The 42,987-nt window shown below is 48.5% G+C and carries 38 protein-coding genes; 15 read left to right on the top strand and 23 right to left on the bottom strand.

The genetic code is table 11. From position 1 onward, the window contains the following. Positions 1 to 257 precede the first annotated feature (257 nt). From BCT27_RS14050 to yfbV, 7 genes are all read right to left on the bottom strand, one after another. A complete protein-coding gene (locus tag BCT27_RS14050) occupies positions 258 to 1,829 on the bottom strand; it encodes a cryptochrome/photolyase family protein (RefSeq protein WP_102396054.1) in 1,572 nt (523 codons plus the stop codon). Beyond that, positions 1,826 to 1,987 carry a DUF2256 domain-containing protein gene (locus BCT27_RS14045; RefSeq protein WP_017017936.1) on the bottom strand — a complete coding sequence of 54 codons (162 nt, stop codon included), beginning with the start codon at positions 1,985 to 1,987 and terminating at the stop codon, positions 1,826 to 1,828. The genes BCT27_RS14050 and BCT27_RS14045 overlap by 4 nt, the downstream gene beginning before the upstream one ends. Before the next feature lie 19 nt (positions 1,988 to 2,006). Then, a complete protein-coding gene (locus BCT27_RS14040; protein WP_102396053.1) occupies positions 2,007 to 3,461 on the bottom strand; it encodes a cryptochrome/deoxyribodipyrimidine photo-lyase family protein in 1,455 nt (484 codons plus the stop codon). Positions 3,462 to 3,521: 60 nt separating this feature from the next. Continuing rightward, positions 3,522 to 4,883, bottom strand: coding sequence for a DASH family cryptochrome (locus BCT27_RS14035; RefSeq protein ID WP_102396052.1), 1,362 nt, complete (start codon positions 4,881 to 4,883; stop codon positions 3,522 to 3,524). A 379-nt stretch (positions 4,884 to 5,262) separates the two neighbouring features. Beyond that, complete coding sequence (locus BCT27_RS25865; RefSeq protein WP_102319161.1) at positions 5,263 to 5,472, bottom strand: hypothetical protein; 210 nt, start codon at positions 5,470 to 5,472, stop codon at positions 5,263 to 5,265. A gap of 344 nt (positions 5,473 to 5,816) precedes the next feature. Next, positions 5,817 to 6,029 carry a transcription antiterminator/RNA stability regulator CspE gene (gene cspE / locus BCT27_RS14025; RefSeq protein ID WP_017008012.1) on the bottom strand — a complete coding sequence of 71 codons (213 nt, stop codon included), beginning with the start codon at positions 6,027 to 6,029 and terminating at the stop codon, positions 5,817 to 5,819. 432 nt (positions 6,030 to 6,461) lie between these two features. After that, positions 6,462 to 6,911 (bottom strand): terminus macrodomain insulation protein YfbV, encoded by a 450-nt coding sequence (gene yfbV / locus BCT27_RS14020; RefSeq protein WP_017008013.1) that lies wholly within the window; start codon positions 6,909 to 6,911, stop codon positions 6,462 to 6,464. Between the two features lie 446 nt (positions 6,912 to 7,357). Between yfbV and BCT27_RS14015 the strand changes: the two genes are divergently transcribed. After that, entirely contained in the window at positions 7,358 to 8,554 is a 1,197-nt protein-coding gene (locus tag BCT27_RS14015; protein ID WP_102259965.1) for an acetate kinase, read from the top strand. Positions 8,555 to 8,727: 173 nt separating this feature from the next. Next, positions 8,728 to 10,875 (top strand): phosphate acetyltransferase, encoded by a 2,148-nt coding sequence (gene pta / locus BCT27_RS14010; protein WP_102389762.1) that lies wholly within the window; start codon positions 8,728 to 8,730, stop codon positions 10,873 to 10,875. A gap of 154 nt (positions 10,876 to 11,029) precedes the next feature. Here the strand turns inward: pta and BCT27_RS14005 are convergent, their stop codons facing one another. After that, the gene (locus tag BCT27_RS14005) at positions 11,030 to 14,125 is read right to left on the bottom strand and encodes a response regulator (RefSeq protein ID WP_102396051.1); all 3,096 of its coding nucleotides are present in this window, start codon (positions 14,123 to 14,125) and stop codon (positions 11,030 to 11,032) included. Positions 14,126 to 14,233: 108 nt separating this feature from the next. On the opposite strand from BCT27_RS14005, the gene BCT27_RS14000 reads away from it, so the two are divergent. Continuing rightward, positions 14,234 to 15,334 (top strand): response regulator, encoded by a 1,101-nt coding sequence (locus tag BCT27_RS14000; protein WP_102319158.1) that lies wholly within the window; start codon positions 14,234 to 14,236, stop codon positions 15,332 to 15,334. Between the two features lie 99 nt (positions 15,335 to 15,433). Here BCT27_RS14000 and BCT27_RS13995 read toward each other — a convergent pair whose 3' ends face one another. The 6 genes from BCT27_RS13995 to BCT27_RS13970 form a co-directional block, all read right to left on the bottom strand. Further along, complete coding sequence (locus BCT27_RS13995) at positions 15,434 to 16,054, bottom strand: LysE family translocator (RefSeq protein WP_198597569.1); 621 nt, start codon at positions 16,052 to 16,054, stop codon at positions 15,434 to 15,436. Positions 16,055 to 16,181: 127 nt separating this feature from the next. Continuing rightward, positions 16,182 to 17,561 (bottom strand): TRAP transporter large permease, encoded by a 1,380-nt coding sequence (locus BCT27_RS13990; protein ID WP_102319156.1) that lies wholly within the window; start codon positions 17,559 to 17,561, stop codon positions 16,182 to 16,184. Next, positions 17,558 to 18,124, bottom strand: coding sequence for a TRAP transporter small permease subunit (locus BCT27_RS13985; protein ID WP_102319155.1), 567 nt, complete (start codon positions 18,122 to 18,124; stop codon positions 17,558 to 17,560). The genes BCT27_RS13990 and BCT27_RS13985 overlap by 4 nt, the downstream gene beginning before the upstream one ends. Before the next feature lie 74 nt (positions 18,125 to 18,198). Next, positions 18,199 to 19,308 carry a TRAP transporter substrate-binding protein gene (locus tag BCT27_RS13980; RefSeq protein WP_017008023.1) on the bottom strand — a complete coding sequence of 370 codons (1,110 nt, stop codon included), beginning with the start codon at positions 19,306 to 19,308 and terminating at the stop codon, positions 18,199 to 18,201. Positions 19,309 to 19,702: 394 nt separating this feature from the next. Next, positions 19,703 to 21,172 (bottom strand): PepSY-associated TM helix domain-containing protein, encoded by a 1,470-nt coding sequence (locus tag BCT27_RS13975; protein WP_102396050.1) that lies wholly within the window; start codon positions 21,170 to 21,172, stop codon positions 19,703 to 19,705. A gap of 131 nt (positions 21,173 to 21,303) precedes the next feature. Beyond that, on the bottom strand, positions 21,304 to 21,681 hold the full coding sequence (locus tag BCT27_RS13970) for a hypothetical protein (protein ID WP_035017594.1): 378 nt from the start codon (positions 21,679 to 21,681) through the stop codon (positions 21,304 to 21,306). A 398-nt stretch (positions 21,682 to 22,079) separates the two neighbouring features. Here BCT27_RS13970 and metN point away from each other — a divergent pair, with 398 nt between their 5' ends. The 5 genes from metN to BCT27_RS13945 all read left to right on the top strand — a co-directional run bounded on the left by metN (position 22,080) and on the right by BCT27_RS13945 (position 25,886). Continuing rightward, a complete protein-coding gene (gene metN, locus BCT27_RS13965; protein ID WP_102396049.1) occupies positions 22,080 to 23,114 on the top strand; it encodes a methionine ABC transporter ATP-binding protein MetN in 1,035 nt (344 codons plus the stop codon). Beyond that, positions 23,104 to 23,796 (top strand): methionine ABC transporter permease, encoded by a 693-nt coding sequence (locus BCT27_RS13960; RefSeq protein WP_017017944.1) that lies wholly within the window; start codon positions 23,104 to 23,106, stop codon positions 23,794 to 23,796. The genes metN and BCT27_RS13960 overlap by 11 nt, the downstream gene beginning before the upstream one ends. Positions 23,797 to 23,903: 107 nt before the next feature. Beyond that, positions 23,904 to 24,716 (top strand): methionine ABC transporter substrate-binding lipoprotein MetQ, encoded by an 813-nt coding sequence (metQ, locus tag BCT27_RS13955; protein WP_102396048.1) that lies wholly within the window; start codon positions 23,904 to 23,906, stop codon positions 24,714 to 24,716. A 123-nt stretch (positions 24,717 to 24,839) separates the two neighbouring features. Next, positions 24,840 to 25,604, top strand: a complete 765-nt coding sequence (locus tag BCT27_RS13950) for a sulfite exporter TauE/SafE family protein (RefSeq protein WP_102396047.1) — start codon at positions 24,840 to 24,842, stop codon at positions 25,602 to 25,604. A 9-nt stretch (positions 25,605 to 25,613) separates the two neighbouring features. Then, positions 25,614 to 25,886 (top strand): Rdx family protein, encoded by a 273-nt coding sequence (locus BCT27_RS13945; RefSeq protein WP_017012669.1) that lies wholly within the window; start codon positions 25,614 to 25,616, stop codon positions 25,884 to 25,886. A gap of 143 nt (positions 25,887 to 26,029) precedes the next feature. On the opposite strand, the gene BCT27_RS13940 is transcribed toward BCT27_RS13945, so the two are convergent. The 4 genes from BCT27_RS13940 to BCT27_RS13925 are packed head-to-tail and all read right to left on the bottom strand — an operon-like array spanning position 26,030 to position 28,309. Beyond that, complete coding sequence (locus BCT27_RS13940; RefSeq protein WP_017008039.1) at positions 26,030 to 26,425, bottom strand: CBS domain-containing protein; 396 nt, start codon at positions 26,423 to 26,425, stop codon at positions 26,030 to 26,032. Beyond that, a complete protein-coding gene (locus BCT27_RS13935; protein ID WP_102319151.1) occupies positions 26,422 to 26,772 on the bottom strand; it encodes a P-II family nitrogen regulator in 351 nt (116 codons plus the stop codon). The genes BCT27_RS13940 and BCT27_RS13935 overlap by 4 nt, the downstream gene beginning before the upstream one ends. Continuing rightward, positions 26,772 to 27,578 carry a DUF1538 domain-containing protein gene (locus BCT27_RS13930; RefSeq protein WP_102319150.1) on the bottom strand — a complete coding sequence of 269 codons (807 nt, stop codon included), beginning with the start codon at positions 27,576 to 27,578 and terminating at the stop codon, positions 26,772 to 26,774. The genes BCT27_RS13935 and BCT27_RS13930 overlap by 1 nt, the downstream gene beginning before the upstream one ends. Further along, positions 27,575 to 28,309, bottom strand: a complete 735-nt coding sequence (locus tag BCT27_RS13925; RefSeq protein WP_026024399.1) for a DUF1538 domain-containing protein — start codon at positions 28,307 to 28,309, stop codon at positions 27,575 to 27,577. Before BCT27_RS13925 ends, BCT27_RS13930 begins: the two co-directional genes overlap by 4 nt. A gap of 195 nt (positions 28,310 to 28,504) precedes the next feature. Here BCT27_RS13925 and BCT27_RS13920 point away from each other — a divergent pair, with 195 nt between their 5' ends. Further along, positions 28,505 to 29,401, top strand: coding sequence for a TIGR01777 family oxidoreductase (locus BCT27_RS13920; RefSeq protein ID WP_102319149.1), 897 nt, complete (start codon positions 28,505 to 28,507; stop codon positions 29,399 to 29,401). Positions 29,402 to 29,491: 90 nt separating this feature from the next. Here BCT27_RS13920 and BCT27_RS13915 read toward each other — a convergent pair whose 3' ends face one another. Then, positions 29,492 to 31,933 (bottom strand): ABC transporter permease, encoded by a 2,442-nt coding sequence (locus tag BCT27_RS13915; RefSeq protein WP_102396046.1) that lies wholly within the window; start codon positions 31,931 to 31,933, stop codon positions 29,492 to 29,494. Beyond that, on the bottom strand, positions 31,930 to 32,607 hold the full coding sequence (locus BCT27_RS13910; protein WP_017008052.1) for an ABC transporter ATP-binding protein: 678 nt from the start codon (positions 32,605 to 32,607) through the stop codon (positions 31,930 to 31,932). Before BCT27_RS13910 ends, BCT27_RS13915 begins: the two co-directional genes overlap by 4 nt. Between BCT27_RS13910 and BCT27_RS13905 the strand changes: the two genes are divergently transcribed. From BCT27_RS13905 to BCT27_RS13895, 3 genes are all read left to right on the top strand, one after another. Beyond that, complete coding sequence (locus BCT27_RS13905) at positions 32,606 to 33,202, top strand: arylesterase (protein ID WP_102389749.1); 597 nt, start codon at positions 32,606 to 32,608, stop codon at positions 33,200 to 33,202. The genes BCT27_RS13910 and BCT27_RS13905 overlap by 2 nt on opposite strands. Before the next feature lie 20 nt (positions 33,203 to 33,222). Beyond that, the gene (locus BCT27_RS13900) at positions 33,223 to 34,050 is read left to right on the top strand and encodes an SDR family oxidoreductase (protein ID WP_102396045.1); all 828 of its coding nucleotides are present in this window, start codon (positions 33,223 to 33,225) and stop codon (positions 34,048 to 34,050) included. A gap of 456 nt (positions 34,051 to 34,506) precedes the next feature. Next, positions 34,507 to 35,361, top strand: coding sequence for a thioredoxin family protein (locus tag BCT27_RS13895; protein WP_102389745.1), 855 nt, complete (start codon positions 34,507 to 34,509; stop codon positions 35,359 to 35,361). Between the two features lie 88 nt (positions 35,362 to 35,449). Here the strand turns inward: BCT27_RS13895 and BCT27_RS13890 are convergent, their stop codons facing one another. Beyond that, positions 35,450 to 36,637 (bottom strand): alpha/beta hydrolase family protein, encoded by a 1,188-nt coding sequence (locus BCT27_RS13890; RefSeq protein WP_157939238.1) that lies wholly within the window; start codon positions 36,635 to 36,637, stop codon positions 35,450 to 35,452. A 132-nt stretch (positions 36,638 to 36,769) separates the two neighbouring features. After that, entirely contained in the window at positions 36,770 to 37,180 is a 411-nt protein-coding gene (gene cueR, locus BCT27_RS13885; protein ID WP_102319142.1) for a Cu(I)-responsive transcriptional regulator, read from the bottom strand. 221 nt (positions 37,181 to 37,401) lie between these two features. Between cueR and BCT27_RS13875 the strand changes: the two genes are divergently transcribed. The 3 genes from BCT27_RS13875 to BCT27_RS13865 all read left to right on the top strand — a co-directional run bounded on the left by BCT27_RS13875 (position 37,402) and on the right by BCT27_RS13865 (position 41,629). Beyond that, entirely contained in the window at positions 37,402 to 40,062 is a 2,661-nt protein-coding gene (locus tag BCT27_RS13875; protein ID WP_422386138.1) for a cation transporter, read from the top strand. Between the two features lie 210 nt (positions 40,063 to 40,272). Further along, positions 40,273 to 40,707: a DUF411 domain-containing protein gene (locus BCT27_RS13870; protein WP_102319140.1), complete on the top strand. Its 435-nt coding sequence runs from the start codon at positions 40,273 to 40,275 to the stop codon at positions 40,705 to 40,707. 55 nt (positions 40,708 to 40,762) lie between these two features. Next, the gene (locus tag BCT27_RS13865) at positions 40,763 to 41,629 is read left to right on the top strand and encodes a TraB/GumN family protein (protein WP_102396042.1); all 867 of its coding nucleotides are present in this window, start codon (positions 40,763 to 40,765) and stop codon (positions 41,627 to 41,629) included. 284 nt (positions 41,630 to 41,913) lie between these two features. On the opposite strand, the gene BCT27_RS13860 is transcribed toward BCT27_RS13865, so the two are convergent. Continuing rightward, on the bottom strand, positions 41,914 to 42,588 hold the full coding sequence (locus BCT27_RS13860; protein ID WP_102310492.1) for a hypothetical protein: 675 nt from the start codon (positions 42,586 to 42,588) through the stop codon (positions 41,914 to 41,916). Positions 42,589 to 42,987: the final 399 nt, after the last annotated feature.

Raw genomic sequence — 42,987 nt, 5'->3', positions numbered from 1 at the left:
CCCTTGGAAAGTTGGAGGAGAAAAATCAAGAGCCTAAGTCCACGGAAATATGGGCTCTTGCTCTTCATCCCTCACTTAGAAAGTTGAAGGAACAGAGCAAAAGCGTAGCGTTCTGTGCACGTGCTTTGCTCTTGATCCCCTCCACTTTTCAAGGGGAGGGTTAGGGAGGGGTCGCTCTGGTTTTCGCTCTGGCTATGGCTTTTGCTTTGCTTTGCTTTTCCTAGGATCTCGTACCTGCTCTTCCTCGAACCTGCTCTTTAAAGCCCCTCAATCCCCTCCAACACCCTTTCCGCCCGACCCAACACCAATTTTTGCTGCTCATCGGTCTTCTTGTTCCAATTCGCATACACCATTTTGGTTCTGGGGTTACCGCCAAAATCTTCTTGGTGTTTATCCATGAAATGCCAATACAGTGAGTTCAGCGGGCAGGCATCATCCTCCGTGGTTTTCGCGACTTTATAGTGGCAGTTCCCGCAGTAATCGCTCATTTTCTTCACATAGTTACCGCTCGCCGCATAGGCTTTTGAGCCGACAATGCCGCCATCGGCAAACTGGCTCATGCCGCGTGTGTTCGGTAATTCCACCCATTCGATTGCATCGATATATATACCGAGATACCACTCATCAACCTGTTCAGGGGCAATGCCTGAAATCAGACAAAAGTTACCCGTGATCATTAAGCGTTGAATGTGATGGGCGTAGGCATAATCCAACGACTGATCGATTGCATGCTTCATGCACGCCATCTTGGTGTTGCCCGTCCAGAACCATGACGGTAAATCACGTTTCGCAGACAAGCTATTGAGAGAGGCATAATCGGGCATGTTCACCCAGTAGATCCCGCGAATGAATTCGCGCCAACCGATGATTTGGCGCACAAAACCTTCGACCTGCGCCAAACTGATGTCGTCAGGTCGCGTTTGGTAGTGATACACCGCCATGTCTACCACATGCTGAGGGCTGAGAATTTTGCTGTTGAGGGCGAAGGACAATCGTGAGTGATACAAACTCCATTGTTTACGCTTGCCTTCATCATCCGTCTGCCCTGTCATTGCGTCTTGGAAGCGTCCAAAATTGGGTAAACAATGCTGACAGAAAAAGGCCAATAGTTCGTTCGCTTGTGTGCGTGTTATCGGCCACAGCAGATTTGATTCGGACTGTCCAATCACCTTAATCTCATGACGTTCAATGCGCGCAATAATGTCAGTGACATCATTGCCGAACAGAAGCGGTTCAGGCACATCGTCAATGTCTTTCGCTTTGAGTTTGTTGCGGTTATCAGCATCGTAATTCCATTGCCCACCTTCGGGGTTGTCACCCTCCATCAACACATCAAAACGCACTCGCATCTTGCGGTAGAAGGCTTCCATACGGTGGCGTTTACCTTGTTTGAAATCGCGAGGAATCTCTTGGTCTGAGAGGTAGAAGTGCTCGGATTCAACGGCATTGGACAGGATAGATAACGTGGAAGCAAACACCGACAGTTGATCCCGCAGGCGATATTCATCGGGCAATTGGTATTCGAACGCACTCACGCCGTGCTGCTCGATGAGGTGCGTAAGCAAGGCCGGTAAATCTGGGAACTGCTCCGTGTCGTCCAACGTTAAGTGCAACACTCTGTGACCGGCTTGTTGCAACGCCTGCGCAAAGGCAGACATGGCAGCGAAAAAGGCACACACCTTTTGGACATGGTGAGGCACATAGCTGGCCTCTTGATGAAGCTCGGCAATCACATACAAGGTATCGTCATCGAGTTCACGAAACCACGAATGGCTGGCATTGAGTTGATCACCAAGGAGTAAACGTAATCGAGAGGCTTTTATTGTCATTCTGTTCTCGCTAAAAATTCGGGTTTTGCACGTCTTTGACCTGCGCAGCGCTTCGAGCAATATTTCACGTCATCCCACACGCGCGCCCACTTCTTGCGCCACGTAAACGGACGCTGGCACACCGCGCACGTTTTTGACGGCAGGTCTTGTTTCTTCATTCAGTGTCAGCCTGTTTATTCAATCTGGCCTCACATGCCGTTTGAGTAAGCGATGCGCTTCACGTTGTACGTCCGGCAATTTTCTCCAACGCCAAAGCAACGCTTGCGCTTCTGCATAGCTTTGCTTCAAATCGACGATGGGCGCGGGGTAATCGTCGCCGACGTTCACGGCATAAAGCATTTGCTCCATGGGTGACAAACGCCAAGGCGCGTGAACGAGCGGGACGGGCACATCAGCCAATTCAGGAAGCCATGTTTTGACAAACACGCCATCAGGATCTTTCTCTTCGCCTTGCTTTACAGGGTTATAAATACGAATGGTGTTAATCCCTGTAACGCCCGCCTGCATTTGAAATTGGCTGTAATGAATGCCGGGTTCAAAATCGAGGAAAACACGGGCAAGGTGCTGCACGCCATGTCGCCAATCTAACGCGAGGTGATGACACAAAAAACTCACGAGCATGGCGCGCATGCGGAAATTTAAATACCCCGTTGCTTGCAAGCAACGCATAGAGGCATCCACCATGGGAAACCCTGTTTTCCCTTCTTTCCATGCGGTCAATCTCTGCTGAGCAGCCTCTCCCGTCACTCGCGGCAATTCAAGATAACCACGGTTTACAGGCTGAAATTCCATGCTGGATTCACTTTCGAACTTTTGAATGAAATGGCAGTGCCAATGTAGGCGAGAGCTAAACGCCACCAACGAACGTCGCCACCCCGGTACGCTCCAGTGTTTCAGTACGGTTTGGTATACCTGACGAAGGCTCACGTTTCCCCACGCTAAATACGGTGACACACGAGAGCAGTGGGTTTGACTCAATGTCGGGCTGGATAACGAATAGGCGTAATCTTTCCCTCTGTCTTCATAGAAGCCGTTCAGGATTTGCCGTGCTGCGGTTTCTCCGCCTTGTTGGAAGTGCTCAGATTCAACGGTGGGTTGAAGGTATTGTTCAACGCGGTTAGGCAGTGTCTCCGCGCTTGCTGTCACCCAAGAGATAGTTGATAAGTCGCAATCAGCCAGAGGGGCACGCATCACCTTCTGCCAATGTTTGTCCCACGTTTTTCGATGGGTTAAACCACGAATAACTGCGCCGACGGGCGTTTCTTCCCAATTCACACTTTTCTCGTCACACCATAATTGAACGGCTTTATCACGTTCAAAGGTGTTGTTTAGGCCGACTTCTTGATGGGAGAACAGGTGCGCGATACCAAAGGTTTGATGGAGTGATTTCAGGGTGTCTAATGCGCATTGAGATGAAACCAACAGCGCTCCTTTGGGTAAGCGCGTTTTCATGTCATTCAGGGATTCACCAACAAAACGCCAATGACGCTCATCATAATGTGGGTCGTCAAGGAGCATGGGCTCAAAGCAATACACCAACAGCACGGGCAATCCAGACTGCGCAGCGCACAACAAAGGCGCGTGATCCGACAATCGTAGGTCTCGCTTTAGCCACACAACAGAAATCGCCACGTGACCTCCTTACTCGTTGAGGCATTCGCTGAATAACATTTTGATATGACCAAGTGATGTTTACAGATCATAAATCGGCCAATCCGCGGCATCGACGGAATCTAAAGCGCGTGCGCCCTGTTGGCCGTTCCAACGGCGAATGTATTCGCCATCGGGATCATACATCTCGGTTTGCTTGTCGATATTAAAGTGGCGTCCACCACGAGGGTCTGCGCCCACACCGGCGATGTACTGCCAATTGCCCCAGTTTGATGCGACATCAAAATCAATCAATTGCTGCTGAAAATACGCGGCGCCAAATCGCCAATCGACAGACAGTTCATTCACCAAGCAACTGGCGACAATTTGTCGTCCGCGATTCGACAAGTAACCTGTTTCATTGAGCTGATTCATGCACGCATTGACCAATGGAAATGGCGTTTCGCCTTTGGTCCATTTCATCAGGCGTTCAGCGTAGTGACTGGTCAAAGGCGCTGTGCTGGCATTGCCTTTAAAGGCATAGAGCGTCACCCCTTGCTTGATCGACAACCATTGGAAATACTCACGCCACAGCAATTCGAAACCAATCCAATACGTTGACTCGTTGCTTCCGAACTCCGCTTCATAGCGCCTGAGCTGCTGCCAAACTTGACGTGGCGATACAGTGCCGAGCGCCAAAAATGGGCTGAACTTGGTGGAGCTCTCCCAATCGTCTAACGCATTTCGCGTTTGCTTGTAACTGAGTGGTGCGCGTGAGGAAAAGTACCCATTGAGGTGTTGAAGCGCAGCATGTTCGCCGCCATGAAAATCTTGGGCGTAGCCATTTTCATGCCCATGCAGGGAGATATAAGAAGCCAAAACGCCATAGCGCGAGAGCTGAATATGAAGTGACTGCGTGCTTTCTAGCGCAGGAGGCGGCAACGTTTCAAGCCATATTTTGCAGGGTTCTAGGGGCAAAAAGTTGGCAGTTTCAACGCGCTTTCTAAAACGGGAGAATGTAGAAAAGACATCGCCCATTATCGAAAATTGGGCTTCGTCAAAAAGCGTGCTGTTCCATTGCGAAACGATGTTCAAACGAGGAATGTCCACACCGAGACGCGCCAATTGCGTGCGCTCGAACCACCCTGTTTGCTTGGCACAGCCCAACGTGTTGATGCGATGTTCGATAAGCACGCTTTTAAGCTGCTCAACAGGATCGCCTTCAAGCACAATCAAATGTTGACCGTGAAGACGAAGCGTTTCGTCTAATGCCAGCAGGGATTCACAGAGAAACCGCCAACGATGCGATCCCATCATTTTCTGATGATGGTTGCGCTGTTCAAACCAACGGGGGTCTATGACAAACACGAACGCGACTTCATCGTTCTTTCGTAACAGCTCACTCACCGTCGGGTTGTCTTGCAACCGTAAGTCGTGGGTGAACCAGTACACGGCTTTATTCATGTCCACGCTACCTTGCTGTGTTGATATTATTTAATACTCAACAAAACGTTACGGTACATGGGCTTATTTGGTTCGATCTGAAGGGAATATTCTTTAGAATAGAATGATCTTAGCGACTGAAACCAAGTGAAGTGCCATTGATATGAACATCGACAGAAATAGGGACAGGAATAGGGATAACAACATCATTTGAGATAAGTGTATCCGTCCGAGTCGCGTTAAGGGGTTACTCTAGAGGAGATTAGGCCGATTCTTCTCAGACAATTCAATGATGCAACCAGTGGAATAACATCAATTTATTGTTCATTTTCATTGATTTAGGTCTAGATTTAGGGTTTGGTTCAGATTGGCGATATAAATGCACTGACCTATTTGAAACCTAGAAAAAAGTAGTAAAGGTGCCAATCACTTGGTCTTCACTATTTGTGATATTACCTTTACAGGTTTTTTCACAATATGAAAAGTGAATACCCCTTTCACTCACATTACCTGTCACCAAAACATGACGTAACAAAACATCGCTATTGAGTTGGTGAATTGATGCGTTCCAAGAAACGCTATCTTTTAGCATGTTGAAATTAACTATCATTTATTTACCTTTATTTTCTGCACGTCACTCTCTTGACGAGATTGTTGAAACCAAAATCTTTTTCTACCCGTTGAACGAGACATAAATACCCTTAATTGTCGTTATAAAGAAATCACAATGAGGAAAACCCAAGATAATAGAAGCCATTAATATTTAAAGCTAAGTAGCCTAGTAATATAGATACAACGAAGTGAATAAGATACGCAACGACACATACATAAAGCGGAGGGCAGAAAGCAGATGTTGGAAGTGTTATTATTTTCGCAGATTCGGTATAAAGGATTTTTGTTGTGATTAAAGAATGACGCAAATAACGCTTTCGTTATTTGCGTCCACTTACAAAGTTAGATAGCAACTACATTAGATGCTTGAGGACCCTTCTGGCCCTGCTCTACTTCGAAAGATACTTTCTGGCCTTCAGCAAGCGTTTTGAAGCCTTCAGAAGCGATAGCACGGAAATGAACGAATACGTCAGCACCGCCGTTGTCTTGGGTAATAAAACCAAAACCTTTATCTTCGTTAAACCATTTTACTAGACCAGTTGTTTTGTTAGACATGTAATGTCCCTTATATAAAAAATTCATGAAAATTCGCGATAATGCGAAGCGCTGAAAGCTGAATTATTGAATGTGACTATGAAGCTAAGGGAAAAACTGAGGATAACAACAATTACGAAGAAATTCTGAGGATTAACTTTTACTTTATGTTTTCATTAATAACTCTGGAAGACAGAGCGAGGACAATACTATCTTAATTCAGCCTAATGTAAAGCGGTATTATTTATTTTTTCTAACCCTCAGAGATTTCAATCCTGTGAATCGAGAGACAGAAGATGCTCTCTCCCTTTCTAATCAAAAGCCTTCATGCACTCATGCCGCACCGTTCTTATACCCAAACAACCTGAAGATTCAGAATTCAGGTTGTTTAGGTACGCAGACACAAAAACGCCCCAGTACTCTGAGGCGCTTTTCATTCAAAGCAAGATATATTTAGAACCAACGTTCCAGAGATGATTTGTCTAGTTGCTTAAACGCACGATTGAGCGTTTGGGCCAGTTCTTTGTAACGAGGGCGACTCTTGATGGGCTGAATAGCACCACCTTCGCTGACAATTTTCTCATGAAGCTCGCGATACCATCCCGCCAGAGCAGGTGGAAGTATCGTGTCACGACGTTTACCTAACCACCACATACCTTGCAACGGCATGCTCAATGCAAACAACGCAATGATCATTGCTTGGGGCAATCCTGCGTAGTTATTAAACGCCATTTGCATAAGGACACTGATCACCGCGACAGCAGGCATCACTTTTACAGCAAACTTGGTTGCTTTAATCACTCGGTTTTCGGGAAACATCGGCGCGAGTTCTTTTCGAATCGGCCATTCCGTCATGTACTTTTGTCCATCACGAAAATTATCCCAGATTGTTTTTCTGCTCATACGGCGCACACCTCTCAAGCGATTTCATTGATCCGTCGACTAAAATCCTGCTGCAAATGTTAAAACAAAGTTTATAAAAATTAATTCAAATCAAGAATGACTCAAAAATTTTTGTTATCTGGAGCAAGTATCGCTATCCTTAGCCGACTTAAATCAATTGTTGCTCGGATTTGACTATCTCGCAACCACAGAAACGCCATATGGATGAACGGCAGCGCAACAAATCACCAATGATGGTGTGCTGACAGTGATTCTGTCTGGCGTTTTGCGTTGTGGATCAGGGACCGATGAGCGAAGTATCTATTCCGCGACAAAATTGGCTAATTACGAAGCAATAACAATTTGTTTCTTAGCATCGCTTTAGTGAGAAGGTGAGTAATATTTTTATTAACTACGCTTCTCCCGTTAATCAACACACTCTACTTTACACGAATAGGTAGTCTCAAATGTCTAAGCTGGTTCTTGTTCTTAACTGCGGCAGCTCATCGCTGAAATTCGCTATCGTTGACGCTCAAACAGGTGATGAGCACCTGACTGGTCTTGCAGAATGTCTGCAACTTCCAGAAGCACGCATTAAGTGGAAATTGGACGGCAAGCACGAAGCTCAATTGGGCAACGGCGCTGCACACAAAGAAGCGCTAAGCTTCATCGTTGACACCATCCTGGCTTCAAAACCTGAGCTGGCAGAAAACCTGGGCGCTATCGGTCACCGTGTCGTTCACGGCGGCGAGCAATTCACTCAGTCTGCACTGATCTGTGAAAACGTTCTTAAAGGCATCCAAGATGCTTCTAGCTTTGCACCTCTTCACAACCCAGCACACCTAGTGGGTATTGAAGCAGCGAAAGCGGCATTCCCAGAACTACAAAACGTTGCAGTATTTGATACAGCGTTCCACCAAACTATGCCAGAAGAAGCGTACCTATACGCTCTGCCATACAAGCTGTACAAAGAGAACGGTATCCGTCGCTACGGTATGCACGGTACTTCTCACTTCTTCATCGCGCAAGAAGCTGCAGAACAACTTGGTAAGCCAGTTGAAGAACTAAACATCATCAACTGTCACCTAGGTAACGGCGCATCTGTATGTGCAATCAAAAACGGTAAATCTGTAGACACTTCAATGGGTATGACACCGCTTGAAGGTCTAGTAATGGGTACCCGTTCTGGCGACCTAGACCCAGCAATCATTTTCCACCTACACGATGCACTGGGTTACAGCGTTGAAGAAATCAACAACATGCTAACCAAAGAGTCTGGCCTTGCTGGTCTGACTGAAGTGACGTCTGACTGTCGTTTCGTTGAAGACAACTACGGCACTAAAGAAGAAGCAACGCGTGCGATGGACGTATTCTGTCACCGTCTTGCTAAGTACGTTGCTGGTTACACTGCATGTCTTGACGGCCGTCTGGACGCGATCGTGTTCACTGGTGGTATCGGTGAGAACTCTGGCCCAATCCGTGAGCTAGTGCTTAACCGTCTAGGTCTTCTGGGTGTTGAAGTTGACCAAGAGCGCAACCTGAAAGCACGCTTCGGCGGCGAAGGCGTTATCACTTCTGATAACAGCCGTGTTCCTGCGATGGTTATCTCTACCAACGAAGAACTGGTTATCGCTCAAGATACTGCACGTCTGGCTGGTATTTAATTACCCACCACGCGTGACTTTACGGCTGACCACTACGGTCAGTCGTTTCAGTTTTGGCGGAACTTCAGCAAGTTTACTAAGCTCTGCCACACTGGATCTATTGACAAAGCCTGCATCTATGCGGGCTTTGCGTCTAACGTAGTAAAGAGGAATTAACCGTGTCCCGTACTATCATGCTCATTCCAATCGGCGCTGGTGTAGGCCTGACAAGTGTCAGCCTAGGCGTATTGCGTGCGATGGAACACAAGGGCGTTCGCGTTTCGTTTTTCAAACCAATCGCGCAACCTCGTGATGGCGGCAACCAGCCTGACCTGACGTCGACCATCATTGAAGCAAACAGCAACATGAAAGTGGCAGCGTCACTTAGCATGGCAAAAGCTGAAGAGCTTATCCGTACAGACCAAAACGACGTGTTGATGGAAGAAATCATCGCGCGTTTCCAAGAAGCAACTGCTGATGCAGAAGTCGCGCTGATTGAAGGTCTTGTACCAACGCGTAACCACCCGTTTGCTAACCAAGTAAACTACGAGATCGCTAAAACTCTGGACGCGGAAATCGTGTTCGTAGCGACCCCAGGTACTGATAACCCTGCGCAACTTCGTGAGCGCATTGAGGTTGCTGTATCTAACTTCGGTGGTTCGAAGAACAAGAACATCTCTGGCTTGATCATCAACAAGCACAATGCACCTGTTGATGACCAAGGCCGCACTCGTCCAGACCTGTCAGACATCTTTGATGAGTCTAACGTGGCGAAACCAACCAACGTGGAAGTGATGGAGATCTTTAACTCTAGCCCTATCCGTGTTCTTGGTTGTGTGCCTTGGAGCATCGATCTGATTGCAACACGTGCTAGCGATCTTGCTGCGCACTTGAATGCAGAGATCGTAAACGAAGGTGAAATCAACACACGTCGTATTAAGAGCATCACATTCTGTGCACGTTCTATTCCGAACATGGTTGAGCACTTCCGTCCGGGTTCACTGCTGGTGACTTCAGCAGACCGTCCTGACGTTATCGTTGCTGCATGTCTTGCTGCAATGAACGGTCTGGAAATCGGTGCCCTGCTTCTGACTGGCGGTTACAACATTCCAGCTGAACTTCAAAGCCTGTGTGCACGTGCGTTTGAATCTGGCCTACCAGTATTCACCACGAAAGGTAACACTTGGCAGACATCTCTGAACCTTCAGAGCTTCAGCCTAGAAGTACCAGCGGACGACAAAGAGCGTGTTGAGTTTGTTAACGAGCACGTTGCAAACCACATCGATGGCAACTGGATTGAATCACTGTCTGAAGGTTCTGTTCGTGCACGTCGTTTGAGCCCACCAGCATTCCGTTATCAGCTCACTGAATTCGCGCGTAAAGCAGCGAAGCGCATCGTACTGCCTGAAGGCGACGAACCGCGTACAGTGAAAGCAGCAGCTATCTGTGCTGAACGCCGTATCGCTGAATGTGTGCTTTTGGGTAACCCTGACGAAATCCGCCGTGTTGCTGCGCAACAAGGTGTTGAGTTAGGCGCTGGCGTCACTATCATCAACTCTGATGAAGTACGTGAAAACTACGTAGCTCGCTTGGTTGAGCTTCGTGGCGCGAAAGGCATGACCGAAGTTGTTGCTCGCGAGAAGCTGAAAGATTCAGTCTTCCTTGGCACGATGATGCTTGAAGCGGGCGAAGTTGACGGTCTGGTTTCTGGTGCGGTTCATACCACAGCAAACACCATCGTTCCTCCGTTCCAAATCATCAAAACTGCCCCTGATGCCTCTATCGTATCGTCAATCTTCTTCATGCTTCTGCCTGATCAAGTATTGGTATACGGTGACTGTGCAATCAACCCAGATCCAACCGCTGAGCAACTGGCTGAAATCGCAATTCAATCTGCGGATTCTGCAGCAGCATTTGGTATCGACCCACGCGTTGCAATGATCTCATACTCTACCGGTGAATCTGGTAAGGGTGCAGACGTTGATAAAGTACGTGAAGCGACCAAAATTGCGCAAGCAAAACGCCCAGATCTAATGATCGACGGCCCGCTTCAGTACGACGCAGCAATCATGGAAAACGTTGCAGCATCGAAAGCGCCTAACTCGCCAGTAGCGGGTAAAGCGACTGTATTCGTGTTCCCTGACCTGAACACCGGTAACACCACGTACAAAGCAGTACAACGTTCTGCTGACTTGGTTTCTATCGGTCCAATGCTTCAGGGCATGCGTAAGCCTGTGAACGACCTGTCTCGCGGCGCATTGGTAGACGATATCGTTTACACCGTTGCACTGACTGCGATTCAAGCGAAACAAGCTGATGACGCGGAAGCGGCAGCGAAATAAGCCTCGCGCTTATTGATAAAAAAAGCCGATGCAGATGCATCGGCTTTTTTGTGTCTACTGTTTGCCTATTGCCTACTATTGCCAAGTACTTACTGCTTCCAACAGTTTACCGCGTTCTACTTGCAGTACGTCGGTGCTTATCAGTACTCGGTATTTAGCCCGTTTTCTTTTTCAGGTCTTTCAAATGTTCTTCCGCGGTGATGAAATCAAACTGATTGATGGCATCTTGCAGACGCTTAAACTCTTCCATTTGATGGCACCACTGTGGCAAGGCTTTTGACAGCACACCAATCTTGTCCTGCACCTCAATATCAAACTCTTGAAGGCTGACTTGAAGCGAGTTGAGCTGCTCTACTAAATACCCATCTAGCGGTTTAATTTCTTCTTCAACAACGGGCGCTTCAACCACGGCGGTTTGGCTTACGATGTCATCAAAGACATCTATTGCCGAGACAATCATGCTCTTCAGCGTTAACACATCGCTTTCGTTCACTGTCTCGCCTGAATTGTATTTGTCTTCCAAACCACAGGCATAGTCTGCGATTTCCGTTGCACCAATGTTACTTCCAGCCCCTTTGCAGGAGTGAGCAAGGATGGCTTTTTCTGCGGTATCTTCCGATGTCAGAAGCTGCTCCATTGCCGTCGCTTGAGACGTCAAAAACAAAGACAATATCTTGAGGTATTTCGCTTTGTTACCGCCTAAGCGCTGAACCCCTTCGCGTAAATTGATACCTGGGATCTTATCTACCATCATGTCGAACATGGTGTCATCGTAATCCATTCCCACTCTCCTTCGGGTTCTTTCCTCGTCAGTCATCATTGAAACCGATGACCCAGTCGTATTTGTTTGCGCAGCGTCGTTTTCTTCTGTCGCAAGTGCGTCAGGACTCAACGACGATACCGGCTCAATCGGTGTCACATTTGCGGTATCAACGTCAGTCACAGCGTCTATTTCAGTACTCTGTGGCATAGGTGGCGTCGTCGAAGGTGCTTCCACAATCGGTTCACTTTTCTCATCCGGCGCTTCGTCTACTAGGGGCGTCTCTTGCGCTTTCTGTGTCTCATCCGCTTTGAGTGTCTCTTCCACTAACGGTGTTTCTTCTGCTGTAGGCATCTCTTGCGGCAGTGCGACGTCCTGTTTCTCAGTAACACGTGTATTACCGAGAGAATCCGTAGGTTTCAATAACCATTCAAGTAAGGTGTTTCTAAGTAAATTGAAATCGATGGGTTTGGCGATATGGCCGTTCATGCCAGCCTCACGACAAGCCGCAACATCATGGGATTCAGTGTTTGCTGTCATGGCGAGGATGGGCAACTCAATGAGTTGAAGTTCCTGACGGATCATTTTGGTGGCAGTCACACCATCCACGACGGGCATCTGCATGTCCATCAGCACCAAATCAACGGCATGCTCCTTGAGCATTTGCACCGCTTCACCGCCATTGTTTGCAACAAGCACCTCAAGCGGCAATGCTTCCATCGCGCCAATCGCCACTTCTTGATTGACCAAGTTGTCTTCCACCAGGAGAACCACTTTACCGTCCACTTTCATCGCTTCTTTATCAAAAACATCTTCGACTTCAAGTTCAGGTTCTGGTGCTTTTTTAGGTGCAGATCCACCCCCTAAAAAGCGAAGCTCCGCCGATGCAGCGCTGTTTCCACGCATGTGAGTCGACGGACTTTCCACTCTTCTTTCCAACACTTCCGCGGCCTTTTCATCACTCATGCTGACGGCATCCATGAGTGCTGATGGCAACACAGGTTTTTGCACCCACTTAAAGGAAAATGGAGGACGTGTTTCATCGACATCAAAGCCGTTATTCGGTCCAGAAATAATGATGGTGGACGGCGTTCTGTCGCCGCGGGTTAATGTCGATGTCAGAAACGACAACATGTCGTGCTCCAAGCTCTCCCACTCCGCGACCAAATAGTCGAACGCGCCATTGGTTAAACTGGATTCTTTCTCTTGAAGTTCTTCGAGTGAGCGACATTGGCTGACCGTTGCACCGGCGTAAATGAAAATATCGCTGGTCGCGGAAAGTTGAGACATGTTTGAAGAAACAAGCAACACGCTTTTCGCTGATAATTTTCCTGACCATGTATCCCCAAGACGCGATGTTTCATTGACACCAGACTGGCAAGGCAAAGTAAAAGAAAACACACTGCCCTCACCCCAGCGGCTGTCTGCGTTTAGCTCTCCCCCCATCAAAGCGACTAATTCTCGCGACAAACTTAAGCCAAGCCCTTTGCCACCATAGCGACGGGATGTAGAGTTGTCGGCTTGGTTGAAAGGCAGAAACAGTTCATCAAGGTCTTTACGGCGGATGCCTAAGCCTGTGTCATGCACAGAGAAACGGATGTTCACGTCATCTTCACGACGAGATTCAAGGGCTATCGATAACGTCACTTCACCCACGTCGGTGAATTTGACCGCGTTGTTGCCAAGCGCCATCAACACTTGCGTAATGCGAACAGAGTCAGCATCAATCAGTTTGGGAATGGCCATATCCATCAGAACATGGAACTGGAGGTTTTTTTCTGCGGCTTGTTCACCGAGGCTTTTTACAACGGGAGAAAGCAAGGTTTCGACGTGGCATTCAACCCATTCAATTTCGAGGTTACCTGCTTTCACATTAGTGAATGCTAGCACGGTATTTAACGCATCCAGCAGCGTATTCCCTGACGAGATCACCCGCTCTATGTAGCGCTTTTGCTTGCCTTCTAGCCCGCTGTCCAATGCCAGTTGAGACATCCCCAAAATCGCATTGAGTGGCGTTCTGAACTCATGAGACATGTTGGACAAGAAGTCTTTCTTGGCTTGATAGGCCGATCGCGCAGAGCGCTTGGCAGTATCAAGCTCATTAAGTTTTTGGAGGTAGGCTTGTCTTTGCTCTTTTAAGGCGTCCTTGGTCTGCTGAAGCGTCGTCGCGCCCCATATCAAAAGCGCGAGCAGCACTAACACCACGCCGACCAAAAGGGGAACGGCCGTCAAGACACCGCCCCCTGTAGTTGGCGGTAGTGACGTGCTAGAGAGATAGCCACTTTCTTCCCTCGCCAATGTCGCAGTGGAATGCAATAACATCAACACTGCCGCGGACCATGTCCAGAGGGTCGCGCGCAAGCCACTCAGATGCTTGTTCATTTTTGTCATCGCACGTTTTGGGTCTTCGAGCACCGCATTCACATTCAACGTACTGGCCTCCAGCGACATCAATGGTGGGTGAAAATAAACGAGAAAAATAAGCGCCATCTCTACGCTAAGTTTATGTCTCAATTAAAATAATGTGACTCATAATTGGAACATTATTAAGAGTAGACCTAGGATTGTATAAGTGGAAAGTCATTCAGGATCCCTTTGATGCTGTCACCGGAAATCAAGACAAACAAACGCGCTACCGTCCTGGTTGTCGACGACACCCCGGAGAACCTCGTTTTTGTCAGCGAGATGTTGCGAGACAAGTACGAAGTTAAGGCAGCGACCAACGGACAAACGGCGCTCGCCATTGTTGAAAAATTCTCCATTGACCTGATTTTGTTGGACGTTGTCATGCCGGGCATGGATGGCTACGAAGTCTGTCGTCAGATAAAAGCCAAAAAATCTGCGCACGATATTCCGGTCATATTCCTGACGTCAAAATCGAAATCTGAAGACCAAGAATACGGTTTCTCCGTCGGTGCTGCGGATTACATCATGAAGCCGATGAGCCCGCCTATCACGATGGCGCGCATCAAAATCCATCTTGAAAACAAGGCCTCTCAAGATTTTCTTCACAATCAAAACGAATTCTTGGAAGCCGAAGTTCAGCGCCGACTTAAAGAGCTCAGTGTCATTCAAGATGTCACGATAAACGCCCTTGCGAGCCTTGCTGAGACGCGTGACCAAGAGACCGGCAACCACATTGTTCGAACGCAGTATTACGTGAAGATACTTGCGGATCAGCTCTATCTACGCGGAAAGTTCACCGACATTGTCACCCCTGAATACATCACTATGGTGTTCAAGACTGCGCCGTTGCACGACATCGGTAAAGTGGGGATCCCTGATGCTATCTTGCTCAAACCAGGCAAGTTAACCGCAGAGGAATTTGAGATCATGAAGTCGCATGCAAAACTGGGTTTTGATGCCATCATGAAAGCAGAAAAAGAAGTGGACGCAGAATATCCCTTCTTGAAGGCCGCCAAAGAAATTGCCCTTGGTCACCATGAAAAGTGGGATGGGTCTGGGTATCCGCAAGGGTTGGTTGGCGAAGACATTCCGCTCAGTGCGCGCTTAATGGCCGTGGCCGATGTTTTTGACGCCCTCGTGAGTAAGCGTGTTTACAAATCCGCTATGTCACATGATGAAGCGTTTGAGATTATTCGAGAAGGCAAAGGATCGCACTTTGACCCCATGCTTGTTGATTTGATGTTTGAGATGAAAAACGACTTTATTAAAATCGCTGAGACCTACAAAGATTAACCCCCGATGCACCCAGCAACTTGCTCTAAACACGTTTAAGATATTACCGCACCTTCTGTGTTCGCAACGTCCAACAGAAGGTGCGGTAATCAAAAACGTTTAACCTACCGCCAACCAAACCCCAACACCCATCATCAGGGTGCCTGCAATTCGGTTCATCAAACGCACATTACCGCTTTTCTGCAGAAAGTGACGCAGCGTGCGACCACCACTTGCGTACAACAGCAAACAGCCAAATTCCGTCATCAAGATGATGCCTATCAGTACGGTCAGTTGAGGTGGCATCGCCAATGTTGGATTGATGAAAGGTGGTAACAGCGAAATCATAAACGCCCAGCCTTTCGGGTTCGCAATCGCAGTCACAAAGCCCTGCATTGCAAGCGTCATCGGTGAGGTGTCGGTGCCTGCTGACAAATCTGACGGGATCGCCATTTTGCCGCGAGACATCCACATCTGAAGACCAAGATAGAACAAATACGCCCCGCCCACATACTTCAGCACGCTGAACAAACTTGGATAGTTCAACATGATGGCTGCCACGCCAATCACGGAAGAAATGGAAACCAGCGCAACGCCAATCAACTCTCCCCACATCATATGAAGGCTACGACGCACGCCAATGCTCATGCCTAGCGTCATTGCTAGGGTCATACACATACCCGGCGTAACGGATACAAAAAAGAAAGTGGGGATAAATACCGCCAACATCGCGATATCAATTGCAGATGCCACGTTAACTCCGGACAAAATAAGCAAAAAGAAGTGTAGTAGAAACTGAGACCGTGCAAGCGTCAAGCTCAATTATTGCGAAAAAAGCCTCCTTAGTTGGAGGCTTTGTTTGGATTGTTTAGCCGTAGACAATATCCGGCAACCAGGTTGCCAGCGTTGGCCAATAGGCAAGTAATGCCAACATCACTAACTGAATTAATATGAAAGGCAAAACACCGCGATAGATATCCATGGTGGATATAGAATCCGGAGCCACACCGCGCAAGTAGAACAGCGAGAAGCCAAATGGCGGTGTTAGGAAAGACGTTTGCAAATTCAGCGCAATCATTATCCCAAGCCACACAGGGTCAACGCCCATGGTCAGGAGTATCGGCGCAACAATCGGGATGACCACGAAGGTGATTTCAATGAAATCGAGGAAGAAGCCCAGAAGGAAGAGCACCAGCATCACTAACAACATGGCACCGAATACACCGCCCGGCAGGCTCATCAAGAAATCACGAACGATGTCATCACCGCCAAACCCACGGAACACCAAGGCAAACAGTGATGCGCCAATCAAGATCAGGAAGACCATGGCCGTCACTTCGGTCGTGCTTCTTAGTACATCGCGCAAAATCGACAGACTGAACATGCGCTTGCTGGCAGCCAGAACAATTGCCCCCACAGAGCCCACCGACGCAGCTTCTGTTGGCGTTGCAACACCGCCGAGAATCGACCCCAACACCAACACAATCAAAAGCACTGGCGGGAACAATACAGTGAGTACCTGCATCCATAATTCCTTGCTGACCTTTCTTTCTTCAACAGGAATAGGTGGAACACGGTGAGGCTGTGTAATCGCAACGAAAATCAGATAAACGATGTACATGCCCACCAACATGAAGCCAGGGATTAACGCACCCAAAAAGAGATCACCCACGGTAACGCTTTCTGGCGAGAAAATACCTTGGTCTAGCTGGGCTTGTTGATAAGCCGACGAAATCACATCGCCCAGCAAGACCAACACGATAGATGGAGGGATAATCTGACCTAGCGTTCCTGACGCACAAATAATGCCCGTCGAAAGCCTTGGGCAATAGCCACGTTTCATCATTGAAGGCAGCGACAGTAAGCCCATCGTGACAACGGTTGCACCCACAATGCCGGTACTTGCTGCTAACAACATGCCCACAATGGTCACGGAAATGCCTAAGCCGCCCGCAAGCCCGCCAAACACTTGCCCCATGGTATCGAGCAAATCTTCTGCGATGCGGGATTTTTCAAGCATGACCCCCATGAAGATAAACAAGGGAATCGCGACCAAAAGTTCGTTCGACAAGGTGCCTTGAATACGGTTTGGAATGGCTTCTAAGAACGCCGGATCAAACGTGCCTGTCACGCCACCAATTAAGGCGAATAAAAGCGCGGAACCGCCAAGCGTAAAGGCCACGGGATAGCCAACAAGCAACACACCAAAGGTAAAGAGGAAAAGGAACAGGGCGAGGAATTCACTCATAGTGCGTGCTCCTCATCATGTTCTTCAAGTTGTTTAGCAATGTCTTGGTGGCCAGTGATGGTCAGCAACGACTTCAATGCTTCGGCAAAGCCTTGAATAATGACAAGGGCTGGCATCAGTAAAATACTGGTTTTAAAAAGGTACTTAGCATCCACCCCACCCGCTTCTTGTGAGCCTTCCATGATCTGCCAAGACACAGAAACATAATCCCATGCAATGTAAAAAATGAAGCTACACGTTGGGAGTAACAAGAAGAGAAAACCGAGCAAATCGACCCACGCTTTTTTCTTTTCAGACATCGGACGATAAAAAATATCAACGCGAACGTGAGCGCCTTTCAATAAGGCGTAGGCGGCACCGAGCATGATGACGTAGTTATGGAAATAAAGGACAGATTCTTGCAAAAACACCGATCCGGAATTGAGCACATAGCGCATTACCACCACCACAAAGGTAATAAGCACGATGGCTAAGACGAACCAGGAAACAATGCGTCCCGTCCAATCACTAAAACGGTTGATGCCCTTAATAAGCGCGATCAATTGAGGAGAGGCGGTATTCATAGAACTACTCTAACATCAGCCTATTGGCTAAAATTGGAAAGAAAAAGAGGCGATCTAGGATCGCCTCTTAAAGGTTATTGCGGGTTACGTGCGTTCAGCATGGCTTGCTCAGAAATGGCATGCCAATCGATCGCTTGGTCACGGAAGCCTTTGTAAGACTCGTAAACTTTCTTACTGATTTCGTCCACTTGTGCTTGCTCGGCAACCACTTCATCAGACAGTACTTGCAGCTGTGACAACACTTCTTGCGGGTATGGACGCAAATCAACTTTGTGCTCATTTACCAAGCTTTCCAGCGCTGCATTGTTACGCGCAGTAAACTCAGCAATCATGTCAGCATTCGCAACACGCGTTGCCGCGAGAACAATTGATTGCAGGTCTTTTGGCAACGCATCGAAGGCTTTTTTGTTGATCAGCGCTTCAAGTGTTGTACCTGGCTCATGCCAACCTGGGTAGTAGTAGTATTTCGATGCTTTATGAAGGCCGAATGCAAGGTCGTTGTATGGACCTACCCACTCAGTCGCATCAATTGCGCCAGATTGCAGTGATGGGAAGATTTCGCCACCCGGCAACAGTACAGGGGTACCACCCGCACGTTTCAACACTTCGCCACCCAGACCTGGGATACGCATTTTCAGACCTTCGAGGTCGCTGATGGTGTTGATTTCTTTGTTAAACCAACCGCCCATTTGCACGCCCGTGTTACCCGCAGGCATAGGAATGATGCCAAAGGGTTCATACGCTTCAGCCCAAAGCTCAAGACCGCCACCGCTGTAGATCCAGCCATTCATTTCTTGCGCTGTTAGACCAAAAGGCACGGCTGCGAAGAATTGACCTGCTGGCGCTTTACCTTTCCAGTAGTAACCTGCACCGTGACCCATTTCCGCAGTACCACGAGACACGGCATCAAACACATCCAGCGCGCCAACGAGTTCACCTGCACCATATACTTTCACGTCCAAACGCCCATCACTCATCTCAGTGATTAGCTCAGCAAGGTTGTTTGCACCTGTGCCTAGCCCGGGAAAGTTTTTCGGCCAAGTCGTTACCATTTTCCAACTGATTTTTTCCTGTGCTGCTGGCTGCGCCTGCGCACTCGCTTCCTGCTTTTCTTCACCACAACCAGATAACAGCACACTCAGTGCGACTGCTGTTGCGGCAAGAAACGAACGACGTTTGTACATGAGAGTGATCTCCTTGCTTGGGAAAGGCGATAGGTTTAGCAGTACTGAAGGTTTGCATCTAACAAAGGTTTACAGTTAAAAGTAGGTACTGCCTAACTAACACGACGCTCATCAATGGCTCTTGATGAGTTAATGGTTTGTTGCAATAACTTTACCCATTATCGTCACCCGCAAATAGCGAAAGGGCGAGGTTGTTTGAAGTTGGTCAAACAATGATCGCTAGAAATCTAAACATCTGATAGATAACGGCCTCTGTATGCGACTGATCACGTGCTACTTGCCGTCGATGGGATTTCTTCATTTTTGTTTGAATTGCCGAGTAGAAACAAAAACGCCTCCCGTATGGAAGGCGCTTTACCCTATTTCTTTATCAACGCAATAAACCTGCTCCGCGTTAACTTAGGGCTTCTTTGAATGTCGTCATATAGCGGCAAATCAACGCATCAATCACCATCAAAGCCACAATGGTTAATCCTGCCATGGGGAAGGCGACACACACTAAAGCAACGCTGACAACACCCACTTTCCAGAGCCCTGAATCCAGTGCTTTTGGCGGTGCACCTAACTTGCGCTGCCCCGTAGGACGACGTTGCCACCACATCAAAGCCCCTGTTACTGCAATCAAAATAAACGCCAAACAGAAAACCACATTGGCGATTTTATTGATGATACTGATATCCCCTTGGTGAAGCGCAATCCCAGCCGCCATGGCTTTCGCAATCATGTTGTATTCATTCCATGTCACATCAGCAAGTACCTTTCCTGTGTACTGATCAATGTGGGTGGTTCTGTCCTGAGTAGGATCGGTAATATCCCCGCTCATGGTGTTGGCTGACACCGTAAACACGCCTGTTTCTGAGCGCGGAAAATTGAGTTTGTATTGCGCAAAACCCAACGCTTTCGCTTCATTCACAACACGATCGATGCCGATTTGCTTAGTGGCCATTCCTGCTTTTTCAGCATTCCCTGCTGATGAACCCGAGGTGGTTTCTTCGCCGTGCACATGCGCGTTAGATTCAGGTAACGGTGTCAGTTCAAGGTTCCACGGCATCTCTTCTTCTGAGCCATGATTTAGCGCCTTGTGGTTAAGATCTGACACAGGCACATCGTCCCATTTTTGGGCGGGAAAGCTGCCCCAAGGCTGAACGATTTTCGCGCCCCATATGCCCGCCCACGCCAAGCCACTCAGTACGAAAAAGAGAAGCACAATGGAGAGTACGCCACCGATGTTCGCGTGCAGGTCACGAAGCAAAATCCGCGACCCATTGTCTGTGCGAATTTTCAGAAAACCAGCACGGCGCGCATTGTCGTTAGGTAGCCAAAGATATATCCCCGACACCAACAAAATAACGGTGAGACTGGCTGCAATTTCGATCAAATAATCGCCCACATCGCCAATCAACAAAGTGCCGTGAATGTCGTTCGCCAATTGATACCAACTGTCGCTGCGATCAATCGTGCCAGTGATGTCTGCATTGTAAGGATTCACCAGTACAAACTGCGTCGATTCATCCGCCATAGTGACAGAAAAACGGTTAGTGACCTCCGAGGATGTCGCTGGCACAAACTGCGTCACCGTGCCATCAGGGTACGCCTGTTGCACCGCCGCTAACTGCTCAGAGACGGGCAAAGGTTCTTGCGAAGAGTATGCGCTGGAGTTAACCGAAAGCACCTCGCCATATCGCGCAGATTCAATCTCATCATCAAACAGCATGATGAGGCCGGTAATACTGAGCATCAGCATAAAGGGGATAACAAATAATCCTGCATAGAAGTGCCAGCGCCAAGTGAGAAAGTAACGGGATTTTTGCTTCGCAAGGATGTCTGGCGGATTGCTATCGGCGTTGAGATTGGGAGTAACCATGAATCATTCCTTTTTTCATGCACAACCTCACCGCATTTCTCGTGCATGATTAAAACACACGATAAAAACGCAGCGACATTGCATGTTGACTTTACGTTTGGGCATTTGCCCTTGTTGTTTTTATGAGGCTGTTAAACAAGGAGGAATGACGGTGGCGCTCGGGTGACAGGCTGCTCAAACCTCACCCTTTTTACGAGGTAGGTATAAGGTTCAAGCACGATATCCGTGCTGAGTGTATAAACCGGATTGAAAGAAAGTGAGTGATGATGAAAGGAGGAGAAATGACTAAAAGGGCAAGGTTTACTGCTGTGCGTTTTAGACGGTTCACCCTCGTCAATTTGTACCAATTCAAAGCCGTTAACGGTACAAAGTGTCGCCCACACGCCTGCGCTGCTGCCATGTGCGTTGATCACTGGCATCAAAGAAACGAGCAACCAACTCAAGGCGCTCGCGCAAAGCATGACATGTTTAAACAGCGTATTGCGTGTTAAAGAGGCGGTTAACGTCATATTCACCATACGTACCCAATTAACCAGATACCTTACTGTAAAAATGACACTAACGACGTGCTTCAGTGCAAAAACTAAGCAGTCGGTTCATGAATGGCAGAAATATAATTACAAACTGCGCGGGTTTGGGTATTGATAGGGATACTCCTTACCAATGTACAGATGTGCTCCCTGCAGAGCCTTGCCTACTCAGACCTCCTTCATGATCCCTCATGAGTCGTATCCTAACCGCAACACCTAAAACACAACCAAATAACCGTATAGACGTCTAGCCGTAAAAATATCTATTGACTTGTCGCTCGACTATAAATAGCATCAAATTCTAGAACAAAGAACAAAAGCAACAATTATCACTACATTTTAACGATTATTTAACACGATTTTGTCCAGGATGGCTTATGATCGAAATTAGTCAGGTTAATAAAGAATTCAAACAAGGCGTGAAAACGATTCATGCTTTGCGTGATATTGACCTTCACATTCCAAAGGGCAGGATTTTCGGGGTTATCGGCGCATCTGGCGCAGGTAAAAGCACCCTGATTCGCATTGTTAACTTGTTGGAGCGCCCAACAAGTGGGAACGTGAACGTCGATGGCGTAGAACTCACCACCCTTTCAGCGTCAGAATTGACGCGTGAACGTCAGAAGATCGGCATGATCTTCCAACACTTCAACCTTCTTTCTTCTCGTACTGTGTTTGATAACGTGGCGTTGCCACTCGAGCTTGCAGGCAAAGAACACGCGCACATCCAAGCCAAAGTCACCGAATTACTGGAATTGGTTGGGCTTGATGACAAGCACACCAGCTACCCTGCCAATTTAAGTGGCGGACAAAAGCAACGGGTAGCCATTGCTCGCGCACTCGCCAGTGACCCAAAAGTTCTGCTTTGCGACGAGGCCACCAGTGCCCTGGATCCTGCGACCACACATTCGATTTTGAATCTGCTGCAAACCATCAATCAGAAGTTAGGATTAACCATTTTGTTGATCACCCATGAAATGGATGTGGTAAAGCGCATCTGTCATGAAGTGGCCATTATTGGCGACGGAAAGTTGGTGGAGAAAGGCACGGTTGGCGATATTTTCGCCCACCCTAAAACCGAACTGGCGCGTGACTTCATTCGTGCCACCTTGAACCTGTCGATTCCTCAAGATTACGCTGAGCGTCTTCAAACAGAAAACACAGGCACACTTCCCCCTTTGGTTCGCCTCGAATTTACAGGCACCAGTGTGGATGCCCCTCTCGTGAGCCAAGTTTCGCGCAAGTTCAACATTGATGTGAGCATTTTAAGTGCGGACATGGATTACGCCGGCGGCGTGAAATTCGGCCTCATGCTGGCAGAGTTTTTCGGCGACGCCTCAGACGTTACCCATGCTCTGGCGTATCTAAAAGAAAACAACGTCAACATCGAGGTGCTTGGTTATGTCGCTTAGTATTGCTGCCATTTCTGGCTGGTTCGCTGAAAACGAACGCCTTGTCAGTCTTTTGATTGATGCCCTTGGCCAAACCCTCACCATGGTGTTTGTTTCTGGCTTTGTTGGCTTTGTATTTGGTATCCCTTTAGGTGTGTTACTGCACCTTTCCAAACCACGCGGGTTGCTTGAGAACAAGCTACTCAACCGCAGCCTAGGTGCGGTAGTGAATATTGGCCGTTCGATTCCTTTCATCATTTTGCTGGTTGCCATCATTCCGTTTACTCGCCTTGTGGTAGGCAGTTCGATAGGCACAGCCGCGGCGATTGTGCCTTTGATTGTGGGTGCTATTCCTTTCATTGCTCGCCTTGTTGAAGGTGCGCTGATTGAAGTGCCATCGGGCTTGGTGGAAGCGGCGCAAGCCATGGGGGCTACCCCGCTGCAAATCATCCGTAAGGTTCTGTTACCAGAAGCCCTACCGGGCATCGTGAATGGCGCGACCATTACCTTGGTGACGCTGGTGAGCTATTCCGCCATGGCCGGCGCTGTAGGCGGTGGTGGCTTGGGCGATGTCGGTATTCGCTACGGGTACCAGCGCTTTGATGGCACCGTCATGATGATCACCATTGTCATGCTCGTCATTTTGGTTCAATTGATTCAGTCGGCGGGCGATTACTTCGTTAAACGCGTCGACCACAGATAAAACACAGCGACAAAAGAAAATACGATGACGCAGAAAGGCGAGATACCCACGCTTTCTGCGCCATAGAAAATAAAAAATGGAAATTTAAGCTCATAGGAGATGCGCAAATGACGTTCAATCTTAAAAAAATCGCGACAGTATTCGGTTTGGCTTCCGCTCTGGCATTAACGGGCTGTGGTGAAGAAAAAGCGGTCGACCTGACCAAAGTAAAAATTGGCGTTATGGCTGGTGCAGAAGAGCAAGTTGCCGAAATCGCTGTAAAAGTGGCGAAAGAAAAATACGGCCTAGACGTAGAGCTAATCACCTTTACAGATTACGTATCACCCAATGCTGCCTTGGAAGAAGGCTCCATTGATGCCAACGCTTTCCAGCACAAGCCGTACTTGGATCAGCAAATTTCTGACCGTGGCTACAAGTTCGAAATCGCAGGCAATACCTTGGTTTACCCAATTGCGGGTTACTCAAACACAGTGACCTCTGTTGATCAAATCCAAGATGGCGCACAAATCGCTGTGCCTAACGACCCAACAAACCTAGGCCGTTCTCTGCTTCTTCTTGAACAGCAAGGTCTTCTCACCCTAAAAGAGGGCGTTGGCCTTCAAGCAACCGTATTGGATATCGTCGGCAACCCGAAAAATTTGGACATTGTTGAGCTAGAAGCTGCGCAACTTCCACGTTCATTGGACGATGTAACGCTGGCGATCATTAACAACACTTACGCTGCAACCATTGGTCTTTCACAAGAAAAAGACGGCGTGTTTGTTGAAGACAAGAAATCACCTTACGTGAACCTGATTGTTGCGCGTACCGATAACGTGAATGCTGAAAACGTGAAACAGTTTGTCTCTGCTTATCAATCAGACGCTGTTTACACCGCTGCGGTAGATACCTTCCAAGGTGGTGTGGTGAAAGGCTGGTAATCCGCCCATAACCTGATTCCCCTTTTCCCCCCAACCCCAAAAGCCTGTGTAAAACACAGGCTTTTTCTTTTTGTGCATGTCATCATGCGCGATGTTTATTCAAAGGATAATTTTCAGGCGCATATGGATATTCTCGCCACGTTTGGTCTCTTTGTCGGTTCGCTGATCGCAAACACACTGGCGTCACTCGCAGGTGGCGGCGCAGGCTTACTGCAACTTCCCCTTCTTATTTTTCTCGGCCTCGCCTTTTCAGTCGCCCTCGCGACCCATAAAGTCGCCTCTGTCGCACTAGGCCTAGGGGCGGCGATTCGTCATTGTCGAAGCGGCAATCTCAGCCCCGTCTTAACCGTTTACGTCACGTTGGCAGGCGCTGCGGGTGTCATTGCTGGGGCGAACCTTATTCTTTTCATCCCCGGCCCAACGGCGGAAGGGTTACTCGGTGTTTTCATCATTTTATTGGGGCTGTATTCCCGTGCCCGAAAAACCTTGGGGCATGAAGCCAACCCTAAACATCGCGATACCTTAGGCATGGTGATCGGTTGTGTTGGTTTAAGTGTCATCGGCGTGCTGAATGGCTCGCTCACCGCAGGCACGGGGTTGTTCGTCACCCTCTTTTTGGTTCGATGGTTTGGACTGGATTACAAACAAGCGGTAGCGCTCACACTGGTCAGTGTTGGTTTGTTTTGGAATGGTTTAGGGGCAATCACCTTAGCGATTGCAGGTGCAGACATTTATTGGCCATGGATCCCAGCCCTTCTTGCAGGCTCGTTGCTAGGGGGATATTTCGGTGCCTACATGGCGGACAAATACAGCAACAAACTGATCAAAATCGCCTTCGAACTGCTGACCTTTGCCGTCGGCATTAAATTGCTCGTGGGCGTACTTTAAGGAAGAAGAATGAAAGCAAAAATTGCCATTTACTATTGTCGTCAATGCAACTGGATGTTGCGTTCAACGTGGATGAGTCAAGAGCTTCTAACGACATTCAGTGAAGAAATTGAAAGCCTGACTCTGCACCCCGACACAGGTGGGCGCTTTGAGGTGCATTGTAACGATGAAATGATCTGGGAAAGAAAACGTGACGGCGGCTTCCCCGATGCAAAACAGCTAAAGCAGCGGGTGCGCGACGTGATCGATCCGACGCGCGATCTCGGTCATGTTGATCGCTAACGGCTAGGGTCTGTTGACCTTTGGTGATGATTTTTGCAGCAGTTTGTGGCGGCTTTGTGCAAGGCTGAGGCTTCGATGTGTAGTTTGTCTACATGAGAAGCGGATAATACAGGGGAAAGTCGCCACAAACAGACTGAGCGCAATCAGTCTGCCAACATGCCAAACATAACAATGCTGTTGTAACTCACGATCCCTTTGATCTCGCCGTTTTCGACCACGGGTGCGCGGCTAATGCCAAAGCGCTCAAACAAACGCGCGCAGTATTTTACGTTCATGTCTGGTGATACGCCCAGTGCTGGCTTGGTCATGATTTCATACACATTCACGCGCTCTGGCGATTTATTCTGCGACAGCACTTTCTTGGCGATGTCGTTCATTAGCACCAAACCATACTCGTCATTCTCATCGCGCTTTTTCACGATCAGGCATTTAATTTCTTTGCTTCTGGCGATGCGAATGGCCTCGGCGACCGTTGTTAAACCATCGATAAGTGCGAAATCGTTTTTCATCACTTCTCTTACGCATTTGCTCTCTTTCATAGCTCGTCCTCAATCACAGTACTGAGTTCTTGTACTTGGTGTGCCACGCCAACAGCATCTTCCACGTCGAGCTGTACCGCGATCCCCTTCCCTGAACTGGCATCAAACTCCCCGACTTCATTAATGGTCTCGAGAATGCTGCGAGCAAGGTGTTCTTCAACCAAAAACAGGACAACATCGCGTTGAACATCCAGCGTCAGGCCAAAGAAGGTTTTCTTTTTTGTCAGCCCTTCACCGCGCGCATTATTGATGACCGTTGCCCCGGTTGCCCCCGCTTTCCGTGCCGCATCAAGCACAGCATCTGTTTTTGAATCTTCAATAAAAGCGACGATCAATTTAAACCGCATTAGGATTCCCTCGTTTCGTTACTGACACGTTGACGCCTAGCAACCCAATCCGTGATTTGGGCGTAACCCATAACGGTGATCATCGGAAAGAGACTGGCAAACGCAATTAACCCAAAACCATCAATCATGGGATTTCTCCCAGGTACCGTAGACGCAAGACCAAGACCAAGAGCTGTCACCAAAGGCACTGTCACCGTTGATGTTGTCACCCCTCCGGAGTCATAGGCCAGTGGCACAATAAACTTCGGTGCATAAAAGGTTTGGATCACCACCAGCACATAGCCAGCAATGATGTAGTAATGAATCGGGTCGCCTTCCACAATGCGATAGCAACCCAGTGAAATCCCAATGGATACGCCCAAAGCGACAGAAAAACGCAATCCATTCACGCTGATTGCACCACCTGACACTTGCGCCGCTTTAATGGCGACCGCAATCAACGACGGTTCCGCCACCGTGGTACTAAAGCCAATGGCAGCCGCGAAAATGTAAACCCAGTAATAATGCTGCCATTGCACTTGTGCAGGCATGATGCCGCCTTCCCCAAAAAGGAATTCAGGCGCAGTGAGCTGAATCGCCATGGACTCCCCTAGCGGGAACAACGCCATTTCTAGCCCCATCAGAAAGAGCGTTAAACCAAACAGCACATACGCAAAACCAAACACGATACGTTTTAAGTTCGCGATGGGCTGACGTAACACGGCAAATTGAAAACCAAACAAAATGCACACGATGGGAAACACATCGCGCACGGTCGAAAGAAAGGTATCAATGAAGGTAGGGATGAGGGATTGAAGCAAGGTCATATCGCCACCATTCCGTAAACCATGACGAAAATCATCGGAGAAAGTGAGGCAAACGCGATCAGGCCAAAACCATCCACCATGGGGTTTCGCCCTTTGATCACTGTGGCAAGGCCTACGCCAAGCGCCGTTACTAAAGGCACGGTGATGGTCGATGTGGTCACGCCACCAGAATCATAAGCGATACCGATGATGTAACGGGGCGCGATCATGGTCATCGCAACAACCAAGAGATAACCACCAATGATGATGCGATGAATCGGCCAACCTTTAAGGATACGCAGTACACCGAGCATGATGGCAAACCCCACAGACAGCGCGACCGTTATCCTCAGGCCATTGGCATAGCTGTCTTGCGCTTCCATCGCCATGGGGATCATGCCTCCTTCCGCAGCCACTTCTGCCGCTTCCGCTGCCACAGCCGTAAGCGCTGGCTCGGCGATGGTGGTGCCAAAACCGAGCAGGAACGCAAACACCATCAGCCAAAATACACTGCCTTTTCGAGCAAGTGCATGCGCCATGGATTCGCCAATAGGAAACAAACCCATTTCTAGGCCGAAGACAAAAAAGGTAAGCCCCATCACCACCAGCACAAGGCCAACAAGGATAGAAGCGAGGTCAGGCATGGGTTGTTGAAGCACAAACACTTGGAAGAAGCCGATCACCAAAATAATCGGGAGCAAGTCTTTAAAACTTCCCAACATAGCGGATAGCAATGCAGTGATTCCCTTCACACTCGCTCCATTTTGGTGTCGCTAAATTGTCTACAAACGTAACCAGATGTAACAAAATTATCCATACCACAATCTGAATAGGGTGATTGAGTTAGCAAGGTTTCGCTTAAAACCTGAACGAAAGACACGTCTGGAATGATCATTTAACCATTTGAATGCATACTCAATACAACAGCCCAGCGCAAAAGGTTAACAATGCACATTCTAATTACTGGTGGGACAGGTCTGATTGGCCGCACTTTGATCAGCAAACTCGGTGACCACGAAATCACCGTGCTGACGCGTTCGCCTCAAAAAGCGAAAAGCGTACTGCCTTCAACCGTTACCACCATTGCCGATCTCGATGAATTGACCGACTTCAATAACATCGACGCAGTGATTAATTTGGCAGGGGAACCGATCGTCGATAAACGTTGGTCAGATCAGCAAAAAGGCATTATTTGCTCAAGCCGATGGGGCATCACGGAAAAAATTGTTAGTCGTATTTTAACGGCTGAGAATCCTCCGAAAACGCTGATCAGCGGTTCCGCGGTTGGCTATTACAGCGATCAAAAAGACACGGTCGTGGATGAATCTTTAGAGGTGGATGCCACGGATTTCGCCCATGCTGTGTGCGCAAACTGGGAAAAAATCGCCTTGCGCGCAAGACCCGCTAAAACGCGAGTTTGCTTGCTAAGAACGGGCATTGTCCTAAGCAAAGAAGGCGGTGCATTGAAGAAAATGTTACTGCCATATCAACTGGGATTAGGTGGCGCTATCGGCGATGGTAATCAGTACTTCCCTTGGATCCACATCGAAGACATGGCCAATGCCATCGTGCACCTTCTCGAAAAAAGTGAACACGAAGGGGCATTTAACCTCACAGCGCCGAACCCAGTAACGAATCGCGAGTTTAGCCAAAGTCTTGCGGCGTCTCTTGGGCGCCCACACATTCTTTTCACGCCTGCATTTGCCATCAAACTGATGTTGGGCGAAGCAGGACAGCTTTTGTTAGAGGGGCAACGAGCCATTCCAAAAGCGTTAGAAGAAGACGGGTTTGAATTTACCTACAAAGAAATCCGCCCAGCACTCGACAGTTTGCTTCGCCAATAAGCGCCTTCCCTCGATGAGGTGTTAGATCGGCCAATAAAAACAAAAAGGCACGCTAATGCGTGCCTTTGTCGTTTCAATGCTAGTGAGAGTTTAACGTTTCAATGGCTCAAGCAAGCCACGCAGCATCCACGCGACCGTCATAAACACCAAGCCAACCGCAATCATAGGCAGACTCAACCACACCTCAGGGTGCAAACGAACAGGCAGCTCAACGCCCCACTTAAGCAATGCAGCCATCGCAAGTTCTGCCCCGCCCACAGCCATGCAACCTGACACCAAGGCCATGATGCCGTATTCCGCCCAAAGCGTGGTGTTGATGCGTTTTTTGCTCGCGCCCAAGGTGCGATAGAGCATGATTTCTCGCTGCCTTTCCGAGAGCGTGATCCGCAGGAGCGTGAGCAGCAGCAACAGCCCGCTGACGACAGCAAGACCGGCTAGCACCGACAGCGATAAGCTCACTTGGCGCAACATCACTTGAATGCGCCCACTCATGGTACGCAAATCCAACAAGGTAATGGTTGGGTAATCACGTCCAAGCTGGTTAACGATGTCGCTCTGCTCGCTTTCAAGGCGGAAGCTCACCAGCCAGTTTGCAGGTAAACTCTCGACCAGTTTGGGGTCGAAAATGAAGTAGAAATTTGGCTTCATGTTGCGCCATTCCACATCGCGCACTGAGTTAATAGTGGCAATGAATTCTTGGCTGTTCACACTGAACGTCAGTTCATCGCCCATCCGCAACCCGAGTCGCTCCGCAATGCCACTTTCCACCGACACGCCGCCTTTCGTTGGCCATGTGCCTTCAAGCAATGCGTTATGTGTAGGCAGTTCATCACGCCATGTGAAATTCAACTCGCGGCGAAGGGCTTCATCACGCTCCTCGCGATTCGGTTCCATATCCGCATAACGATTGCCATTGTTTGCCACCAAGCGCCCTCGAATGATCGGATACGCTTCAGAGCGTTCAAGGTTGTTGGCATCCAAACGCCCAACGTAATCGTCTAGTTCAGATTTCGCGATGTTCAACGCAAACACATTGGGTGCATCCGGCGGCAACGTTTGCTGCCAATCTTCCAGCAAATCGGTACGCAGCAACCAGATGATCGACAGCAACATGAACGAAGTGGCCAGCGCACCAAGCTGCGCACCACTCGACGCGGGGTTACGGGTAATGCGGCTCAAGGCCAATTTGAACGCAGGTTGGGTGACACGCTTTTGTGCAAAACGCAGCACCATCACGCCAATGGCAGCAAGTAAGCTCAACATCACCACCAGCGCTGCCAACACTAGCCACAGCAAGCGGTTGTCATAAGACCAAGCCACCAACGCAAAAATAGGCACGGAAGCGAGCAACCAACTCCAAGGGCTCTTTCTTGCTTTCACTGCCCCTTGCGATTGCAACACACTCAATGCGGGTGCGTCGATCAAGCGAATGAGCGGAATGCCCAGTGCAGGCAAGGCCACCAGCAAGGCGACCAATGGCCCTAAGAACCAAGGCAACAAACCATAACTTGGTAGCGGCGATGGCAACACATCGGCCAACGGTAAGCGAAGCAGGTATTCCAACGCAGCACCAAACGACAGCCCCAATACGGTTGCCATCAGCATTAACATGACGAGTTGTCGGCCAAGCCAACGTCTTACCCAGCTTCGTTGCGCCCCAAGGCTTTTCACCATAGCAAGGGTTTGGGTGCGGCTATCCACATAATGCTGACAGGTGAGCAGCAAGGTCGCGGCTGCCATAATGATCACAAGAACAACCGTGAGCGACAAATACCCGCGACTGCGATCCAGCATGTCACCGGTGCGATCCCCGGTATTTTCATCAATCCAACGTTGCCCCTCAGCCACCGAATACACCGCTTTTACCGCATCAAGTTCGCTGTTGTCGCCACTGAAGAAATAACGGTAGTTAACACGGCTTCCCGGGCGTACTACCCCTGCCGCAGCAACATCGCTTTGGTGCATCATGGCAGCAGGCATTTGGCTAAATGGGTTAAACGAGAGTTCTGGCTCAGAGACGATCAAGCCTGACACTTGCAGGCTGACATCCCCCACGTCCACGCTGTCACCCACTTGGACATCCAGTAAGGTAAACAAACGCTCTTCTAGCCAAAGTTCGCCAGGTTTCACGCTGTCGTGCATGGCAGAATCGGCTTGCAACTCAAGGTTTCCACGCAGCGGATAGTTACTTTCAACCGCCTTCACGCTGATGAGCTGCATGTTGTCTTGGCTAAACGCCATGGTGCCAAATCGGGTTTGATCTGACACTTCGACATCTAAGGTTTCGAAGTTTGCGAGGGTTTGATCAGTGAGAGGCTGATTACTTCTCAGCACCAAATCGGCAGCCAACATCGATCGGCCTTGCTGAGTTAACACAGATTCAATGCGCCCTGCCAATGCTGATAAGGCAAACACACACGCGATGATCAGCGCTAACGCAGCAACAACGGGCCAGAGCTGGCCATGAAATAATTCACGCCACGCCCAGCGCCACACTAAGGTGCCTTTCTTTTTATTCCGAGATTCGCTCATGCAACCCCCGCCAGCTCACCCGCGTTGATGTGTAAAGTGCGCGTGCAGCGATCCGCCAATGCAGGATCATGCGTAACAAGAATCAGCGTCGTCCCGTGATCGCGGTTAAGCGAGAAAAGTAAATCGATCACCGTCGCCGCGGTATGTTGGTCAAGGTTGCCAGTCGGTTCATCAGCAAACAGCACGCGAGGGCGCGTCATGAACGCACGCGCAATGGCAACGCGTTGTTGCTCACCGCCTGAAAGTTGAGAAGGGAGGTGTGTTTCACGCCCTTTTAAGCCCACAGAGGCAAGCAATTCGAGTGCACGGTCTTCGTCTTCGTCATCGCCGCGAATGGTGCAAGGGAGCATGACGTTTTCGAGCGCATTCAATGAAGGAACAAGCAGGAAGCTTTGGAAAACAAACCCAATGGATTCGGCGCGAAGTGCGGCGCGTCCATCATCATCCAGTTGACTAAGCGGCTTACCGAGAAGCTCGATTTCTCCGGTGCTTGGAGTATCTAATCCAGCCAACAATGTCATTAAGGTAGATTTACCTGCACCAGAAACCCCAACCAAAGCAATACTTTCACCCTGCTCGACCTGAAGGGAAACATCCTGCAGAATGGTCAGAGTCTGTGCATTCGTTGTCACTGTTTTCGTGACGTTATTCGCCCTGATCACTGGAGTTGTCATGATTCGCATCCTTTCTTTTTGTCTTTTGATTATCAGTCAAAGCGCCGTCGGACAGACATTGCTTGTACTTGGAGATAGCTTGAGTGCTGGCTATCAAATGGCGATTGAAAAAAGTTGGCCTAGCCTTCTAGAGCCTCAATTGGTCGGCCAAGGCACGGTAACCAAAGTGGTCAATGCCAGTATTTCAGGCGACACCAGTGGCAACAGCCTTGACCGCCTTCCCGCCTTACTCGAACAGCATGATCCGGCGTGGGTGGTGATTGAACTTGGCGCGAATGACGGATTACGCGGGTTTCCGCCAAAGCAAATACGCGAGAACCTGACTGAATTGATCACTTTGAGCCAAGAAAGTGGCGCTAAAGTCATGCTCATGCAAATTCAAATCCCACCTAATTATGGTCAACGATACAGCAATGCTTTTGCAGATATCTATCCAGAGTTAAGTAAAGAAATGCAAATCCCACTTATTCCCTTCTTTATGGAGAAAGTCGTGATGACGGAAGGTTGGATGATGCAAGACGGCCTTCACCCTAAAGCCATTGCTCAACCGTGGATTGCTGATTTCATGCAAGAACACATTACGCCAAACCTGTAAAAACAAGGAAATACATAAGAATGAATAACACGGTTCTCATCACAGGATGTTCAACGGGTATTGGCTATGTGTGCGCCCATGCATTGGTAAAGGAAGGCTTTGATGTCATCGCGTCTTGCCGAAAAGACGAAGACGTTGCGCGTCTTCAACAAGAAGGTTTGCACTGCATAAAACTCGATCTTGCTGACACCGGCAGCATTCTCGCGGCGGTTGAAACCGTCAAGGCACACACTGGCGGAAAACTGTATGGGTTATTCAATAACGGGGCGTATGGACAGCCCGGCGCATTGGAGGATCTTCCGACGGATGCCCTGCGCGAGCAATTTGAAGCCAACTTCTTCGGCTGGCACACACTCACACAAGCAGTGATCCCAATGATGCGTGCTAACGGCAAAGGAAGGATCATTCAAAACAGTTCTGTGCTTGGCATCATCGCGTTGAAATTTCGCGGCGCATACAACGCCAGCAAATTTGCGATTGAAGGCTGGACAGACACCATCCGACTTGAGCTTGCTGATACGCCCATTCAAATCAGTTTGATCGAGCCTGGCCCTATCGAAAGTCGCTTTCGCGCAAATGCCCTCGCGGCATTTCATCGCGCGATAAACATTGATACAAGTCGCTTCACCAACGCCTATCTATCGCAAAAAGACCGCCTTGAAAGCGAACATTCAACCAACAAGTACACCTTACCGGCTGAGGCGATCGTGCCTCCACTGCTTCACGCACTGACGGCTGCAACACCTAAAATTCGTTATCGCGTCACCAAACCCACGCAATACATGGCGCTCTGTAAAAGGCTACTTCCATCGAGAATGCTCGACAAGATCTTGGCGAAAGGTGGTTGATGCTAGTTAGATCGCAAAAATAAATCGGAAGATCATGACTTCACCGTCACATTCTTGTCATAAATGCTGGGTAACATAGCTCCTGTACCGTGAAACACCTGCCCCCTACAACCAAATTAATGTGATGAGTGTCGGATCAGGCCGTGAACGGGGACCACAAAAAATTATAAATCCCCCAAAGGAGCCGGGCTATGTCCCTAAGTCAATTGAACTGGCTCTGTTTGAGTGTGACGCTGGCGGTTTTGCTTGTTTTCTAAGTCAGCGAACTATTCGACAAGCGCCAAAGAGAAGGCCACTGTGATAACGGTGGCCTTTTTCGATCTTGCGTGATGCGTCATCAATTCAGGTGATTCCCTCAAACTTTGTTATCTAGGCATAAATTCACGGGTTAATGCCTTGAATTTTCAACGCTGCCGCCCCACCTTTACAGCATTACTTAAATGATCAGGCCAATCCATGCACCCGAACTACATTGTTGAACTTACCGAGCAGAACTTTCAGCAAGTGTTGGAAGCCTCAGCCTCCGCACCTGTACTGATCCACTTTTGGGCACAGATGAGCCCAGAAAGCACTGAAATAACGCCTGTTCTAGAAAAACTGGCTCATGAATACGGCGGCGCATTCACCCTTGCCCTGCTTGATTGTGAACAGCAACAAATGCTTGCGTCTCAATTTGGCGTGCGCGCATTGCCAACCATCGCATTGTTTAGCAACGGGCAACCGGTTGATGGCCTGGGTGGCCCTCAGACAGAACAAAGCGTTCGCGAGATGCTAACCCGTCACTTGCCTAGCCAAGAAGAAATGGCCTTCAAACAAGCACAAGCCTTGATTGCCAACGAGCAATACACAGAAGCACAGGCCGTGCTAAAGCCACTTGAGACTGTTCTCGGTGAAGCTGGCTTGTTTAAGCTAGCCATGGCGGAATGCTATGTGGGAACACAGCAATATGACGCTGCTGAAGCCTTGCTTGCAACGGTACTCATGCAAGATCAAGACGCGCAATACAAAGCGCTGATTGCAAAAGTAGAGCTGCACAAACAAGCCGCGGATACCCCAGAGATCCGTGAGTTGCAGAAAGCCTACGATGCAGACCCAACCAATACATCGTTAGCGTTTGAGCTGGCGATTCAATTGAGCCAAGTGAACAAACAAGAAGAAGCACTAGAGCTTTTGATTGGTCTACTGCGTAAAGATTTAAATACCGAAGACGGCGAAGCGAAGAAGACCATGATGGATATTCTCGCGGCACTCGGTCAAGGAAACGAAGTGGCTGCGCGTTACCGTCGTCAGCTTTATTCTCTTCTGTACTGATCAAAACAGAATATCGATAAAACGAAGGCCGCGATTTTGCGGCCTTTTTTATTTCAAATGTTGTTCTTCGGTTGTTTCTTTAGCGGGTTTAATACACCACCATTTTCACGCCCTCAATGTCATTGACCTGTGGTGTGCCTTTCAGGTGGTGACCAAAGTAACTCAGCAATAATTGATTCGATGATTGGTGCATCACATCTGCATCGATCGAACCGGTGAGCCCAAGGAACTCGCCGACAGGCAAATGGTTAAGATCGGAAAAATTCAGGTGGGCAGCACCGACAAAAAGCACTTCACAACTTCCTGACACAGCCTTCGTCTCAAACAGCGTCTGATTAATCCACGCCATGCTTTCATCAGAGGGTGGCTCTGCGACATCACCATAGGCCACACAAAGTGGCACCTTCATCGTATCTTGCAAGGAGTGTGTATACACGTAGCTGTCCAAGCTCATCGCCGCTTTTATGTTGGGTTCACTAAAGGCGAGATCCGCGGCAACACTGCCACCAAAAGAATGCCCGAATACCCCCACGGATTCAGTATCCAAATGCCCTTTTAATGGCGTTGAAATTGCACCAAGGTTAACGCGTGTCAGCGCGCGGATGACACGCCGATTGTTTTCAGACCATTCATCAACATAAGCAGGAATATTCCGAAAAAGCCCTTCTTCGAGAGGAGACGTTGCATCTATCCAGTCATTGATTGTCGAGCTCGATCGCATCGATACAGCGGCGCGATCCATTGCAGCAATTCTCTGAGGGGCATACTCAGGTTCGAGAGGTATTGACTGGAAAACCAGATCGCCATTTTGACGCTTCGTTACCACGCTATGACCGGGATGACTGAGTGAAAGAACAATGTATCCATGACTCGCCAACTCTTCCATTTGAGTGAGGTTTTGATAGGCGTGTGAACTGAATCCGTGGTTAAACAATAAAACCGGATGACGACCCGAAATGACTTTGGCGTCGATGCTTGCAAAGGAAGGACGCTCGTCTTTCAACCATGACGCAGGGATCTTTTGCTTTTCACTGATTGCCTCGGCGATATAAGCGGCCATGTATGGCAGGAAGTGACGACTCACGGAAGGTTGTGCTGGGTACCACGCTGTCACGACGACCCATTTATTGCCTTCTGTCACCTCAAATTCAGTGACACCAACAGTGTGGACGCCTGTTGGTGCAGGTTTATCTGGCTGCGGAATTAAAAAAAGTGCGGTAACGAGAAGAGCAAGAAGAGATAAAAAGGCGTAGCCAATATATTTTAAGAATTTCATTACGTACCTGTTTGAATATGACGTTCCATTCATATTCTCACCAACACGTAGAATGGTTAACCCCAGAAATGCCTAAAAATAAATACAAACATGTTATTCCAACAAATACATCACATCGCCAAACGAAGGTTATTATTCCGGTTTTGACTCGTCATCAGATGAAGACAGCGCATCAATAATGGGACAGCAAGCACCATTATCGCCAGGGCACGCACTGGCCAACGTTTTCAAGCTCATTTTCATGGCTTGAAGCTCTTTGATTTTCTCATCAATTTCGTCAATTTTTTCCAATGCCTTTTGCTTTACGTCAGCACTTCTTCGATTTGGATTTCTCGACAAATCGAGCAGTGCTTGGCATTCATCGAGGCTAAATCCCACCAATCGAGAACGGCGAATCATTTGCAGTTCATTCACCTGACGCTCATTGTAATCACGATAGCCATTTTCACTGCGTGACGGTTCGCTGATCACACCCTTTTGCTCATAAAAGCGAATGGTTTTGGCGTTTAAGCCCGTAATGCGGGACACCTCATTAATCTTCATCGCTCACTCCTGCTGACTCAATATCACAGCGTTAACACCGCGCTTGACCTTACATCTACTGGAAGGTTTATGCTTTGCATTATGAACAGAAGACCTGCTTGATCGCAAGCAAGGCATGCTTAACATAGGTACCTCTCATGGCTGATCTAGACACTGTTGTCACATCGACGGCGGCATCAGACACATCGGTAATCACGCTCCCCCTTTCTGGATTGAACTGCATGGGGTGTGCACGAAAAGTAAAAAGTGCAGTAGAAGCCATTGAAGGTGTCACTGATGTTGATGCTGACACGCACTCACTGACAGTGAATGGTGACGCACCACTTAACTCGATTGTAGACGCCGTAAATGCACTGGGTTATCAGGCGGGTAACATCGTGACTGTGCCGCTTGCTGGGCTGAGCTGTGGAAAATGTGTCGCGAAGCTCACGAGCGCGTTTGAGTCGAACTCACATGTATTCTCTCAAGACGTCAGCAAAACGGAAGCCAGCATTACTGGATTGCTTGATAAAAACGCTGTGATTCAGATTGTCGAAGCGACGGGTTATCACGTTCCAGCGCCTTTAGAAGCTGAATGCGTGTTACCTGATGAAACCGAACGGGAACCTCGTGTAGAAACCAAGGTTGATCCCGAGAAAAAGACCAATAACGCTGCTCACACTCAGCAACTCATTCTTTCAGGCATGAGCTGTGCGAGCTGCGTTTCATCCATAGAAAAAGCAGTCAGTGCTGTTGCGGGCGTCAACACCGTCAACGTAAATTTGGCGGAGCGCACTGCACTCGTCTCAGGCGATGTGGATCCGAGCCTCTTGATCACCGCAATTGAACAAGCAGGTTACGGCGCAGAACTCAGCGAAGATGAAGCGACACGTCGAGAACGTCAAGCTGTGCTTCATACCGCGCAATTTGCTGAACATAAACGCAATACATGGCTTGCCCTAGGCTTAGGTGCACCGCTGATGCTGTGGGGCATGCTCGGCGGCACCATGAGTGTCGAAAGCACCGCCAGCCAAATAGGCTGGGGCCTCATTGCCGTCGTCACCTTGCTGTTGCTTTGCACTGCGGGTAAACACTTCTTCGTGAATGCGTTCAAAGCAGCACGCCATCATCGCGCCAGCATGGACACGCTTGTCGCTTTGGGAACAGGGTCTGCATGGCTTTATTCCACAGCGGTTGTCCTCGCGCCTGCGCTTTTCCCAGAGCAAGCCCGCCACGTGTACTACGAAGCGACAGCCATGATTCTCGGCCTCGTAACACTAGGACATGCGCTAGAAGCCAAAGCGCGCGCATCCACGTCCAAAGCATTGGATCGCTTACTCGACCTTCAACCTGCCACCGCCATCATTGTAGAAAATGGTCAAGAGCGCGAAGTGGCCTTGGCCGATGTTCAAGCTGGCATGACGTTGCGTGTTAAACCGGGCAACAAGATTGCCGTTGATGGCATTGTTGAAGACGGTGAAACCTTTGTTGATGAATCCATGCTGACGGGCGAACCGCTGGCGGTGCGTAAAACACGCGGTGACACCTTGCATGCGGGCACCATCAACCAAAATGGCAGCTTGTTGTTTAAAGCAACAGGCATCGGCAGCGATACCATGTTGTCACGCATCATCCAATTGGTGCGTCAGGCACAAAGCAGTAAACCTGCCCTGGCGAGAATGGCAGATACCGTTTCCGCCATTTTCGTCCCGACCGTCATGATCATCGCTATTTTAACGGCGCTAGGCTGGTACAACTTTGGCCCAAACCCAAAACTGAGCTTCATGCTTGTTACCGCCACCACGGTGCTGATTATCGCCTGCCCTTGCGCACTGGGATTAGCAACGCCAATGTCTGTCACCACAGGCGTTGGCCGAGCCGCAGAATTAGGCGTACTGATTCGTGATGCAGAGGCCCTTCAACATGCGTCACGTATCGATACCGTTGTGCTCGACAAAACAGGCACGCTCACCGAAGGCAAGCCGCAGGTGACGTCTATCCTCGCCATGCACGGAACGGATGATGATTTGCTGCGCATTGCCGCCAGTCTTGAACAAGGCTCTGAGCATCCACTTGCCAAGGCCGTGATTGATGCTGCTAATGATCGCGCACTCTCTCTTGAGGCCGTTAGCCAATTTGAAGGCATTCCGGGGAAAGGGCTAAAAGCCATCATTGACGGTCACACATATTTGCTCGGCAATGCACGCTTACTAGAAGAGAACCATATCGATCTCTCAGCACATGCGAATGCCGCCAAAAGCGTCGCCATGCAAGGTGAAACGGCGGTCTACCTCGCCACCGACGCTCAATTGCTTGGCATCATCGGCATTAGCGATCCACTGCGTCATGATTCCAAAGCCGCTGTTACTCGCTTAAATGCGCTCGGATACAACGTCGTAATGCTCACGGGTGACCACCCAGATACCGCAAATGCTATTGCGGCATTAGCGGGAATTGACGACGTGGTAGCAGGTGTCCTTCCTGACGGGAAAGCCGATGAAATTGCGCGTCTTCAATCTCAAGGACGTCGTGTTGCCATGATTGGTGACGGCATTAACGATGCACCGGCGTTAGCAAAGGCTGAAGTAGGCATTGCGATTGGTAGCGGTAGCGACGTGGCCATAGAAAGCGCGCAAATGACGCTAATGCGCCACTCGATTGATGCTGCAACGGATGGTCTTTTACTTTCCAAAGCGACGCTAAGAAACATGAAGGAAAACCTGTTTGGTGCATTTGTTTACAATTCACTGGGTATTCCCATTGCAGCAGGTGTGTTATATCCCCTCACCGGCACGTTACTGAGTCCCGTGGTCGCGGGGGCAGCCATGGCCTTGTCTTCCATCACGGTAGTGATGAACGCCAATAGACTGCGTTGGTTTACACCCAAACGAGGTGACGCATGATCATTAACATTATGGGCATAGGTCTGATTGGACTGATCATCTGGTGGTTTTGGCTAGCAGACAAAAAAGATACCCAATAGTAAATAACGCTTTCGTGGTGGCAGTCGCTTCAAATGCGGCTGTGCCACCCAGCGATAAAAACGTGGCAGACGGCGCACAACACTCGCTGCACTGCTGCAATAAAGGTCTCGACGCATTGAGGAGAAAACAATGAAAAACCTGCCGAAGTTCGCCGCATTATCCCTAGTTCTGCTTTCAACAAGCACACTGGCTGCAACAGGTACAACTTATAAATCCCCATACTGCGGCTGTTGTAAAGAGTGGGTAAAACACATGGAAGACAATGGCTTCGACATGATTTCTGAAGATCACGTCAACATGAATCCGATTAAAGAAAAATTCGGCATCAAGCCTCAATTGGCGTCTTGCCACACAACCGTTATTGATGGGTATGTTTTCGAAGGCCACATTCCTGCAAGCGACGTAAAAAGCTTCTTAGAGAAGAAACCTAAACTGGCGGGCCTTGCCGTGCCTGGCATGCCGATGGGCTCTCCAGGTATGGAATACGGCAACCAGAAAGATGCATATAACGTTGTCGCCTTTTCTCATACAGGCATGACCATGGTGTATAACAAGCACAACTAAAGCTGACTTTTACACCCGTAGCCTCCATACTGAAAATCACGGTTATGGAGGCTTAATGAAACGTTTTTTCCCCGCATTATTTTCACTTTTCTTCGCGCAAGCAGTGACAGCCGAACCTTTGGTCTGGCAAGCACAAAAAGGTGACCTCACTTATACCCTCATGGGCTCAGTCCATGTCGGTAAGCCAGAGTTCTACCCACTTCCCGACATTATTGAATCTCGCTTTGTGGCAGCTGACGCCCTGATTGTTGAAGCTGATATCATCAACGATACCCAATTAAACATACCCAAAGGCAAGCCATCAGGTGATGTAATAACGTCAAAGCAGCGCGCTCAACTTGCTGAGATAGCAACAGAACTCGGCTATCAAGATTCCTTACTACTCAACATGCCGCCTTGGCAAACAGCGATGGTCTTGCAGATAGCGCAAACTAAGAAGCTGCAATTTCACCAAATGCTGGGCGTCGACTTACATTTTCTGTCTCGAACCGACAGTCTTAACCTTCCCGTCATCAGCCTAGAAACCGTGCAAGAACAAATAGATCTGCTCGCTAACGCCCGCGATGATGGTATTGAACTGCTCGACGACACCTTATTGCATTGGGAGTTATCGAAGAGTTTTCTGCCTTGTATGATTGAGGCGTGGCACCTTGGTGACAGCGAGAAAATGGCTACCATTGCCGATGATATGAGTGATACGAACGATTTCGAACGTAAGATTCTTGTCGATAGAAACTTAAACTGGATTGAAATGCTGACCGATTCAACGCAAATCCAGAACGGAGATTATGTGGTGATTGTGGGGGCGTTACATTTGCCGGGAGAAGAGGGGCTACTAACCTTATTGAAAAATAAAGGGTTCACTATCACGCAATTGAATCAAGGCCAAAAAGCGGGCTGCGTACTGCCTGAATTACCTTAGCGATAAAAAGGTCGGCGTTAGCTGCCGACCACCACTTTGGTCACAATCATTGATACGAAGAAAAGCAAAATAAACCAAATAATGAATGACTTGCGCATAGTACTGCCCTGTTGATGCTGGCTGATTCTTTAATGATGGGTATTTTACCGTAAAGTAGCGGCTGTGGTAGTGAACAAATCTCTTTCAGAGGATTACTCCCCCAAAAAAGATTTAGAACAGTACATCCAAACCAAAATTATCTCTCGGTTGCTAGATTACAAATACTTGTAAATATACCTACTCACTCAGCGAAAATGCTTTAAGACTTTGTAAGTAATAGAGGAGTTATCAAAGTCGATAACTTCTATCTGGGCACCTTTGTAATTTATCACACGAGATTTGCTCATATCATATTCGACATTGTTAGTGAAAGCATCACGAGCTTGGCTGTCTGAAAACTCTCTATAAGAAATATTGATCTTGTCTCCAAATGAACCGTTGTAAATTAGTCGCTGCTGGAAAGATCCGTTGCTTTCCACCGTTTTATTTTTTACTGCGTAAATTCCTTGCTCATAACAGGACGCATTTTTTACGAAAACAGTTGAAACGCACAACCCTTTTTTCTCATCAGGCGACAGCGCAAAAGGAGGATCTACAAATACGCCTGGTTGGACGTACCCTCCATTTTGAGAGTAAATTGAAAAATATTGACGACCATTTTTCTCAGTTCCCAGTAGTGGATAATCACCAGCCCCAATGTTGTAACTAACACCATCCATTAGATGTTCAACTACTAAGTACGGAGAAGTCGCCCTAACTCCTTGGTTAATCATGTACTCACCGACATAAGACTGGACCTGAGTTCCTTGCTTAGGAACTTGATAGCTCTCTACATGAGGGACTGCATTCATTGGGATACTTGATGAGCACCCGGCCAAGGAAATTGAAAAAAACACACTTAGAAGTAATTTCAGTTTCATTTATACATTCGTAGTTAATGATTAATAGTTCGCGCAAATATGTAAGTAACTGACTTTAAAGTCAATGGGGAAAAGTCGAATAATTTCAGACTATTAGATAGAGAAATGAGCCAAATCAAATTCAAACAGAATTTGGAACACCTTGTATCTCTTACAGTCACGTAATTGGATACTGCACATACATTGAAAGTAAAAATAAGGCGATTTTTCATCATTTTAGATACGTAAAATTCTCCAGCATGTCTGCGAAGGCTTTCTAAAGTGATAAGTAGAGGGGGGGTTACGTGAGTTTTGGCTTCTACATGCTGTACGCATGACCTGCCAAATCTCTGAGATTTAAACGAAAAAAGCCTCGCATTTCTGCGAGGCCTTTTAAATATGGTCGGTGAAGAGGGATTC

This window comes from Enterovibrio norvegicus (assembly GCF_002876705.1).
In the GTDB taxonomy this organism is placed as follows: Bacteria; Pseudomonadota; Gammaproteobacteria; order Enterobacterales; family Vibrionaceae; genus Enterovibrio; species Enterovibrio norvegicus_B.
The sequence above is the reverse complement of the archived record's forward strand: the minus strand, read 5'-3'. Positions and strand labels throughout refer to the sequence as shown.

What these genes read in the sequence shown, in the direction of transcription:
- BCT27_RS14050 (WP_102396054.1), bottom strand. Translation starts at nt 1,829, where the DNA reads ATGACAATAAAAGCCTCTCGATTACGTTTACTCCTTGGTGATCAACTC.
- BCT27_RS14045 (WP_017017936.1), bottom strand. Translation starts at nt 1,987, where the DNA reads ATGAAGAAACAAGACCTGCCGTCAAAAACGTGCGCGGTGTGCCAGCGT.
- BCT27_RS14035 (WP_102396052.1), bottom strand. Translation starts at nt 4,883, where the DNA reads ATGAATAAAGCCGTGTACTGGTTCACCCACGACTTACGGTTGCAAGAC.
- BCT27_RS25865 (WP_102319161.1), bottom strand. Translation starts at nt 5,472, where the DNA reads ATGATAGTTAATTTCAACATGCTAAAAGATAGCGTTTCTTGGAACGCA.
- cspE (WP_017008012.1), bottom strand. Translation starts at nt 6,029, where the DNA reads ATGTCTAACAAAACAACTGGTCTAGTAAAATGGTTTAACGAAGATAAA.
- yfbV (WP_017008013.1), bottom strand. Translation starts at nt 6,911, where the DNA reads ATGAGCAGAAAAACAATCTGGGATAATTTTCGTGATGGACAAAAGTAC.
- BCT27_RS14015 (WP_102259965.1), top strand. Translation starts at nt 7,358, where the DNA reads ATGTCTAAGCTGGTTCTTGTTCTTAACTGCGGCAGCTCATCGCTGAAA.
- pta (WP_102389762.1), top strand. Translation starts at nt 8,728, where the DNA reads ATGCTCATTCCAATCGGCGCTGGTGTAGGCCTGACAAGTGTCAGCCTA.
- BCT27_RS14005 (WP_102396051.1), bottom strand. Translation starts at nt 14,125, where the DNA reads ATGGCGCTTATTTTTCTCGTTTATTTTCACCCACCATTGATGTCGCTG.
- BCT27_RS14000 (WP_102319158.1), top strand. Translation starts at nt 14,234, where the DNA reads ATGCTGTCACCGGAAATCAAGACAAACAAACGCGCTACCGTCCTGGTT.
- BCT27_RS13990 (WP_102319156.1), bottom strand. Translation starts at nt 17,561, where the DNA reads ATGAGTGAATTCCTCGCCCTGTTCCTTTTCCTCTTTACCTTTGGTGTG.
- BCT27_RS13985 (WP_102319155.1), bottom strand. Translation starts at nt 18,124, where the DNA reads ATGAATACCGCCTCTCCTCAATTGATCGCGCTTATTAAGGGCATCAAC.
- BCT27_RS13980 (WP_017008023.1), bottom strand. Translation starts at nt 19,308, where the DNA reads ATGTACAAACGTCGTTCGTTTCTTGCCGCAACAGCAGTCGCACTGAGT.
- BCT27_RS13975 (WP_102396050.1), bottom strand. Translation starts at nt 21,172, where the DNA reads ATGGTTACTCCCAATCTCAACGCCGATAGCAATCCGCCAGACATCCTT.
- BCT27_RS13970 (WP_035017594.1), bottom strand. Translation starts at nt 21,681, where the DNA reads ATGACGTTAACCGCCTCTTTAACACGCAATACGCTGTTTAAACATGTC.
- metN (WP_102396049.1), top strand. Translation starts at nt 22,080, where the DNA reads ATGATCGAAATTAGTCAGGTTAATAAAGAATTCAAACAAGGCGTGAAA.
- BCT27_RS13960 (WP_017017944.1), top strand. Translation starts at nt 23,104, where the DNA reads ATGTCGCTTAGTATTGCTGCCATTTCTGGCTGGTTCGCTGAAAACGAA.
- metQ (WP_102396048.1), top strand. Translation starts at nt 23,904, where the DNA reads ATGACGTTCAATCTTAAAAAAATCGCGACAGTATTCGGTTTGGCTTCC.
- BCT27_RS13950 (WP_102396047.1), top strand. Translation starts at nt 24,840, where the DNA reads ATGGATATTCTCGCCACGTTTGGTCTCTTTGTCGGTTCGCTGATCGCA.
- BCT27_RS13945 (WP_017012669.1), top strand. Translation starts at nt 25,614, where the DNA reads ATGAAAGCAAAAATTGCCATTTACTATTGTCGTCAATGCAACTGGATG.
- BCT27_RS13940 (WP_017008039.1), bottom strand. Translation starts at nt 26,425, where the DNA reads ATGAAAGAGAGCAAATGCGTAAGAGAAGTGATGAAAAACGATTTCGCA.
- BCT27_RS13935 (WP_102319151.1), bottom strand. Translation starts at nt 26,772, where the DNA reads ATGCGGTTTAAATTGATCGTCGCTTTTATTGAAGATTCAAAAACAGAT.
- BCT27_RS13930 (WP_102319150.1), bottom strand. Translation starts at nt 27,578, where the DNA reads ATGACCTTGCTTCAATCCCTCATCCCTACCTTCATTGATACCTTTCTT.
- BCT27_RS13920 (WP_102319149.1), top strand. Translation starts at nt 28,505, where the DNA reads ATGCACATTCTAATTACTGGTGGGACAGGTCTGATTGGCCGCACTTTG.
- BCT27_RS13915 (WP_102396046.1), bottom strand. Translation starts at nt 31,933, where the DNA reads ATGAGCGAATCTCGGAATAAAAAGAAAGGCACCTTAGTGTGGCGCTGG.
- BCT27_RS13905 (WP_102389749.1), top strand. Translation starts at nt 32,606, where the DNA reads ATGATTCGCATCCTTTCTTTTTGTCTTTTGATTATCAGTCAAAGCGCC.
- BCT27_RS13910 (WP_017008052.1), bottom strand. Translation starts at nt 32,607, where the DNA reads ATGACAACTCCAGTGATCAGGGCGAATAACGTCACGAAAACAGTGACA.
- BCT27_RS13900 (WP_102396045.1), top strand. Translation starts at nt 33,223, where the DNA reads ATGAATAACACGGTTCTCATCACAGGATGTTCAACGGGTATTGGCTAT.
- BCT27_RS13895 (WP_102389745.1), top strand. Translation starts at nt 34,507, where the DNA reads ATGCACCCGAACTACATTGTTGAACTTACCGAGCAGAACTTTCAGCAA.
- BCT27_RS13890 (WP_157939238.1), bottom strand. Translation starts at nt 36,637, where the DNA reads ATGAAATTCTTAAAATATATTGGCTACGCCTTTTTATCTCTTCTTGCT.
- cueR (WP_102319142.1), bottom strand. Translation starts at nt 37,180, where the DNA reads ATGAAGATTAATGAGGTGTCCCGCATTACGGGCTTAAACGCCAAAACC.
- BCT27_RS13875 (WP_422386138.1), top strand. Translation starts at nt 37,402, where the DNA reads ATGGGGTGTGCACGAAAAGTAAAAAGTGCAGTAGAAGCCATTGAAGGT.
- BCT27_RS13870 (WP_102319140.1), top strand. Translation starts at nt 40,273, where the DNA reads ATGAAAAACCTGCCGAAGTTCGCCGCATTATCCCTAGTTCTGCTTTCA.
- BCT27_RS13865 (WP_102396042.1), top strand. Translation starts at nt 40,763, where the DNA reads ATGAAACGTTTTTTCCCCGCATTATTTTCACTTTTCTTCGCGCAAGCA.
- BCT27_RS13860 (WP_102310492.1), bottom strand. Translation starts at nt 42,588, where the DNA reads ATGAAACTGAAATTACTTCTAAGTGTGTTTTTTTCAATTTCCTTGGCC.